At 63.1% G+C, this 56,564-nt stretch carries 59 protein-coding genes, 1 tRNA gene and 1 other RNA gene (2 of these 61 running past the window's edge); 32 read left to right on the top strand and 29 right to left on the bottom strand.

Annotated elements, in window-relative coordinates; translation table 11 throughout:
• Together ASU23_RS31745 and ASU23_RS31750 are read left to right on the top strand one after the other, a co-directional pair.
• Positions 1-689, top strand: the 3' portion of a protein-coding gene (locus ASU23_RS31745; RefSeq protein ID WP_007735479.1) for a serine hydrolase. Its footprint begins 151 nt before the window's first position; only the last 689 of its 840 coding nucleotides appear in the window; the start codon falls outside the window, past its left edge; it ends in the stop codon at positions 687-689.
• 128 nt (positions 690-817) lie between these two features.
• Positions 818-1,327, top strand: coding sequence for a DUF3145 domain-containing protein (locus ASU23_RS31750; RefSeq protein WP_042445731.1), 510 nt, complete (start codon positions 818-820; stop codon positions 1,325-1,327).
• 110 nt (positions 1,328-1,437) lie between these two features.
• Here ASU23_RS31750 and ASU23_RS31755 read toward each other — a convergent pair whose 3' ends face one another.
• From ASU23_RS31755 to aceE, 6 genes are all read right to left on the bottom strand, one after another.
• Positions 1,438-2,871 carry an acyl-CoA carboxylase subunit beta gene (locus ASU23_RS31755; RefSeq protein ID WP_003941597.1) on the bottom strand — a complete coding sequence of 478 codons (1,434 nt, stop codon included), beginning with the start codon at positions 2,869-2,871 and terminating at the stop codon, positions 1,438-1,440.
• 108 nt (positions 2,872-2,979) lie between these two features.
• Entirely contained in the window at positions 2,980-4,230 is a 1,251-nt protein-coding gene (locus tag ASU23_RS31760; protein WP_003941591.1) for a KasA/KasB family beta-ketoacyl-ACP synthase, read from the bottom strand.
• Positions 4,231-4,237: 7 nt separating this feature from the next.
• Positions 4,238-4,513, bottom strand: a complete 276-nt coding sequence (gene acpM, locus ASU23_RS31765) for a meromycolate extension acyl carrier protein AcpM (protein ID WP_003941649.1) — start codon at positions 4,511-4,513, stop codon at positions 4,238-4,240.
• Between the two features lie 84 nt (positions 4,514-4,597).
• Entirely contained in the window at positions 4,598-5,506 is a 909-nt protein-coding gene (locus ASU23_RS31770; RefSeq protein ID WP_082661508.1) for an ACP S-malonyltransferase, read from the bottom strand.
• Between the two features lie 127 nt (positions 5,507-5,633).
• Entirely contained in the window at positions 5,634-6,962 is a 1,329-nt protein-coding gene (locus ASU23_RS31775) for a CdaR family transcriptional regulator (protein ID WP_003941635.1), read from the bottom strand.
• A gap of 99 nt (positions 6,963-7,061) precedes the next feature.
• Positions 7,062-9,917 carry a pyruvate dehydrogenase (acetyl-transferring), homodimeric type gene (gene aceE / locus ASU23_RS31780; RefSeq protein WP_042445740.1) on the bottom strand — a complete coding sequence of 952 codons (2,856 nt, stop codon included), beginning with the start codon at positions 9,915-9,917 and terminating at the stop codon, positions 7,062-7,064.
• A 380-nt stretch (positions 9,918-10,297) separates the two neighbouring features.
• Between aceE and ASU23_RS31785 the strand changes: the two genes are divergently transcribed.
• The 6 genes from ASU23_RS31785 (at position 10,298) to ASU23_RS31810 (ending at position 13,319) form a co-directional block, all read left to right on the top strand.
• Positions 10,298-10,711: a hypothetical protein gene (locus tag ASU23_RS31785; protein WP_223304496.1), complete on the top strand. Its 414-nt coding sequence runs from the start codon at positions 10,298-10,300 to the stop codon at positions 10,709-10,711.
• Positions 10,712-10,888: 177 nt separating this feature from the next.
• Complete coding sequence (locus ASU23_RS31790) at positions 10,889-11,314, top strand: DUF3052 domain-containing protein (protein ID WP_003941575.1); 426 nt, start codon at positions 10,889-10,891, stop codon at positions 11,312-11,314.
• Between the two features lie 35 nt (positions 11,315-11,349).
• Positions 11,350-11,814 (top strand): peroxiredoxin, encoded by a 465-nt coding sequence (locus tag ASU23_RS31795; RefSeq protein ID WP_003941619.1) that lies wholly within the window; start codon positions 11,350-11,352, stop codon positions 11,812-11,814.
• A gap of 32 nt (positions 11,815-11,846) precedes the next feature.
• Positions 11,847-11,918: transfer RNA gene (locus ASU23_RS31800), tRNA-Val, on the top strand.
• Between the two features lie 91 nt (positions 11,919-12,009).
• Positions 12,010-12,234: a hypothetical protein gene (locus tag ASU23_RS31805; protein WP_003941648.1), complete on the top strand. Its 225-nt coding sequence runs from the start codon at positions 12,010-12,012 to the stop codon at positions 12,232-12,234.
• Between the two features lie 65 nt (positions 12,235-12,299).
• On the top strand, positions 12,300-13,319 hold the full coding sequence (locus ASU23_RS31810) for a cobalamin biosynthesis protein (protein ID WP_082661516.1): 1,020 nt from the start codon (positions 12,300-12,302) through the stop codon (positions 13,317-13,319).
• Here ASU23_RS31810 and ASU23_RS31815 read toward each other — a convergent pair.
• Genes ASU23_RS31815 through ASU23_RS31825 form a run of 3 tightly spaced genes read right to left on the bottom strand, consistent with a single transcriptional unit; the run spans position 13,260 to position 15,420 of the window.
• A complete protein-coding gene (locus ASU23_RS31815) occupies positions 13,260-14,198 on the bottom strand; it encodes an SURF1 family protein (RefSeq protein WP_058039432.1) in 939 nt (312 codons plus the stop codon). The genes ASU23_RS31810 and ASU23_RS31815 overlap by 60 nt on opposite strands.
• Before the next feature lie 48 nt (positions 14,199-14,246).
• A complete protein-coding gene (locus ASU23_RS31820; protein ID WP_058039433.1) occupies positions 14,247-14,738 on the bottom strand; it encodes a low molecular weight protein-tyrosine-phosphatase in 492 nt (163 codons plus the stop codon).
• Positions 14,725-15,420, bottom strand: coding sequence for an HAD hydrolase-like protein (locus ASU23_RS31825; RefSeq protein ID WP_058039434.1), 696 nt, complete (start codon positions 15,418-15,420; stop codon positions 14,725-14,727). Before ASU23_RS31825 ends, ASU23_RS31820 begins: the two co-directional genes overlap by 14 nt.
• A gap of 56 nt (positions 15,421-15,476) precedes the next feature.
• On the opposite strand from ASU23_RS31825, the gene cobC reads away from it, so the two are divergent.
• The 4 genes from cobC (at position 15,477) to ASU23_RS31845 (ending at position 19,623) form a co-directional block, all read left to right on the top strand.
• Positions 15,477-16,511 carry an Rv2231c family pyridoxal phosphate-dependent protein CobC gene (gene cobC, locus ASU23_RS31830; RefSeq protein ID WP_042445751.1) on the top strand — a complete coding sequence of 345 codons (1,035 nt, stop codon included), beginning with the start codon at positions 15,477-15,479 and terminating at the stop codon, positions 16,509-16,511.
• On the top strand, positions 16,508-17,641 hold the full coding sequence (locus ASU23_RS31835) for a Nif3-like dinuclear metal center hexameric protein (RefSeq protein WP_058039435.1): 1,134 nt from the start codon (positions 16,508-16,510) through the stop codon (positions 17,639-17,641). Before cobC ends, ASU23_RS31835 begins: the two co-directional genes overlap by 4 nt.
• Positions 17,642-17,749: 108 nt before the next feature.
• Positions 17,750-18,487, top strand: a complete 738-nt coding sequence (locus ASU23_RS31840) for a zinc ribbon domain-containing protein (protein ID WP_003941604.1) — start codon at positions 17,750-17,752, stop codon at positions 18,485-18,487.
• Complete coding sequence (locus tag ASU23_RS31845) at positions 18,484-19,623, top strand: bifunctional RNase H/acid phosphatase (protein ID WP_030537561.1); 1,140 nt, start codon at positions 18,484-18,486, stop codon at positions 19,621-19,623. Before ASU23_RS31840 ends, ASU23_RS31845 begins: the two co-directional genes overlap by 4 nt.
• A gap of 29 nt (positions 19,624-19,652) precedes the next feature.
• Here the strand turns inward: ASU23_RS31845 and ASU23_RS31850 are convergent, their stop codons facing one another.
• Together ASU23_RS31850 and ASU23_RS31855 are read right to left on the bottom strand one after the other, a co-directional pair.
• The gene (locus ASU23_RS31850; protein ID WP_058039436.1) at positions 19,653-20,888 is read right to left on the bottom strand and encodes an SLC13 family permease; all 1,236 of its coding nucleotides are present in this window, start codon (positions 20,886-20,888) and stop codon (positions 19,653-19,655) included.
• Positions 20,889-20,916: 28 nt separating this feature from the next.
• Entirely contained in the window at positions 20,917-21,444 is a 528-nt protein-coding gene (locus tag ASU23_RS31855; protein WP_058039437.1) for a DUF1697 domain-containing protein, read from the bottom strand.
• 54 nt (positions 21,445-21,498) lie between these two features.
• Between ASU23_RS31855 and rnpB the strand changes: the two genes are divergently transcribed.
• The 3 genes from rnpB (at position 21,499) to ASU23_RS31865 (ending at position 23,937) form a co-directional block, all read left to right on the top strand.
• An RNA gene (rnpB, locus tag ASU23_RS32990) (RNase P RNA component class A) lies at positions 21,499-21,913 on the top strand.
• Between the two features lie 320 nt (positions 21,914-22,233).
• Positions 22,234-22,419, top strand: coding sequence for a hypothetical protein (locus tag ASU23_RS31860; RefSeq protein ID WP_007735457.1), 186 nt, complete (start codon positions 22,234-22,236; stop codon positions 22,417-22,419).
• A gap of 108 nt (positions 22,420-22,527) precedes the next feature.
• A complete protein-coding gene (locus ASU23_RS31865) occupies positions 22,528-23,937 on the top strand; it encodes an RNB domain-containing ribonuclease (protein WP_058039438.1) in 1,410 nt (469 codons plus the stop codon).
• A gap of 4 nt (positions 23,938-23,941) precedes the next feature.
• On the opposite strand, the gene pip is transcribed toward ASU23_RS31865, so the two are convergent.
• From pip to panB, 3 genes are read right to left on the bottom strand one after another with little or no spacing between them, the layout of a single operon-like run.
• A complete protein-coding gene (pip, locus tag ASU23_RS31870) occupies positions 23,942-24,934 on the bottom strand; it encodes a prolyl aminopeptidase (RefSeq protein WP_058039439.1) in 993 nt (330 codons plus the stop codon).
• A complete protein-coding gene (locus ASU23_RS31875) occupies positions 24,934-25,371 on the bottom strand; it encodes a hypothetical protein (protein WP_007735455.1) in 438 nt (145 codons plus the stop codon). Before ASU23_RS31875 ends, pip begins: the two co-directional genes overlap by 1 nt.
• A 51-nt stretch (positions 25,372-25,422) precedes the next feature.
• Positions 25,423-26,292, bottom strand: coding sequence for a 3-methyl-2-oxobutanoate hydroxymethyltransferase (gene panB, locus ASU23_RS31880; protein ID WP_007735454.1), 870 nt, complete (start codon positions 26,290-26,292; stop codon positions 25,423-25,425).
• 207 nt (positions 26,293-26,499) lie between these two features.
• Here panB and ASU23_RS31885 point away from each other — a divergent pair, with 207 nt between their 5' ends.
• The 3 genes from ASU23_RS31885 to ASU23_RS31895 all read left to right on the top strand — a co-directional run bounded on the left by ASU23_RS31885 (position 26,500) and on the right by ASU23_RS31895 (position 32,530).
• Positions 26,500-28,071: an alpha/beta hydrolase gene (locus ASU23_RS31885; RefSeq protein ID WP_007735453.1), complete on the top strand. Its 1,572-nt coding sequence runs from the start codon at positions 26,500-26,502 to the stop codon at positions 28,069-28,071.
• Between the two features lie 107 nt (positions 28,072-28,178).
• A complete protein-coding gene (locus ASU23_RS31890) occupies positions 28,179-29,519 on the top strand; it encodes a glutamine synthetase family protein (RefSeq protein WP_003941637.1) in 1,341 nt (446 codons plus the stop codon).
• The gene (locus ASU23_RS31895; RefSeq protein ID WP_030537556.1) at positions 29,516-32,530 is read left to right on the top strand and encodes a bifunctional [glutamine synthetase] adenylyltransferase/[glutamine synthetase]-adenylyl-L-tyrosine phosphorylase; all 3,015 of its coding nucleotides are present in this window, start codon (positions 29,516-29,518) and stop codon (positions 32,528-32,530) included. Before ASU23_RS31890 ends, ASU23_RS31895 begins: the two co-directional genes overlap by 4 nt.
• A 9-nt stretch (positions 32,531-32,539) precedes the next feature.
• On the opposite strand, the gene ASU23_RS31900 is transcribed toward ASU23_RS31895, so the two are convergent.
• Complete coding sequence (locus ASU23_RS31900) at positions 32,540-33,400, bottom strand: spermidine synthase (RefSeq protein ID WP_007735449.1); 861 nt, start codon at positions 33,398-33,400, stop codon at positions 32,540-32,542.
• A gap of 166 nt (positions 33,401-33,566) precedes the next feature.
• Here ASU23_RS31900 and ASU23_RS31905 point away from each other — a divergent pair, with 166 nt between their 5' ends.
• The 4 genes from ASU23_RS31905 (at position 33,567) to ASU23_RS31920 (ending at position 37,335) form a co-directional block, all read left to right on the top strand.
• Entirely contained in the window at positions 33,567-34,694 is a 1,128-nt protein-coding gene (locus ASU23_RS31905; protein ID WP_003941634.1) for an NDMA-dependent alcohol dehydrogenase, read from the top strand.
• A gap of 188 nt (positions 34,695-34,882) precedes the next feature.
• Positions 34,883-35,704, top strand: coding sequence for an alpha/beta fold hydrolase (locus tag ASU23_RS31910; RefSeq protein ID WP_003941629.1), 822 nt, complete (start codon positions 34,883-34,885; stop codon positions 35,702-35,704).
• A 59-nt stretch (positions 35,705-35,763) separates the two neighbouring features.
• On the top strand, positions 35,764-36,795 hold the full coding sequence (locus tag ASU23_RS31915; RefSeq protein WP_058039440.1) for a cupin domain-containing protein: 1,032 nt from the start codon (positions 35,764-35,766) through the stop codon (positions 36,793-36,795).
• 18 nt (positions 36,796-36,813) lie between these two features.
• The gene (locus ASU23_RS31920) at positions 36,814-37,335 is read left to right on the top strand and encodes a hypothetical protein (protein WP_054186672.1); all 522 of its coding nucleotides are present in this window, start codon (positions 36,814-36,816) and stop codon (positions 37,333-37,335) included.
• A 48-nt stretch (positions 37,336-37,383) separates the two neighbouring features.
• Here ASU23_RS31920 and ASU23_RS31925 read toward each other — a convergent pair whose 3' ends face one another.
• Positions 37,384-38,070, bottom strand: coding sequence for a GntR family transcriptional regulator (locus ASU23_RS31925; RefSeq protein ID WP_058039441.1), 687 nt, complete (start codon positions 38,068-38,070; stop codon positions 37,384-37,386).
• A gap of 128 nt (positions 38,071-38,198) precedes the next feature.
• Here ASU23_RS31925 and ASU23_RS31930 point away from each other — a divergent pair, with 128 nt between their 5' ends.
• The 3 genes from ASU23_RS31930 to ASU23_RS31940 are packed head-to-tail and all read left to right on the top strand — an operon-like array spanning position 38,199 to position 41,117.
• Complete coding sequence (locus ASU23_RS31930; protein ID WP_082661509.1) at positions 38,199-39,119, top strand: sulfurtransferase; 921 nt, start codon at positions 38,199-38,201, stop codon at positions 39,117-39,119.
• A gap of 43 nt (positions 39,120-39,162) precedes the next feature.
• Positions 39,163-40,008: a hydroxyethylthiazole kinase gene (gene thiM / locus ASU23_RS31935; RefSeq protein WP_058039442.1), complete on the top strand. Its 846-nt coding sequence runs from the start codon at positions 39,163-39,165 to the stop codon at positions 40,006-40,008.
• A complete protein-coding gene (locus ASU23_RS31940; protein WP_058039443.1) occupies positions 40,008-41,117 on the top strand; it encodes an LLM class flavin-dependent oxidoreductase in 1,110 nt (369 codons plus the stop codon). The genes thiM and ASU23_RS31940 overlap by 1 nt, the downstream gene beginning before the upstream one ends.
• Here ASU23_RS31940 and ASU23_RS31945 read toward each other — a convergent pair.
• Together ASU23_RS31945 and ASU23_RS31950 are read right to left on the bottom strand one after the other, a co-directional pair.
• Positions 41,110-41,460: an inorganic pyrophosphatase gene (locus ASU23_RS31945; RefSeq protein ID WP_047270827.1), complete on the bottom strand. Its 351-nt coding sequence runs from the start codon at positions 41,458-41,460 to the stop codon at positions 41,110-41,112. The genes ASU23_RS31940 and ASU23_RS31945 overlap by 8 nt on opposite strands.
• Positions 41,461-41,462: 2 nt before the next feature.
• Complete coding sequence (locus ASU23_RS31950) at positions 41,463-42,242, bottom strand: AraC family transcriptional regulator (protein WP_207624275.1); 780 nt, start codon at positions 42,240-42,242, stop codon at positions 41,463-41,465.
• Between the two features lie 56 nt (positions 42,243-42,298).
• Between ASU23_RS31950 and ASU23_RS31955 the strand changes: the two genes are divergently transcribed.
• Positions 42,299-42,691: a VOC family protein gene (locus tag ASU23_RS31955; protein ID WP_058039444.1), complete on the top strand. Its 393-nt coding sequence runs from the start codon at positions 42,299-42,301 to the stop codon at positions 42,689-42,691.
• A 72-nt stretch (positions 42,692-42,763) separates the two neighbouring features.
• Here the strand turns inward: ASU23_RS31955 and ASU23_RS31960 are convergent, their stop codons facing one another.
• From ASU23_RS31960 to ASU23_RS31980, 5 genes are all read right to left on the bottom strand, one after another.
• Positions 42,764-43,807: an alpha/beta hydrolase family protein gene (locus ASU23_RS31960; protein ID WP_172827113.1), complete on the bottom strand. Its 1,044-nt coding sequence runs from the start codon at positions 43,805-43,807 to the stop codon at positions 42,764-42,766.
• A 151-nt stretch (positions 43,808-43,958) separates the two neighbouring features.
• Positions 43,959-44,297, bottom strand: coding sequence for a DUF3349 domain-containing protein (locus tag ASU23_RS31965; RefSeq protein ID WP_007735437.1), 339 nt, complete (start codon positions 44,295-44,297; stop codon positions 43,959-43,961).
• An 11-nt stretch (positions 44,298-44,308) separates the two neighbouring features.
• Entirely contained in the window at positions 44,309-44,641 is a 333-nt protein-coding gene (locus ASU23_RS31970) for a DUF3349 domain-containing protein (protein ID WP_037129727.1), read from the bottom strand.
• Positions 44,642-44,669: 28 nt separating this feature from the next.
• Positions 44,670-44,951: a hypothetical protein gene (locus ASU23_RS31975; RefSeq protein WP_003941641.1), complete on the bottom strand. Its 282-nt coding sequence runs from the start codon at positions 44,949-44,951 to the stop codon at positions 44,670-44,672.
• A gap of 14 nt (positions 44,952-44,965) precedes the next feature.
• Entirely contained in the window at positions 44,966-46,153 is a 1,188-nt protein-coding gene (locus ASU23_RS31980) for an inorganic phosphate transporter (RefSeq protein ID WP_047270833.1), read from the bottom strand.
• Positions 46,154-46,340: 187 nt separating this feature from the next.
• Here ASU23_RS31980 and ASU23_RS31985 point away from each other — a divergent pair, with 187 nt between their 5' ends.
• From ASU23_RS31985 to ASU23_RS31995, 3 genes are all read left to right on the top strand, one after another.
• The gene (locus ASU23_RS31985) at positions 46,341-46,736 is read left to right on the top strand and encodes a PPOX class F420-dependent oxidoreductase (protein ID WP_245361458.1); all 396 of its coding nucleotides are present in this window, start codon (positions 46,341-46,343) and stop codon (positions 46,734-46,736) included.
• Positions 46,737-46,832: 96 nt separating this feature from the next.
• Positions 46,833-47,291, top strand: coding sequence for a DUF5994 family protein (locus ASU23_RS31990; protein WP_058039445.1), 459 nt, complete (start codon positions 46,833-46,835; stop codon positions 47,289-47,291).
• A gap of 320 nt (positions 47,292-47,611) precedes the next feature.
• Positions 47,612-47,929, top strand: coding sequence for a hypothetical protein (locus tag ASU23_RS31995; protein ID WP_234551555.1), 318 nt, complete (start codon positions 47,612-47,614; stop codon positions 47,927-47,929).
• Positions 47,930-47,970: 41 nt separating this feature from the next.
• Here the strand turns inward: ASU23_RS31995 and ASU23_RS32000 are convergent, their stop codons facing one another.
• The gene (locus ASU23_RS32000; RefSeq protein ID WP_058039508.1) at positions 47,971-48,912 is read right to left on the bottom strand and encodes an alpha/beta fold hydrolase; all 942 of its coding nucleotides are present in this window, start codon (positions 48,910-48,912) and stop codon (positions 47,971-47,973) included.
• 110 nt (positions 48,913-49,022) lie between these two features.
• Between ASU23_RS32000 and ASU23_RS32005 the strand changes: the two genes are divergently transcribed.
• A complete protein-coding gene (locus ASU23_RS32005; RefSeq protein ID WP_058039446.1) occupies positions 49,023-49,988 on the top strand; it encodes a YafY family protein in 966 nt (321 codons plus the stop codon).
• A 527-nt stretch (positions 49,989-50,515) separates the two neighbouring features.
• The gene (locus tag ASU23_RS35035) at positions 50,516-50,731 is read left to right on the top strand and encodes a YdeI family protein (protein ID WP_301336410.1); all 216 of its coding nucleotides are present in this window, start codon (positions 50,516-50,518) and stop codon (positions 50,729-50,731) included.
• A 143-nt stretch (positions 50,732-50,874) separates the two neighbouring features.
• Here ASU23_RS35035 and glnA read toward each other — a convergent pair whose 3' ends face one another.
• Positions 50,875-52,311 (bottom strand): type I glutamate--ammonia ligase, encoded by a 1,437-nt coding sequence (glnA, locus tag ASU23_RS32015; RefSeq protein WP_003941609.1) that lies wholly within the window; start codon positions 52,309-52,311, stop codon positions 50,875-50,877.
• A 213-nt stretch (positions 52,312-52,524) separates the two neighbouring features.
• Between glnA and ASU23_RS32020 the strand changes: the two genes are divergently transcribed.
• The gene (locus ASU23_RS32020) at positions 52,525-52,998 is read left to right on the top strand and encodes an RDD family protein (RefSeq protein ID WP_003941579.1); all 474 of its coding nucleotides are present in this window, start codon (positions 52,525-52,527) and stop codon (positions 52,996-52,998) included.
• A 73-nt stretch (positions 52,999-53,071) separates the two neighbouring features.
• On the opposite strand, the gene ASU23_RS32025 is transcribed toward ASU23_RS32020, so the two are convergent.
• The 4 genes from ASU23_RS32025 to ASU23_RS32040 form a co-directional block, all read right to left on the bottom strand.
• Positions 53,072-53,827: a DUF4191 domain-containing protein gene (locus tag ASU23_RS32025; protein WP_003941625.1), complete on the bottom strand. Its 756-nt coding sequence runs from the start codon at positions 53,825-53,827 to the stop codon at positions 53,072-53,074.
• 76 nt (positions 53,828-53,903) lie between these two features.
• A complete protein-coding gene (gene lipA, locus ASU23_RS32030; RefSeq protein ID WP_003941610.1) occupies positions 53,904-54,914 on the bottom strand; it encodes a lipoyl synthase in 1,011 nt (336 codons plus the stop codon).
• A 51-nt stretch (positions 54,915-54,965) separates the two neighbouring features.
• Positions 54,966-55,727, bottom strand: coding sequence for a lipoyl(octanoyl) transferase LipB (gene lipB, locus ASU23_RS32035; protein WP_058039447.1), 762 nt, complete (start codon positions 55,725-55,727; stop codon positions 54,966-54,968).
• 29 nt (positions 55,728-55,756) lie between these two features.
• Positions 55,757-56,564: the 3' portion of a TIGR01777 family oxidoreductase gene (locus tag ASU23_RS32040; protein ID WP_003941584.1), read on the bottom strand. Its footprint extends 80 nt past the window's final position; the window shows 808 of its 888 coding nt (coding positions 81-888); its start codon lies off the right edge, out of view; the stop codon is at positions 55,757-55,759.

Consider the following 56,564-nt stretch of genomic DNA (forward strand, 5'->3'; position numbering starts at 1 on the left):
CAAAACTGTTGTGCGCCTACGCGATTCTCGTGGCAGTGGAGGAGGGGGCGGTCGAGTTGGATGGGCCGGCCGGGCCTGAGGGGTCGACCGTTCGTCATCTCCTCGCACATGCTTCGGGATTGGCATTCGCCGAACGTGTTGTTCAGGCGCCGGTGGCGTCGAAGCGGATCTACTCGAGTGCGGGGTTCGAGGTGCTTGCCGAGTTGGTTTCCCGGGAGACCGAGATCGAATTTGCCGACTATCTGGCCGAGGCGGTGTTCGCGCCATTGGCGATGACCAGCGCGGCTCTTGTCGGTCCGGCCGGTCACGGTGCGCAGGCATCGGCAGACGACTTGGCCAAGTTCGCGGCTGAACTGCTCTCGCCGACTCTGGTCTCGGCGCAGACGTTCGCAGAGGCGACAACTGTGCAGTTCCCGGGGCTCAACGGAATTCTTCCGGGCTACGGCTCTCAGCGCCCCAACGACTGGGGACTCGGATTCGAAATTCGGGGCGACAAGCGTCCGCATTGGACGGGTCTCGAGAACTCGGCCGCTACCTTCGGTCATTTCGGCCAGTCCGGGACGTTCCTGTGGGTCGATCCCACGATCGATACTGCGTGCGTCGTGCTTACCGATCGCGATTTCGGTGATTGGGCCAAGCCTTTGTGGACCGAATTGTCGGATGGCGTGGTCGGTGAAGTTTCGCGGTAGAGCACAAATTTCTCTCCTTCCACTGGCGCAACACGGGTAACACAAGGCACACTGTTCAATCGAGCGTGCTGCACGAACTCGACAGAGGTCGTTGGGGAAGACGTCCCTCGTCGAAGCAGGAGGCTCGAGTGCGCGAAATGAATCAATTCGCGGACGTGACGACTGGTGTGGTTTACATCCACTCGTCGCCCGCGGCGCTGTGCCCGCACGTGGATTGGGCTTTGTCCGCCACGTTGGACAGCCCTGCCAAGCTCAGATGGACCTCACAGCCTGCCTATGACGGGCTTCTGCGTGCGACGACGGACTGGACGGGTCCCGTCGGAACCTGTGCCCGCCTGGTCGACTCGCTACGCGCGTGGCCGATGTTGCGGTTCGAGGTCACCGAGGACCCGAGTCACGGCGTCGACGGCGAACGGTACAGCCATGTGCCCGGTCTGGGCCTGTGGCGCGGATCCACCAGTGCGAACGGTGATGTCGTCGTAGGGGAGATGAAACTGCGGTCCATCATGAATTCCGGTGGAGACATCGCCGCGGAAATCGATCGGGCGATAGGTACACCGTGGGACGAGGAACTCGAACCCTTCCGGAGTTCAGGCGAAGGTGCCGAAGTGACATGGCTGCGAAGGCGTGTCAGCTGACCGAGGTCCATCCTGAACCCGGAGTGCTCTCGCGGCTTGAACGACAAAGACTCGAATGACAAAGGTGGGCCCCGCCGTATCGGCGAGGCCCACCTTGCTGTCCAGGGTTGTCAGAGCGGAATGTTCTTGTGCCGCGCGCGGACAGATGGTGCAGACGCGAGGGCAGCGGTCACGATGCTGCGAGTCTTCGCCGGGTCGATTTCCTCGTCGACGACGCCGATTTCGACCGCGCGGTCGACGCCGCCCGCGATTGCCTCGTGCTCGGCAGCGAGTCGGTCGTGCAATGCTTCACGCTCGTCGTCCGGTGCAGCTGCGAGGGCCCGCTTGTGCAGGATGCCGACAGCAGCCTTCGCACCCATCACGGCTACTTCGGAGTTGGGCCAAGCGAATACGGCCGTGGCTCCCAGTGCTCGCGAGTTCATCGCGATGTAGGCGCCGCCGTAGATCTTTCGAGTGACGACGGTGACGCGGGGGACCGTTGCCTCGGCGAAGGCGTGAAGTAACTTCGCTCCGCGTCGGACAACGCCTTCCCACTCCATCGAGACGCCCGGCAAATACCCGGGAACATCGACGACGACCACGAGCGGCACGCCGAATGCGTTGCACAGTCGCACGAATCGAGCGGCCTTCTCTGCACTTTCGGAGTTCAGGCACCCCCCGAGTCGCAGTGGGTTGTTCGCAATGACGCCAACGGTGCGTCCGGCCATCCGGCCGAAACCGGTGACGATGCTCCGAGCGTAATTGCCTTGCAGTTCTTCGAAACTCGACTCGCCTTCGACGTTGTCGAGCATTTCGTGAACGATCGGACGAACGTCGTACGCGCGTTTCGCGGAGGCAGGCATCATGGCGCGCAGATCGCTGTCGCCGAGTTCCGCTGCCCGCTGATCGAATTCGCCCTGCTCGCACATCATCGAGACCAGGCGGCGCGCGCGGTGCAATGCGTCGGCCTCGTCGTGTGCGGCGATGTGCGCGACACCCGACTTCTTGGTGTGTGTGTCCGGACCGCCGAGTGACACCATGTCGACCTGTTCGCCGGTGACACTACGAACTACGTCTGGCCCGGTGACGAACACTCGGCCTTCCGGCGCCATGATCACGACATCGGTGAGGGCTGGACCATACGCTGCTCCGCCAGCGGCAAAGCCGAGCACGACGGAAATTTGAGGTATGAGACCCGACGCGCGGACCATGGCCTCGAAGACCAGTCCGACGGCGTGGAGCGCCTCGACGCCTTCAGCCAGACGCGCGCCACCGGAGTGCCAGAGGCCCACGATGGGGGACTCTTCCTCGATAGCGGTATCGATGGCTTTGACGAGGTGTTTGCAACCGTCGACGCCCATGGCGCCACCCATGACAGTGGCGTCGGAGCAGTATGCGATGGTGCGGACGCCGTCGATGTTTCCGGACGCGGCGAGCACACCGGACTTGTCACGGGCGTGGAGCGGCACTGTTGTGCCGGGGTCGAACAGATTTTCCAGGCGCGCAAGAGGATCGCGCGGGTCTGTCGATGATTCGGACTTTGTCACGGGGGCCAGGATGGTCATCGCGTCCTCCTTCAGTACGAGCCTTGGGTGGAACGAAAGGTCGGTGTTGTCCGCGGGTGACGTTGTGTTGCAACGACACCCGCGGACAGGTGCAAACCGCGGTTCGGGCTAGGCCCGACCGAAGGCGAGCGCGACATTGTGCCCACCGAAACCGAACGAGTTGTTCAGTGCGAAATCGAAAGAGCCGGTTCGGGGTTCACCCTTGACGACATCGAGATCGATTTCTGGATCCTGGCTGTCAACATTGAGCGTGGGCGGGATGATCCCGTCACGCACTGCCAGAACCGTGAGGACTGATTCGAGGGCGCCGACAGCGCCGATCGAGTGTCCCAGCGCGGATTTCGGGCCGTACACCGCAGCGTGATTGCCGACCGCTGCGTTGATTGCCTTTGCCTCTGCGATGTCACCGATCGGCGTCGCAGTGGCGTGGGCGTTGATGTGCTTGATGTCGGACTTCGTCAGTCCGGCCATCTCGATTGCTCGGGTCATGGCTCGCGCCGCGCCCAGGCCTTCCGGATGCGGTGCCACGATGTGGTACCCGTCCGAAGTGATTCCGGAACCAAGCAGGCGGGCGTGAATCGTTGCCCCGCGTGCCTTTGCGTGCTCCTCGGTTTCGAGGATCATCAAGGCGCCGGCTTCGCCGAAGACAAATCCGTCGCGGTCCTTGTCGAAAGGACGTGAAGCTGCGGCCGGATTGTCGTTGTTGGTGCTCATCGCACGCATCATGGCGAAGCTCGCGATCGGAACGGCGTCGATGAAGCTCTCGACTCCACCAGCCACAACCATGTCCGCGTCACCCATGACAAGCATGCGGTGAGCGTGAGCAATTGCCTCGGAACCTGATGAACATGCCGACACCGGAGTGATGACGCCACCGCGGGCCCCGAGTTCGAGTCCGACCGTTGCGGCCGGTCCGTTGGGCATGACCATCTGCACCGAGAACGGGGACACCTTGCGGTATCCGCCGCCACGGAGCTTGTCGACGGCGTCGATGAGCGTGTCGCCGCCGCCGAGTCCGGTGCCGATGACAACGGCCAGGCGGTCCTGATCGACTTCAGGGCTGCCGGCGTTGCTCCAGACCGTGCGACTCAACGTGAGGGCAAGGCGTTCCACCCAGCTCATCCGTCGAATTTCGACGCGGGACAAGCCCTCGTCCGGTGAAACCTTCAGGTGCCCGCCGATGCGAATGGGAAGGTCGAACTCGTCGATGAACGGGTCATCGAGGATTCCGATGCCGCTTTCGCCGGCGAGGAGCGCCTTCCACGTGCCATCCACATCACCAGCCACCGAGGTCGACGTCGCGAGGCTCGTGACGACGATGTCGGGGAATTTCCCTTTGCGGGTAGAAGCGGAAGTCACGGTCGGCTCACTCTGCGTTCTTGGCTTCGGCGCCTTCGGCTTCGAGCTTCTGGATGTACGCGACGATGTCGCCGACGGTGCGCAGACCTGCAAGATCCTCGTCGGGGACCTTCACGCCGTACTTGTCTTCGGTCTGTACGGCGATCTCGACCATGGACAGGGAGTCGATATCGAGGTCGTCCACGAAGGACTTGTCAACGGTGACCTCGGAAGGCTCGATACCGGTGACCTCCTCCACGATCTGGCCGAGTTCCGCGATGATTTCTTCCTGAGTGTGGGCCACTGGTGTGGCTCCCTTCTTGATCGATTGAGGTGGGGTGAAACGTCCGGCCGCCGTTCGGGCTGATCGGCCGGGTGGGCGTCCGAGCTAGGTCAGCTCGGACAGTGCGGAGATATCCTCCGGGTTCTTGAGGGCCACCGTCGGTGTGCCACGCATTTCACGCTTGGCAATTCCGACGAGGGTTCCGGCCGGCGGGAGTTCCACGATCGCGCTGACTTCTGCTGTCCGCAACGACGCGGAGCAGAGGTCCCAACGAACGGGGCGGGTTACCTGCGCGGCAAGCTTGGTGAGGGCGTCGGCGCCCGAGGAGACGGGTGCGCCATCCGAGTTGGAAAGCAGCGTGCGCGTCGGATCGGAAGGGGTGATCTTGGCGGCAGCAGCTGCGACGGCGTCCTGCGCCGGCGCCATGAAGCGGGTGTGGAAAGCTCCGGCGACGGGTAGTGCGCGGACTCGGGCCTTTTCGGGTGCGTTTGCTGCGAGTTCTTCGAGCGCGGTGAGCAGTCCGGCCGCCACGATCTGGCCGGCCGCATTGCGGTTGGCTGCTTCCAGCCCGAGTTCTTCGATTCGTGCGAGCACTTCGGCTTCGTCTCCACCGAGAACGGCTGACATGCCCGTGGGCTCGAGCGCACAAGCCTTGGCCATCTCGGCGCCACGGAGGGCGGCAAGCGCGACCGCGTCGTCAGCGGAGATAACACCGGCGACCGCAGCAGCGGCAAGTTCACCCACCGAATGGCCGGCGGCGATGACGTCGGCGCCGAGGAGCCCACGTGATTCGATTTCCTCGTATGCCAGCAGAGCAGCGGCAACGACGAGGGGCTGGGTTACCGAGGTGTCGGTGATTTCTTCGGCGGTCGCGGTCGTGCCGAGTCGGACGAGGTCCAGGCCGGCTGCCTTCGACCACACTTCGAGGCGGTCTTGTGCTCCGGGCAGTGCCAGCCAGGGGCCGAGCATGCCGGGTGTCTGAGAGCCCTGTCCCGGGGCGAGCAACGAAATCACTTATTAAGAGAACACCGCCGCGAGCGACCTGCGAGATGTCGGTCGCGATGAACTCTGGCGAAGTGTTTTGTAGGGTTCCCACAAAATCCCACGTCGCGCTCGGCCATCGAAATTGGACGCTCAGGGGTTACAGGTTTGTTTGTCCGGATGTTAAAGATGTGACTGAAGTAACCGAATTGTTCGATTTGAGATCGATTTGTGTCAATCGGCCCACGGTAGCGGCGATCCGTAGTACATACGCGTCGCGTGGATTCGTTGGATCCCGGCCGGTAACTTCCGCGATTCGCTTCAAGCGGTACCGAACGGTATTTGGATGAACAAACAGAAGACGTGCACAAGTCTCAACCGCACCTCCACAGTCGAGATAACTGTCTAAAGTATCGGTCAAGACTGTGCCGGATTCAGCTAAAGGTGCGACAAGGAAATCGCGAAGAGCCTTCACGGCAGCGGCGTCTCCCAGTAGTGCCCGTTCCGGGAGCAGTTCAGTCGCGAAAACGGGACGAGGTGCGCCGCGCCACCCGGCAACAGCCTTGATTCCCGCCAGAGCTTCGGACGCACTGAAGTGCGCTGCGCTCAACGAGGGTGTCGTCGGGCCGATCACCACCGGCTCGTCGGCGAAACTCATGAGCAGGTCTTGAAGGAATTGGCTGCCTTCCGTCTTGCTACTCAGTTCCCCGCTGACGATCATCACCAGTCGCGGACCCTGCACCACGGCGAGAACAGCGCGCCCGTGCGCGGCGGCAGTCGCGTGGACGGTGCCGGCAACCGAGACCCGCTCGTCCGGCGGGGGAGACCCGACGATGACGGTGGCCGGAGCCGTGGCATCCCAGTTCAAGGTGGCGGCGCGAGAGAGCATGTCCGAGCCGGTGTCTCCCTGCACGACGGCGTCGACGACGAGCGCTTCCAGTCGCGTGTCCAGGGCACCCCGCGACTCGGCAGCGCTTGCGTACACCGTCGCTGCTGCGAAACCGAGTTCACGCCCGTAGCGCAGGACGGCTTCTGTCAGCGCGATCAGCTGCTGATCGTTGCGGGCGAGAGCCGGCAGCCATTTCTCGAAGAACTCCATCGCCACCCGGACCATGTCGACGGTCTGGCGCAGCGTGAGCTGTCGAGCAAGATCCTGAGGGATGACCGGAAACGACTCGTATCCGAAGCTGATCTCCGAGTCGAGTTGCCGCAGCCATTCCAGGAAATTCACCACCGACGTCTGCACCAACAGTTGAACGTCGGCGCGTTGCGAAGCGTCGAGACTGTCGAAGAACGGAAGCTGCTCCTCCATCACGGTCACGGCCTCGGTGGAGAGCCGGCCGGAGAACTGTTTGACGCGGCGGAGCAAGGCTTCTGGAAGTGGATCGCGAACCTGACGACGGCGGGCGAGTACAGCCTGCAACCCGGACGACTGTGGTCGAGTGCGGCGTACGCCCTCTTCGGGTTTCTCGGGATCAGGTTCGGGCATGAGAAAAACCTACGCCCATCGCCGCAGCGGATGTCGAGATGACACCCGCGGCGATGGGCGTAGGTCTGTTTTCGATCGCTGGGACTGTTGCCCTACGACTTAGGCGCTACCGGTGTCCCCGGTCTGCTCGGGAGCAGCATTCACGTCGTCGATGCGGTATCGGCTCGCTGCTTCGACGGCCTTCGACCGCTCGATCGATCCTTCCTTCGCCAAACCGATCAGCACGGCAACGACGATGGATTCGGCATCGACGTTGAAGTAGCGACGCGCAGCGGTGCGGGTGTCGGAGAACCCGAACCCGTCCGTGCCGAGCGTGGTGTAGTCGCCGGGAACCCACTGACGGATCTGGTCCGAGACCGCCCGCATCCAGTCCGAAGCCGCGACGACGGGGCCTTGGGCCGACGACAACGCCGTGGTGACGAAGGGAACCGGAGCATCCTCGGACGGATTGAGCAGCGCCTGACGTTCGCATTCGACGCCTTCGCGGCGCAGCTCACCCCAGGAGGTGACCGACCAGACGTCGGCCGAGACGCCCCATTCGTCGGCGAGCAGCTTCTGCGCGCGCAGCCCCTCGGGCATCGCGACACCGGAGACGAGGATCTGTGCCTTCGGGCCCGATGCTTCGGACGTCTTGTAGAGGTAGATGCCCTTGAGCAAGCCCTCGACGTCGAGACCTTCGGGCTCGGCCGGCTGAACGTACGGCTCGTTGTAGATGGTCAGGTAGTAGAAGATGTTCTCGCCACCGAAACCGTCGACGCCCTCGGTGCCGCCGTACATGCGGCGCAAGCCGTCCTTGACGATGTGCGCCAACTCGTACGAGAACGCGGCGTCGTACGTGACAGCTGCGGGGTTGGTGGATGCCAGGAGCAGGGAGTGTCCGTCGGCGTGCTGGAGACCTTCACCGGTCAGAGTGGTACGACCGGCGGTTGCGCCGAGAACGAATCCCCGAGCCATCTGGTCGGCAGCCGCCCACAGGCCGTCGCCGGTGCGCTGGAAACCGAACATCGAGTAGAAGATGTACAGCGGAATCATCGGTTCACCGTGGGTGGCGTACGACGTGCCGACTGCGGTGAACGAAGCCGTCGAACCGGCCTCGTTGATGCCCTCGTGCAGGATCTGGCCGATCGGGCTCTCCTTGTAGGCGAGCATGAGTTCGGCGTCGACGGACGTGTAGAGCTGCCCGTTGCGGTTGTAGATCTTCAGCGACGGGAACCACGAGTCCATACCGAACGTGCGAGCCTCGTCCGGGATGATCGGCACGATGCGCTTGCCGATTTCCTTGTCGCGCAACAGTTCCTTGAGGATGCGCACGATCGCCATGGTGGTGGCGACTTCCTGCTTGCCCGAACCCTTGCGGATGACGTCGTACGTCTTGTCCTCGGGGAGCTTGAGCGGAGCAGCGTCGGTGTTGCGGGAAGGCAGGAACCCGCCCAGTGCTTTACGACGGTCGAGCATGTACTTGATCTCGGGTGCGTCGGCGCCCGGGTGGTAGTACGGAGGCAGGTACGGATCCTTCTCGAGCTCGGCGTCCGAGATCGGGATGTGCTGCATGTCGCGGAACGCCTTGAGATCGTCCAGCGTCAGCTTCTTCATCTGGTGCGTGGCGTTGCGGCCCTCGAAGTGCTTACCGAGGGTGTAGCCCTTGATGGTGTGCGCCAGGATGACCGTCGGCTGGCCCTTGTGTGCCATGGCCGCTGCGTAGGCGGCGTGGACCTTGCGGTAGTCGTGGCCACCGCGCTTGAGGTTCCAGATTTCCTGGTCTGTGAGGTCCTTGACCAGTTCCTTGGTGCGGGGGTCACGTCCGAAGAAGTGATCGCGTACGAACGCGCCGTCGTTGGCCTTGTACGTCTGGTAGTCACCGTCCGGCGTCACGTTCATCAGGTTGACCAGTGCGCCGTCGCGATCGGCGTGCAGCAGCGCATCCCACTCGCGACCCCAGACGACCTTGATGACGTTCCAGCCGGCACCGCGGAAGAACGATTCCAGTTCCTGGATGATCTTTCCGTTGCCGCGGACCGGGCCGTCGAGGCGTTGGAGGTTGCAGTTCACCACGAACGTGAGGTTGTCGAGGCCTTCGGTTGCCGCGACGTGAGCGAGGCCGCGTGACTCGGGCTCGTCCATTTCGCCGTCGCCGAGGAACGCCCACACGTGCTGATCGGTGGTGTCCTTGATGCCGCGGTCGTTGAGGTAGTGGTTGAACCGGGCCTGGTAGATGGCGTTCATCGGGCCGAGGCCCATCGAGACCGTCGGGAACTCCCAGAAGTCGGGAAGCAGCCGCGGGTGCGGGTAGGACGGCAGTGCGCCGCCGAAGTCGGCGTGGGACTTCTCCTGGCGGAATCCGTCGAGCTGTTCCGCGGGGATCCGGCCCTCGAGGAAGGCGCGCGCGTAGATGCCGGGGGAGGCGTGCCCCTGGATGAAGATGTGGTCGCCGCCGCCGGGATGGTCCTTGCCGCGGAAGAAGTGGTTGAAGCCGACCTCGTACAACGCTGCCGAGGATGCGTAGGTGGAGATGTGACCGCCGACGCCGACGCCCGGTCGCTGAGCGCGGTGGACCATGATCGCGGCGTTCCAACGGATCCAGGCGCGATAGCGGCGCTCGACCTCTTCGTCACCGGGGAACCACGGCTCGTTTTCGGTCGGAATCGTGTTGACGTAGTCGGTCGAAGTGAGCGCGGGGAGTGCGACGTGCTTCTCGCCGGCGCGTTCGAGCATGCGGAGCATGAGGTAGCGGGCACGCGTGGGTCCGGATCGATCCAGAAGTCCGTCGAATGATTCGAGCCATTCGGTGGTCTCGTCCGGATCGATGTCCGGCAGGTACGACGCAACACCTTCGCGAATGACGCGAACGCGACCGTCGGTTCCCCCCGGCGTATTCGACGCGGGCGAACCCGACTCGCCGGCGGCGCCGGAATCGGCGTTCTGCCCGGACGCGGGACCCTGGATCAGGTCAGACAACGTGTGCTCCTCATTGGTTTGGGGACGCGTGGTGGGGCGTCCTTACATAGGTGATCGAGGCCTTGTTAGGTCCGACGCACTTCCATCGTGAATATGGCGCGTACCTCATCTTTCACCATCCCGGTCGGTCCGGCACACCTCGCCTCTGGTTACTCTCGGGTAGCGTTTTTCGGCGTGACGCAGGGGTGTGATGGTTCCCCGTAGTCACAGGCTTGGGGGATCGATCGGAACGTATGAAGGGGTGGGAAAAAATAAACAAAGAAATCAATTACGGCAGGGTCGGGGCGTGGGTCTCGGTCGGATCGATCGCAGTGGGACTGTCGGTGATCGTGGGATGTTCGGCGGCGGTGACCGGATCGGCAGTACCCAATGAAGCGCACGTGGCTGCATACCAATCCGAGGTGAGTATTTCGATGGCCGCCGCGTCCTCGTCGAAAGCGGCGGCAGATGCGGCAGAGGCAGCTTTCGCGATCTGTGAGGAAGCGGTCTCTCGATCGAAAAACGACGTGGTTGCGTTCAATGCCTACGTCGACGCCGGAAATCATGGTGAGACCGACCTGAGAGCCGAAGCAAGCGCTGCTGCTTCCTCGGCAAGGGAGACGGCCTCGTGGTTCGACTCGGTCTCGAGTGAACTTCCGACGCAACTTTCCGGACTGTTCGCCGAATTGGCCGCGAACCTACGTTCATCTGCTGTCGTGATCGAGAGTGATCATTCGGCCGATGAAATCAATTCGATCAGCGATACGAGCAATTCGATTCGCAAGTCGATCTTCGATGAATGTGGATCCCTGTGACCTGCGGTAATCCGCAGGCGTAAGGTTCGCCGTGTGTCAGAAGACGATCTTTGGTGAAAGTTTTCGGCGTGGTCGGCTTGCGCTAACGCCTCAGACCATGTTCGCTTTCCCTAATTGATCGTCAAACGGTAGGTGTGCGGGGTCGCCACACACCATCAACAAAAGGAGGACCCCACCGTGGTCGCCGCGGCGGATGCCCAGAACTACGCTCAGAAACTCGGGATTACCACTGACATGGTGGTGCAGGAACTGGGCTGGGATGAGGATACCGACGACGGCATTCGTGCCGCGGTTGAGGAAACCATCGGCGGGGAAATGCTCGACGAGGATTCCGACGAGGTCATCGACGTCGTGCTGCTGTGGTGGCGCGACGAGGACGGTGACCTGGTAGATGCCTTGATGGATGCCATCGGGCCCCTCGCCGACGAAGGCTTCGTGTGGGTTCTCACTCCCAAGACCGGTCTCGACGGACACGTCGAGCCCAGCGAGATCGCCGAATCGGCGCCGACTGCCGGCCTGACGCAGACATCGGCAGCCAACCTCGGTGACTGGTCGGGAAGTCGACTGGTTCAGCCGAAGGCTCGTCCGGCCAACAAGCGCTGACCCGGTCCTTTCCGCACTTTCCCAAGGAATCGCACATGCCTCTCGAAGTTGGTGCCCAGGCACCGGATTTCACCTTGAAGGACCAGAACAACCAGGAAGTCTCGCTAGCAGATTTCCGCGGTAAGAAGAACGTTCTGCTGGTCTTCTATCCGTTGGCCTTCACCGGGACTTGTCAGGGGGAACTCTGCAAGGTCCGTGACGAGCTTCCGAAGTTCGAGAACGACGACACCGCCATTCTCGCGATTTCTGTCGGTGCTTCGCCGACTCACAAGATCTGGTCAGCTGAGCAGGGATACACATTTCCCTTGCTGTCGGACTTCTGGCCGCACGGTGAGGTCGCTCAGAAGTACGAGGTGTTCAACGACAAGTTGGGCTTCGCGAATCGTGGCACCTTTGTCATCGACAAAGACGGAATCATTCGTTTTGCCGAGATGAACGGCCCCGGAGAAGCCCGTGACCACGGACTTTGGGCAAACGCGCTTGCCGCGCTAGAGTCTTAGAGCACTCCCGGTGAGGGTCTCACCGGGAGTTCGGGCGTGTAGCTCAGTGGTAGAGCTCTGGTTTTACACACCAGCGGTCGGGGGTTCGAAACCCTCCGCGCCCACCGAAGAATTCAAGCCCCGATCTGCGTCGACGCAGATCGGGGTTTTTTCATTTTCGGCAACGAATTGTCCGCAATACGCCATTCTGGACGCATGTCCAGTTCTGTGATCGAAGTAGCCGTCGACCCGACGCGCGTGCATCCCACCCGTCCGCACATACACATCGCCGAGATGCCCAGTCTCAGTGTTGCGTTGTTCCCGGGGCAGACGATCCGGGTTCGTTCCCAAAGCGACGCACTGGCGACCGGGATTGCCCGTGTCTGGGAAATCAACCGAATGCACCGCTTGATCTACCTGACGATCGACTGGGACGGGTAGAGATCGGCTCGTGCAGACACGTGACGGTTGGCCAGAGAACGAGCGTCGCTGCTACAACTACGCTCGTGCAGATTTCGGTTCGTTCGTCCCAGTCTCGATTCAATGCGCGAGCTGCCGGGCTTCTCCTCGGCTTCGTCGCGGATCGGGTCTTCGCCGATCCGGGGCGGTTCCATCCGGTTGCCGGCTTCGGAACCGCGGCTATCGCGCTGCAGAAGATGTCCTACCGGGACTCGCGCGCGGCCGGAACACTTCATGTTGCCGTGCTCTTGGCCGGCACCGCAGGACTTGGGCTCGCAGCCGAAAAAGTGTCGCGCCGGGCCGGTTGGGTGGCCGTCACGGGTACGACAGCGATGGCTACCTGGGCTGTGCTCGGCGGGACGTCGCTTGCACGCACCGGCATCGACATGGCCGCTCGATTGGAGGCGTCACAGGTCGATCGCGACCTGACGAAAGCGCGCGAGCTTCTCCCTTCACTGTGTGGACGCGATCCATCGGTACTGAGCGAGGAGGGCCTCACGCGTGCAGCGCTGGAGTCGGTCGCCGAAAACACCTCGGATGCAAGCGTCGGTGCAATGTTCTGGGGTGCAATTGCGGGCGTGCCGGGTCTGTTCGTCTACCGCGCCGCCAACACCCTCGACGCGATGATCGGCTACCGCTCCGAGAAATACCGCAGATTCGGGTGGGCTGCGGCGAGGTTCGACGACCTGGTCAACATCGTCCCCGCTCGGCTGACCGGTGCGCTGACGGCTGCGTGTGCACCGGTGGTGGGCGGCTCGGTTCAGGAATCACTGGCAGCGTGGAAACGCGACGCAGCGGCTCATCCAAGCCCCAATGCGGGCGTCGCGGAAGCGTCGGCGGCAGGGGCGTTGGGCATTTCGTTGGGTGGTCGGACCGAGTACGCGCACGGGGTGGAGATGCGTCCCGTCCTCGGCCGCGGGCCTGTGCCGACGCCGAACGATCTGCGCCGCGCGGCGAGGCTTTCGTCGGCGGTGCAGATCAGTGCAGTTGTGGTGTCAGCGGGTATTTCAGCGGGTATTGCCGTATCGATCGGCAAGTTTGGCTTCCTGCGCCGTCAGCGGCACTGATTCCGGCTCCGGCTTCTTGCGACGGCTGAAGGTACGAGCCGGTTCGGCGGGGTGTGAGGCAGGCGCGGACACCGGCGCTTCCGGGGTCGTCTCGGTAGCGGCGTCGTCCGCTGCGAAGCCGTCGACAGCTGCTTGAGCTGCCTTCTCCTTGCGACGTTCGCGCCACTCCGCGCGAATGAAGTAGGCCAGTCCGAGCGGCGCCATGATGCCGAACGCCAGCCATTGGAACCCGTACGAGAGATAGGGGCCTGCATCGAGTTGGGGGAGAGGGATCGTCCCCAGGCCGCCGGGCTGGTCGGGTTCGAGTTGGATGTACGCGTCGATCAGGTCCGTTCCGATGAACTCGCCGATAGGTTGTGCGTCGATCGAGTAGACCTGTTTCGCGCCGTCCTCGAACATCGGAACTCGGCCGGGCGCGGTGCCTTCCGACAGACGCACGCGACCGTTGAGAGTGACCGGATCGGTCGGCGGCGCGGCGATGGGCGGTGCCTCGGCGCCGTTGATCGGCCGAACGTATCCGCGATTGACGAGGATCGTGCGGCCGTCGTCGAGAAGGAAAGGCGTCAGGATCTCGTACGACGGTGCGCCCTCGATGGACTGCAGTCGAACGAGGATGTCGGTGTCGGGCAGATAGGTGCCTGCCGCGGTGATGTTTCGCCATTCGTCGTCCGGTGCGATCGTCGAATCGGCGATGACGTCACCGATAGGCACGGTCTCCGCGTTGATCGAGTTCGAGATCAGATCATTGCGGTGCTCGGTCTTCGTGTTCTTGCCGAGCTGCCATGGGGCGAGCACGGTGAAGCACAGGTAGGCGAAGAGCCCGACCACAGCTGCCAGTACCAACCAACCGGGCCGCAACAGGAATTTCAGTCTTCGCACACGTCCACGGTATCCGTTGCCCGAACGGGAGTGAATTTTGCTCCGGGTTCAGGCCCGCTCGCGGATCCAGTCGAGTATGTCGGGAATGGCTGCTTCGATCTGGTCTCGCACCAGTTCGAAGTCCTCCTGATCCCCGTAGTACGGGTCCGGAACCGATTCTCCGTCAGCCTCGGGGTCGAACGATCGCAGTAGGCGCCGACGCTCGGTGGGCACGCCGAGATGAGCAAGCTCACGTTCATGGCCGGTGTCGAGGGCGACGACCAGATCGGCCGCGAGATGATCTGCATTGACCTGCGCGGCACTGTGGCCCGTCGGATATCCGGCCGCTCGGAGCACGACGTTGGTCCGCTCGTCGGCCTCGCTACCGGTGTGAAACCCCTCGGTACCTGCACTGCTGACACGGACTCGGTCGGCGAGGCCTTCACGGTCCAGATGCGCGAGCAAGATCTTTTCGGCCATCGGTGACCGGCAGATATTGCCGGTGCACACAAACGCCACATGGAGTGGTTCAGTCACGTGGAGTGGTTCAGTGGCGGCCATCGAGAAGTCCTCCCAGTTCGGATGCCGACGATACGGAGCGAAACGCTTGCCGCGCTTCCTCGGCGGAACCGTAGCCCCATTCGACGACGACGGTGGGGATGCCGTACTTCGCGGCGCCGAGCACGTCGTGATCACGGTCGCCGATCATGAGAACGTCGGGGGTTCCGCCGTCGGATGCGAGGACGGGAGTGATCCCGAGCGAGGTCAGCGAATGCGCGATCACATCGGGTTTAGCCCGACGAGTTCCGTCGTCACTCGCGCCGCCGATGAACTCGAAGTGCTCGGCCAGGCCGAAATGCTCGAGGATGCGAATGGCGAATCGCTCCGACTTGGAGGTGGCGACGGCCAGTCGGGTGCCGCTCGCGCGAGCCTTACCCAGGACGACGTCCATGCCTTCGTACACCGAGTTCTCCTGCCACCCGGTCGCGTCGTAACGCTCGATGTACGCGGCGATCGCCCGATCCACGTCCGCCGGGGCCATACCGAGTGACCTGAAGGTGTCGACCATCGGCGGGCCGATCACCGATGCCAACATCGATTCCGTCGGCTCCGAATGGCCGACAGTTGCCAACGCGTGTCGGAAGCCGCCGTGAATGCCGGGAGCGGAATCGGTGATGGTGCCGTCCAGATCGAACAGAACTACGGGAAAGCGGTCGAGCGGTGGTGTCGTCACGGCACTCATTGTCCCGGATGGCAGGGGTGATGTCCGCGCACGGTGCTCGACCGTAGGCTGACCGGGTGAGTACCGGAACGGTTGACCTGGAGAGCTTGCGACATCACGGCGATGTCGAAGCGGAGCCCGGGTTACTCGATTTTGCCGTCAACGTTCAAGGCTCCGGCCCGCCGAAGTGGTTGCGGGATCGGCTGGCCGCAGGGCTGGCGACGCTCGGTTCGTACCCGTCGGCCGCAGCGGAACTGAAGGCACGCGAAACGGTCGCGCAGCGGCACGGGCGCCGGCCCGAAGAGGTGTTGTTGCTCTCGGGCGGTGCCGAGGGATTCGCGATGCTGCCGCGTCTGGGCACTCGTTCGGCAGCGCTGATCCATCCGTCGTTCACCGAGCCGGAACTGGCACTGCGAGAGGCCGGTGTGCCGGTGACTCAAGTGATTCTGGAGCCGCCTTTCGAGCTTCGGACCGCGCAGGTACCCGAATCCGCGGACCTTGTCGTTCTGGGCAATCCGACCAACCCGACGTCCGTGCTTCACCCCAAGGCCGATGTGTTGGCATTGCGTCAGCCGGGCCGGATCCTGGTGGTGGACGAGGCCTTCGGCGACGCGGTCCCCGGCGAAACGGAGAGCATCGCCGGTGTCGAGTCGGCGGATGTACTGGTCCTTCGGAGCCTGACCAAGACGTGGGCGCTCGCCGGATTGCGGTGTGGATACGCGATCGGCTCTCCCGATCTTCTGGCTCGACTCAGTCACGGCCGAGCCCACTGGCCATTGGGCAGTCTGCAGATCGAGGCCATCACGGCGTGCTGCGAACCGTTTGCCGTCGAGCAGTCGAGGATCAAAGCCGACGCGATTGCCGTGGACCGCCGAGACATGTCGCGGCGACTGACCGAGATCGGGATTGCCGTGCACGAACCCGCTGCGGGGCCGTTCGTGCTCATCGATGTCCGTGACGGCGCCACGATGCGAGAGCACCTGCGTGCCCGCGGAATCGCCGTCCGCAGGTGCGACACCTTTCCCGGACTCGGCCCGGATCGGCTGCGCGTGGCCGTCCGTCCAGCCGAGCAGGTTGCGGTACTGATCGAAGCGATGAAGGAGATCTTGTGAGTGGCCCAACCCTTGCGGACGTCATAGCCGTGCTGGAATCCGCGTATCCGCCGGCCCTGGCGGAATCGTGGGACTCGGTCGGCCTGGTCTGCGGCGATCCGGCCGACGCTGTGACGAGAGTGGTTTTCGCGGTGGATCCGACCGAGGCAGTGGTCGACGACGCCATCGCCTCCGGTGCCGACCTTCTGGTCGTTCACCATCCACTTCTGCTGCGTGGGGTGGACACCGTCGGTGCTCACACACCCAAAGGTGCGTTGGTTCACAAGCTCATCAAGGCGGGGTGCGCGCTGTTCTCGGCGCACACCAATGCGGACTCGGCCGACCCCGGAGTGTCCGACGCGTTGGCGCAGGCTCTGGGCCTGACCGTGCTGCGTCCGATCGAACCCAAGCCGACGCAGCCGCTCGACAAGTGGGTCGTCATGGTTCCGGTGGAGAATGCATCGGCCGTGCAGGATGCACTTTTCGAGGCCGGGGCTGGGCGGATCGGTGACTACAGCCAGTGCAGTTGGACCGTCACGGGTACGGGTCAGTTCCTGCCCGCCGACGGAGCGAATCCGACGATCGGGACCGTCGGCGCTGTGGAGCAGGTTCGCGAGAATCGTGTGGAAGTGATTGCCCCTCGCGGAAAGCGAAGTGCGGTGCTGGGCGCATTGCGTGCCGCCCACCCGTACGAGGAACCAGCCTTCGATGTCTTCGAACTCGCAGCGTTCCCCAGTTCGCTCGGTCTGGGGCGGGTGGGTGAGCTCGACCACCCCGAAAACTTGCGGGAATTCACCGCGCGAGTGGCGCGCTCACTGCCCTCGACCGAGTGGGGTGTTCGCGCTGCCGGAGATCCGGACGCGACCGTTCGTACCGTGGCGGTGTGCGGCGGTTCCGGCGACTCGTATCTCGACGTGGTGGCGGCACTGGGCGCCGACGTCTACGTCACTGCGGACCTGCGGCATCATCCCGCGGACGAGCATCTACGCGCCGGTGGCCCGGCTCTGGTCGACGTCGCGCACTGGGCGAGTGAATACCCGTGGTGCGCACAGGCGAAATCGGTGCTCGACGCCGCGTTTGCCCACAATCCGGAGTGGGAAAGCCGGGTTTCGACAATTCGCACCGATCCGTGGTGTTTGAGTGCGCATTAGTGCAGCGCTCTGCAAGGTACGGTTGCACGAACAATTCAAGAGCAGTTCTTCGAGAGCCGTCCTTCGCGAGCACTGCCGACATCGGACTTACAGCAGGAGTTATACAGCGTGAACGTCGAACCACAGGTGCAATCCAAGCTTCTCGACCTCGCCGGGGTGGATGCTGAGCTCACTCGGATCACCCACCGACGCGGAGCGCTTCCCGAGCAGCAGGAAGTCGAACGTCTCGAGGCCGAGCGAATCAGCCGTAAAGACGCGTCCGTAGCCGTCGAAATCCAGATCGACGACATCGATCGCGACATTCGCAAGCTCGAAGGCGAGGTCGACGCGGTTCGTCAGCGCGAGGATCGTGACCGCACACTCTTGCAGAGCGGGTCGGTCGGGGCGAAGCAGCTCACCGAACTCGAACACGAACTCGGCAGCCTGGTCCGGCGTCAGGGGCTCCTCGAAGACGAGTTGCTCGAAGTGATGGAGCAGCGTGAGGCGTTGCAGGCCGATCACGATCACGCCGGTGCCCAGCTGTCCCAGGCCGAAGAAGAGCTGATCGACGCCAAGCGTCGCCGCGACGATGCCGTCGCTGATCTGGACAAGGCGCAGGAGCGTTGCGCCGCCGATCGTGAACGACTCGTCGGTGAATTTCCCGCCGATTTCCTTGCTGTCTACGAGAAGCAGCGCAGCCTGGGCGGACCGGGCGCGGCGCTTCTGCAGGCACGCCGATGCGGCGCTTGCCGGATCGAGATCGACCGCGGCGAGATCTCCCGAATCGCCGCGACACCGGCCGACGTCGTAGTTCGTTGCCCAGAGTGCAATGCAATCATGGTGCGTACCAAGGAGTCCGGTCTGTGACTCTCTCGCAAGTCATCGTCGAGGCCGACGGTGGATCGCGGGGCAACCCCGGTCCGGCCGGCTACGGAGCGGTGGTGTTCGACGCCTCGCGCTCGGTGTTGGCCGAACGCAAGGAAAGCATCGGTATCGCGACCAACAACGTCGCCGAGTACCGCGGACTGATCGCCGGGTTGACCGCTGCCGGTGAACTCGGCGCGTCGACGGTCGACGTCCGCATGGATTCCAAGTTGGTCGTCGAGCAGATGTCCGGGCGCTGGAAGGTCAAGCACCCGGACATGATTCCGCTGCAGCGGCGCGCTGCCGAGCTGGCGACGCAGTTCTCGCGAGTGACCTACACGTGGATTCCGCGCGGCGAGAACTCTCACGCCGATCGTCTTGCCAACGAGGCGATGGACGCGGCTGCCGGCATCGAAACCGGCCCAGTCGCACCTTCGGCCCCCGCACCTGCTGCACCTGCCGCGCCGTCCGAAGAGACGTCGGAGCCGCAGATCGCCGGCTCTCCGGGATGGATCGCCACCACCGGCAAGCCGACACGAATGTTGTTGCTACGTCACGGACAGACAGCGATGTCGGTCGATCGCCGGTACTCCGGACGCGGGAATCCGGAGCTCACGGAACTGGGCCGCGCGCAGGCTGCCGGCGCAGCCGGACGCTTCGGGAACCGAGGCGGTATCGACGCCATCGTCTGCTCACCCCTCGGCAGAACCCGTGAGACGGCAGAGGCATCGGCCCGCGTGCTCGGTTTACCCGTCGTCGAGCACAAGGGTTTGATCGAAACCGATTTCGGCGACTGGGACGGACTCACGTTCCGCGAGGCAGCCGAGCGTGACCCGGACCTGCATCGCGAATGGCTCTCGGACACTTCGGTGCGTCCACCGGGCGGCGAGAGTTTCGACGAGGTACGCGAACGAGTCGTCGCCGCGCGTGACGACCTGATCTCGACCTACGGCGGCGCGACGCTGTTGGTCGTCTCTCACGTCACCCCGATCAAGACTTTGGTGCAGCTGGCCCTCGATGCCGGGCCGTCGTTGCTGTACCGGTTGCATCTGGATCTGGCGTCGCTGAGTATCACCGAGTTCTATCCCGACGGGGGAGCCTCGGTCCGGTTGGTCAACGACACGTCACACCTTCGCTGAAAGAGCCCCGACGGCTGATCAGCCTCTGATCAGATCACCAACCACAGGGCGCTCACGGCGGCGAGCAGCGTCAGTGGCGTCGTGATGACCCCGAGCAGAGTGAATGTCGCCAGCGTGGGCGGTGCGCCCGCGCTGGTGGCGACTCGTCGCCAGAGCATCGTTGCCAGTGAGCCCACGTAGGTGAGGTTGGGGCCGAGGTTGACGCCGATCAACATCGCAAGCACCAGAGCTGGAGGTGCCGACGTTCCGAGCGCTGCGATCATCAGCAAGGTTGCCGGCAGGTTGTTGACGAGATTGGACGCAACCGCCGCTACCGCGGCGACAAAGAGCAGTGAGCCGTAGCTGGTGTCGCCTGGCAGGATCTGCGCAATCCATTCGCCCACCGGCCCGTTCGCGACTCCGGCGACGATGATTCCGAGAACCAGGACGAACGCGCAGAACCAGAGGTCGGCAGCGTAGAGCATCTTGGCGGCGGTCGTACGGTGCCGAGCCAGAGCGATCGCTCCCAGGACACTCGCACCCACCACCGCGATCCAGGCGGGCTCGATCCCGAAGAAACCCGAAACCGCGAAACCGAGCAGCGTCATTCCGATCACCGTCAGCGGCAGAATCGGCGCAGGCGCAGATCTGGCTGCCACCGGCGGTTCGGCGCTGTCGCCCCGCGCGAGTTCCGAACGGAAGAACAGTCGAAAAATCAGGTACTCGACAGCGATCGTCACAACCCACGGCAACGCCATCAACGCGGTGAAGTGCAAGAACGTCAAACCTGTTGCAGCAAACGCGATGAGGTTGGTCAGATTCGACACCGGCAGGAGCGTCGACGCCGAGTTCGACAGGTGCGCACTGGCATAGGAATGGGGCCGCGTACTTGCTCCGATGGATCGTGCGGCCGCGATCACTGCGGGTGTCAGAAGTACGACGGTGGCGTCGAGGCTCAGGACCGCCGTGGTCAGGGCAGCGGCGCCGAATACGTAAATCAGCAACCGGTGTGGATCGGCGAGGGATTTTTGCTGCAGGATCTGGCTGACCCAGCGAAAGACGCCGAGAGCATCGGCGGCATGAGCGAGAACCAGCACGGCAACCAGGAAGACGACGGTGGGTGCCATGCTCGCCAGTTCGTCGCGGGCTTCGTCGAGAGTTACGACGCCGGTCAGGAGAACGACGACAGTTGCCGGCCCGGCGATGACGATCTCGGGAAGCCCGCGTGGACGCACTATCGCGAAGACGAGGACGAGGGCGACGAGCAGGATCGGTAGAAGAGTCACGCGATGGTGCTCCGTGTCGGGGCGAGCGTCATTTGAGCAGTTTGTAGAGCGTGTTCAGGTTTCGGGTTGTGGTGAACGCCTTGAACTTCGGTTTTCCGGTGTTCCTGCCGAACGCGCTCTTGACGGTCTGCCCCTTCTCGACCTCCCAGTACAGGACTCCGTCGCCTGCCGCCACACGCTCGACCGAGGCATCGAGTTGCGCTGCCGCAGTGCTCAATTCCTCCAGGATTTCCGGCTCGGAGGCAACCATCGCATAAGCATGCCAACCCTCGCGTTCGCGCTCGAACGGGTAGTTGTCCACGATCGCCTGCAGTGTCGGAAGGTCGAGGACGAACACCCAAGCCTCGTAGCCGAACTCGCGGACAAGGGCGGATTCGATCTGTTTCTTCAGCGTCGGGATGTCGGTGTTCGGACTGTCGAACAGAACGTTGCCTGAGGCCAACACGGTTTTCACCCCTTGGAATCCGAGGTCACCGAAGACTCTCGCCAGGTCCGCCATCTTGATGTTGATGCCGCCCACGTTGATACCGCGTAGCAGGGCCACGTACCGAGTCATACGGTGACCATAGTGCCGGCCACCGACAGGCGCCCGGTAGCATACGGGGGCGGACGAGTTGGCCGGGCGGCCGCGGCTTCTGGAACCAGCGCGTATCGCGCACAGGCCTGGGGCCGAGGAAAGTCCGGACTCCACAGAGCAGGGCGGTTGTTAACGGCAACCCGAGGCAACTCGCGGGACAGTGCCACAGAAAACAGACCGCCTGCCTTTCGAGGCAGGTAAGGGTGAAACGGTGCGGTAAGAGCGCACCAGCACCTCGGGTGACCGGGGTGGCTAGGTAAACCCCGCCCGGAGCAAGGTTGAAGGTCGCATCGCTCGCGGTGCGGCTGCGCAGGTGTTCGAGGGCTGCTCGCCCGAGCCTGCGGGTGAACCGCTCGAGGCACCCGGCGACGGTGTGCCCAGATGGATGGTCGCCACTCGGCACTTCGGTGCCGCAGGACAGGATCCGGCTTACACGCCGACTCGTCCGCCCGCGATCTGCAAGAGAGCACAAAGAAGACCCCCACCGGATCGGTGGGGGTCTTCTTTATGGTCGAAAGCTGTCAGACAGGCTTGATGACCAGCAGCGTAGCCCAGTACGTTGCCGCGTCATGGCCCATGAGCGGGAGGAGGTAATCGTAAAGAATTGCGGACATGCGCACTCCATTTTCTGTTCGTAGCTTGTGTTGGGCATTCAAGCAGAACTCACCGTTCGAATGTCCGGTTCTCACCTGCCAGGCCAAGTAGAAAGAATATCAGTCTCACAGCGATCTACAAGCTTCTATCTCACTCTGATGTCACACTGTGGATATGACTGATGAAGATCGACTCTGGTACTTCGACGTGTCCGACGGTTCCGTCACGCAGGGAAAGGGTGCGTCCTCGCTGACGAGGATGGGGCCGTACCCTGATCGGGACTCTGCCGAGCATGCATTGAAGATCGCTGCCGAACGCAACAAAGCCGCCGATCGGGCAGACGAAGACTGGAACAACTGAGACTTGGAATAACTGAGACTTGGAACAGCCGGGACTCGAACAACTGGGACCGGTACTGCTGCTACACCGGCCCGAACCGATCATGGAGGATGCGTGCCCGCAAGTCGAATGATGGTGCAGGGAATCGACTTCGGAGTGGTTCGGGCGGAGTTCGACTTGCCAGGAGCATTCTCGGCTGCGGCGCAGGCCGAGGCCGAGAATGCCGTGGATCGTTTCGGTGCCGGGCGTGTCGACGAAACGGGTATCGCCTTCGTGACCATCGACCCTCCCGGATCGATGGACCTCGACCAGGCAGTGCACATCGAGAAGATCTCGACCGGGTACGTCGTGCACTACGCGATCGCCGACGTCGCGGCGGTGGTGACGCCGGGTGGCGCTCTCGACATCGAAACCCGCAAGCGGGGCCAAACCTTCTATCTCCCGGACGGTTCCGTCCCGCTGCATCCCCGAGCGTTGTCGGAGGGATCGGCGAGTCTGCTGCCGGACGTGGTTCGTCCCGCCGCGCTGTGGCGGATCGAACTCGACGCGCAGGCCGAGCCGACGTCGTGGCAGGTGAGACGCGCTCTGGTGAAATCGGTGGCACGTCTGGACTATTCGACCGTGCAGCGCGATGCCGACGCGGGAACCTTGCATCCGTCCATCGCCGCACTACCGGAGTTCGGACGATTGCGCAGTGTCTCGGCGGTTGCCAGGGGTGCCATCGAGCTGAAACTGCCCGAGCAGTCAGTGGTTCGGGATCAGCCGGAGGACGAGTCCTCGGCTCGCTGGCGGATCGAACTGGAGCCACGCACCGAAGCGGACGACTGGAACGCGGAAGTGTCGCTGCTGACCGGAATGTGTGCCGGCCGCATGATGATCGACGCAGGTATCGGGTTGCTTCGCACGCTGCCGCCGGCCGAGGAGTCCGCGGTTCGGACCTTGCGGAGAACTGCAGTGGCGCTGGGTATCACGTGGCCGGAGGGGCAAAGCGTCGGGCAGATTCTTGCCGGACTCGATTCCAACGAGCCGTCGACGATGGCGCTGATGTCGGTTGCACCGTCGTTGCTGCGCGGCGCAGACTACGCGGCCTTCGACGGCCGACTACCGGAGTTGACGGTGCATGCGGGGATCGGAGCGCCCTACGCTCACGTGACTGCTCCGCTGCGCCGACTGTCCGATCGTTTCAGCACCGAGGTGTGTCTGGCGATCACAGCTGGTACGCCGGTACCGGAATGGGCGCGCACTGCACTTCCCGAGCTGCCCGACATCATGAGTGGGTCCGACTCGCTGGCGAACAAGGTCGACCGTGCGTGCATCGATCTGACCGAGTCCACGCTGCTCGACGGCCGGGTCGGCGAGGTCTTCGACGCAGTGGTGATGCGCGCCAAGGACGGAAAGCGCTCGGCGGAAGTGTTTGTCCCGTCGGTCGCGGTGATTGCGAAATGCGTCGGAACGCCCGACGACGGTGAGCGCGCAAAGGTGCGACTCACCGCCGTCGACACCGTCGAACGGACGGTGGAATTCACGTTCCCGGCGTAGGGAGCTACCGGTAAGAATCGGTGGCTTCCACCAAGTGATGTGCGATGCCGGGCTCCATGGCGGAGTGTCCGGCGTCGTCGACGATCACGAGCTTGGATTCGGGCCACGCCTTGTGCAGCGCCCACGCGCTGGTGGCGGGGCAGACGACGTCGTAGCGGCCCTGGACGATCGTCCCCGGAATGCCGTGCAGTGCGGAGCTTTTGCGTAGGAGTTGGTTCTCGTCGAAGAACCCGCCGTTGACGAAGTAGTGGTTCTCGATACGGGCGAAAGCCAAGGCGAACCGGGTCTCGGAGTTCTGTTCGATCTTGTCCGCCTGTGGGTACAGGTAGCTCGTCGATCCTTCCCAAGCCGACCAGGCGATGGCTGCGCGGGCCGCGACGTCGGGGTCTTCGGAATGGAGCAGTTGGTGATAGACCGCGACGAGGTCTTCGCCGCGCTGCGCCTCGGGTACCGGTTCGAGGAATTTGTCCCAGCGCTCCGGGAAGATGTTTCCCGCGCCGCCGTTGTAGTACCAGTCGATCTCGCTACGACGCAGGAGGAAGATCCCGCGCAGGACCAGCTCAGTGACGCGCGTAGGAAACGTTTCGGCGTAGGCGATGGACAGCGTGGAACCCCAGGACCCGCCGAAAACCATCCACTTGTCGATCGAAAGATGTTCGCGCAGGGCTTCGATGTCGGCCAGCAGCTTGTCCGTCGTGTTCACCGACAGGTCGGCGCCGTCGGCAACGTGAGGGGTGGACCGCCCGCAGCCGCGCTGGTCGAGTAGAACGATGCGGTATGCGGCCGGATCGAAGAACTGGCGTACCGCCGGTTGCGCACCACCGCCGGGGCCACCGTGCAGGAACACCACCGGCTTGCCGTCCGGATTTCCGCTGACTTCCCAGTACATGCTCTGGCCGTCACCGACATCGAGGAAGCCGGTGACGAAAGGCTCGATCGGGGGATACAGACTCCGGAGAGTCGACGGCTGCCCTGAAGTGGCTGACGTGTCGGTCATCAGAAGCCCACCAGGCCGGAGGCGAGATCGGGGATCTCGAGTGCGGAAATCGCGCCGCTCCGGACGTCGGGGCACGCGGCTGAGGTTGCCGCGTCGATGCTTTCGCGGTTCTGAGCGAGATCGAGCAGGTTGATGCCGTTCTGCGTCGCCCACGTGATGACGATCGTGTTCAGTCCGCCCTTGCCGAGCGTCGGGGTGACGGTCCGCCAGTTCTGCAGCTGCCCTTCCATATCCGAGCACAACTGCTGGACCTGAGCGTCGGTGAACGTCGAACCGGACGCGGTTGTTGCCGGCGCCGTCGTGGTGGAACTCGCGGGCGTAGTGCTGCTGGGCGCGGGAGAGTTGGTGGACCCTCCCGCGCATCCGCTCAGCACCGTGACGAGAGCTGCCGCACCGACTACAGCTGCGGCAGTAGAACTTCGACGGTTACCGATCATTGAACGCACCCCTGGCTGGTTGAGAGACAGGCGGCGTTCGCCGGTCTCGGATCAGAAACTGTGTTCTGCGGCCGGGAAAGCGCCAGTGCGAACTTCTGATGCATAGGCTGCGGCTGCGGAACGCAGTTCGTCACCGACGTTACCGAAACGCTTGACGAACTTGGCTGTCTTACCGCTCGTGTAACCCGCCATGTCCTGCCAGACGAGTACCTGAGCGTCGCATTCGGAACCGGCCCCGATGCCGACGGTGGGGATGGTGAGTTTGCGGCTGACCTGGCCCGCAATCTCGGCCGGAACCATTTCCATGACGACGGAGAACGCCCCGGCTTCCTGGACTGCAATGGCGTCCGCCACAAGTTGCTCGGCCGCGTCGCCACGACCCTGGACGCGGAATCCGCCGAGCGAGTTCACGCTCTGCGGGGTGAATCCGACGTGAGCCATGACGGGGATGCCGGCCGAGGTGATAGCCGCGATCTGCTTACTCATCCGCTCACCGCCCTCGAGTTTGACGGCGTGCGCGAGGCCTTCCTTCATGAACCGTGTCGCAGTCGCAAGGGCCTGCTCGGCGGAACCCTCGTAGGTGCCGAAGGGGAGGTCGGCGACGACGAGTGCGTGCGGCGCGCCGCGAACCACGCCACGCACGAGCGGGAGCAGTTCGTCGACGGTGATCGGCACGGTGGTGTCGTAGCCGTAGACGACGTTGGCGGCAGAGTCGCCGACGAGCAGCACCGGGATGCCTGCGTCTTCGAAGATGCGTGCCGTGGAGTAGTCGTAAGCGGTGAGCATCGACCAGCGTTCGCCGTTCTGCTTCATCTCGGCGAGGTGGTGAATGCGCGTCTTACGCTTCGGTGCATCGGTAGAGCTTGCAGTGGGTACAGAAACTGCACTGGGTACAGAACCGTAGAGAGGTGTTTCGGACATCGTTGTCCCTTTCTGGCCTCGAGGCCCTGAGCGTTGATCGCCTTCGGGTCCCCGGGTGTGGGTGATGACGTGTTCAGTCTGCCACCGGACATCGCCGACACGAATAGTTGACGGGGTGCAATGGGTCACATCACCGCGCGCGTATCAGGTAGGTGCCGAGACGAGGCGAACCGCTGGCTATCGCGGTTTCCTGGCACCATCGATGGCATGTCGAAGTTCGTTCGCCTCTCCGGTGCCCTCGCCGGAAGCGCAGCAGTGCTCGTGTTGGTTGTCGGTTGCACCAGTTCGGAAGGCACGCCCGAATCAGTGGAACCTGCTGGTTCTGCCGCGTCCGCGGTGCCGTCCGGCCTCGAGAAATTCTACGAGCAGACGCTCGACTGGGGTTCGTGCGACCAATTTGTCGAAGAAGGAACTGCGCCGCTGGGGCGTGGGATCGACTGCGCCGAGGTGAGCGTTCCCGTCGACTACGCGAATCCGAACGGCGACACCGCGAAGGTGGTGATCTCGCGTTCGAAGGCAACCGGCGACCGCATCGGCTCACTGTTGCTGAACCCCGGCGGGCCGGGTGGGTCCGGGCTGTCGATGGCGACCTCGGGTTCGGGCACCGAATTGCAGGAACGTTTCGACATGATCGGCTTCGATCCGCGGGGGATCGGGGCGTCGACCCCGCAGGTTCGGTGTTTGACGCCGGAGGAGACCGACGCGGAGCGTGCGGAGGTCAACGTCGACATGACGCCGGAGGGCATCGCTCTCGCCGAGGCGGACAGCAAGGACTACGCCGCCAAGTGCGCTGAGCGGACCGGTACGGAGTTCCTCGCTCATGTCGGTACCTACGAGGTGGTGCGAGATATGGACGTCATTCGGGGCGTTCTCGGCGATCCGAAGATGAACTACCTCGGGTTCTCGTACGGGACCCGGCTCGGATCCACGTACGCGGAAACCTTTCCGCAGAACGTCCGAGCGATGGTCCTCGACGGCGCGCTCGACCCCGAGCAGGATCCGGTCGACGAAGTGGTCTTGCAGGGGCAGGGCTTCCAAGGCGCGTTCGACGCCTTTGTCGCCGACTGTGTCTCGCGAACGGATTGCCCGCTGGGTGATGATCCGGCGCAGGCGCAGGCACGCTTTCAGGCACTCGTCGATCCGTTGATCGAGAAGCCGGCACAGACCACCGATCCGCGCGGGCTGAGTTATTCCGACGCGATCACGGGCGTGCAGCAAGCTCTGTACTCGCCACAGTTGTGGACGCCGCTGCGTGGGGGTCTGTCGAGTCTGGCCGACGGACGCGGCGACTCGCTGCTCAATCTCGCCGACATGTACGAAGGCCGTGAGGATGACGGCAGCTACTCCAACATCAACGACGCGTTCAACGCCATTCGCTGCGTGGACGATCCGGCAACCACCGACCGCGCCGAGGCCGGCGAATCCGACACTCGGTACCGCGAGGCGGCGCCGTTCCTCGACGACGGCCGCGGGACGGGTCAAGCGCCGCTGGACCTGTGCGCGTTCTGGCCCGTTCCGGCTACCGGCAGCCCTCACGCGCTCGACCCCCAGGCACTCGCTGACGCCGGTCTGCCGCAGCTGGTCGTCGTGTCCACGACGCAGGATCCGGCGACCCCGTATCAGGCCGGAGTGGATCTCGCGAAGCAGTTGGGCGCTGCTCTGATCACGTTCGACGGAACCCAACACACGGTGGTTCTGGACGGAAACTCCTGCGTCGACGATGCCGTCGTCGACTACTTCGTTTACTTGAAGGCTCCGGAAGAGGGTCTGACATGTTAGCCGGCGCGACGCCGTACGCTGCGCCTATTCGATGGTGACCAATCACTCTGTTAACCGGGACCACTGATGTAACACAGATTTAACGTGGCTTGCTTAGTCTCGCGTGCATGGATCGCCAAAAAGAATTCGTGCTTCGTACCCTGGAAGAGCGCGACATTCGGTTTGTCCGCTTGTGGTTCACCGATGTTCTCGGGTACCTCAAATCGGTGGCGATCGCCCCCGCCGAACTCGAAGGCGCCTTCGAGGAGGGAATCGGATTCGACGGTTCCGCCATCGAGGGATTCTCTCGAGTCTCCGAAGCCGACACCGTCGCTCGGCCCGACGCCTCGACATTCCAGATCCTGCCGTGGGCCCACAAGGACGGTGCGCAGCATTCCGCTCGCATGTTCTGTGACATCACGATGCCCGACGGTTCGCCGTCGTGGGCCGATCCGCGCCACGTACTGCGTCGCCAGTTGAGCAAGGCCAGCGACTTGGGCTTCAGCTGCTACGTCCACCCGGAAATCGAGTTCTTCCTTCTGGAGAACGGCCCGATCGACGGCACTCCACCGATCCCGGCGGACTCGGGCGGATACTTCGACCAGGCTGTGCACGATTCGGCTCCGAATTTCCGCCGCCACGCCATCGACGCACTCGAGTCGATGGGCATCTCGGTCGAGTTCAGCCACCACGAGGCCGCGCCGGGTCAGCAGGAGATCGATCTGCGCTACGCCGACGCACTCTCGATGGCCGACAACGTGATGACGTTCCGGTACGTCGTCAAGGAGGTCGCGATCGGTGAAGGCGTCCGGGCGAGCTTCATGCCCAAGCCGTTCAGCGATCAGGCCGGCTCCGCGATGCACACCCACATGAGCCTGTTCGAGGGCGACACCAACGCCTTCCACAATCCGGACGATCCGATGCAGCTCTCCGAGACCGGCAAGGCGTTCATCGCCGGCATCCTCGAGCACGCCAACGAGATCAGTGCGGTCACGAACCAGTGGGTCAATTCGTACAAGCGACTCGTCCACGGGGGAGAGGCACCCACTGCTGCGTCGTGGGGCCCGTCCAACCGATCGGCTCTCATTCGCGTCCCGATGTACACGCCCAACAAGGCGTCCTCGCGCCGCGTCGAGATCCGTAGCCCAGACTCGGCTTGCAACCCGTACCTGACTTTCGCGGTCCTGCTTGCTGCCGGTCTTCGCGGCATCGAGAAGGGCTACACCTTGCCGCCCGAGGCAGAAGACGACGTGTGGTCGTTGACCTCCGCCGAGCGCCGCGCCATGGGTTACAAGGAACTGCCGAGCAACTTGGACAGCGCTCTGCGCGAGATGGAGAAGTCGGAGCTCGTGGCCGAAGCACTCGGCGAGCACGTCTTCGATTTCTTCCTGCGCAACAAGCGTCGTGAGTGGGAGGAATACCGCAGCCACGTGACGCCGTTCGAGCTCAAGACCTACCTCGGTCTGTGACGGTGAAACCGCCCGCTGCGAGATCAGCAGTTCCAGGACCGGGTCGACTCGGGCTGGTCGAGCCCACCGCTGCCGACGAGTTGCGTCAGCTCGGTTGGGTCGACGCCGAGAGCATCGAACTCTTGTGGTCGCTGTCGCGTGCCGCGAACGCCGACCTCGCTCTGCGCACCCTTGTGCGGATCAAGGACGGGCTCGGCGACGGGTGGCGCGAACTCGATCAGGTCCTGCGCAAGGACAAGAGCCTGCGCGGCCGTTTGTTCGCACTGGTGGGTGCGTCGTCGGCCTTCGGCGACCACCTGGCCGCGGATCCGATCGGCTGGAAACTGCTCGACGGCACCGCTCTGCCGACCAAGGACGAGGCGACTGCAGCCTTGCTGGAGGTCGTGGGTGCAACTGTCGACGAGGGTGCCACCGAAGGTTCCCTGACCTACCGCGCCACGGTGACCGGGCCGGAAGCTGTTGTTGCTCTGCGTAAGAGCTACAAGGACCAGCTGATGCTGCTGGCTGCGGCTGATCTTGCGGCGACCGTCGAGAACGAACCCGTAGTTCCGTATCAGACTGTGGGGCACCAGCTTTCCGATCTGGCCGACGCCGCGCTGACCGCTGCACTTGCGGTGGCCATCGCAACGGTGTGTCCCGAGGGCAGCTGTCCGATCCGGCTCGCCGTGATCGCCATGGGCAAATGTGGTGCGCGCGAGCTGAACTATGTCTCCGACGTCGACGTGGTGTTCGTCGCCGAACCGGCCGATGCGACGGCCAGTCGCGTTGCCGGTGAGATGATGCGTATCGGTACCTCCGCATTCTTCGAGGTCGATGCTGCGCTGCGGCCCGAAGGCAAGCGCGGAGAACTGGTTCGCTCCCTCGAATCCCACATCACGTACTACAAGCGCTGGGCCAAGACCTGGGAGTTCCAGGCACTGCTCAAGGCTCGTCCGATGACCGGCGACATGGAGCTCGGTCGCCAGTACTCCGAGGCGATGAGCCCGATGGTGTGGATCGCCTCCGAGCGCGAGGACTTCGTCCCCGAAGTCCAGGCCATGCGTCGACGCGTCGAGGAAATGGTTCCCCCCGAACTGCGTGAGCGTGAACTCAAACTCGGCCGCGGAAGTTTGCGCGACGTCGAATTCGCCGTCCAACTCCTGCAATTGGTGCACGGGCGCGCCGACAGTTCGTTGCATGTCCAGAGCACCGTCGATGCACTGACTGCATTGGCGGCGGGTGGATACGTCGGCCGCGACGACGCCGCCAACCTGACTGCGTCGTACGAATTCCTGCGTCTGCTCGAGCACCGTCTGCAGTTACAGAAGCTCAAGCGCACACACACCCTGCCGCCGCCGGACGACGAGGAAGCGCTGCGTTGGCTGGCCCGCGCCGCGCACATGCGACCCGACGGTCGTCTGGATTCCCTGGGAGTCCTGCGCGCCGAGATCAAGCGGAATTCGCATCGGATTCGCCGCCTGCACGCCAAGTTGTTCTACCGCCCGCTTCTCGAATCGGTGGCGCGGATGGACAAGGAAGCACTGGTCCTGGGGCCAGAAGCCGCGGTTCGCCAGTTGGCCGCTCTCGGTTACACGGCACCCGAGCATGCTCTCGGGCATCTGACTGCACTGACGAGTGGCGCTTCACGCAAGGGTCGCATTCAAGCGCTCCTGTTGCCGACTCTGCTCGAATCACTCGCGGACACACCGGATCCCGATGCCGGGCTGCTCGCTTACCGCAGGCTCTCGGACGCGCTCGTCGACCAGACGTGGTTCCTGCGCCTGCTCCGTGACGAGGCTGCGGTGGCCGAGCGTCTGATGACCGTGCTGGGCTCGTCGGCGTACCTACCCGACCTGCTCATCAAGGCTCCCGACGTGATCCGTTTGTTCGCGGATTCACCGAGCGGGCCGCGCCTGGTCGAGCCGAAGCCCGAGGATGTGGCTCGCGGAATCCTCACCGCCTCCGGCCGACACAGTGATCCCAATCGTGCTGTTGCTGCGGCCCGCTCGCTGCGGCGACACGAGCTTGCGCGCATCGCTTCGGCCGACATCCTCGGCATGCTCGATGTTCCTGCAGTCTGCAAGGCGCTGTCCTCGGTGTGGGCCGCGGTGCTCAATGCATCGCTCTCCGCGGTGATCAAGGCCAGCGTCACCGAACTCGGGACCGAGGCTCCCGCCAGTTTCTCCGTCATCGGCATGGGCCGATTGGGCGGCGGGGAACTCGGCTACGGATCCGATGCGGACGTTCTGTTCGTGTGCGAACCCCGCGAGGGCGTCGACGAGACCGTTGCGGTCAAGTGGGCCAACAGCATTGCCGACAAGGTCCGCAAGCTCCTCGGGGCACCGAGTACCGATCCGCCGCTCGAAGTCGACACCGGATTGCGTCCGGAAGGCCGTAACGGTCCGATGGTGCGCACTCTCGAGTCCTACGACGCGTACTACGCGAAGTGGGCTCAGGCGTGGGAGATTCAAGCGCTGCTTCGTGCGCACCCGGTTGCCGGTGATCCTGAACTGGGACTGCGGTTCCTGCACATGATCGACAAGACCCGCTACCCCGAGGGCGGCGTCAGTGATGCGGCGGTGCGCGAGATCCGGCGCATCAAGGCGCGAGTCGATTCCGAAAGGCTCCCGCGCGGAGCCGATCCGGCGACGCACACGAAACTGGGTCGCGGCGGTCTGGCCGACATCGAGTGGACTGTGCAACTGCTGCAGCTGCGCCATGCCGACAAGATCGAGTCGCTGCACAACACGTCGACCCTCGAGACTCTCGACGCCATCGGCGCCGCGGAACTGCTCAGCGAAGGTGACGTCGAACTGCTGCGTGACGCCTGGATCACCGCGACGAAGGCACGCAACTGCCTCGTTCTGGTGCGGGGGAAGCCGACCGATCAGCTTCCCGGCCCGGGCCGTGTTCTCGCGGCGGTGGCGCAGGTCGCTGGATACGGCGACGACGCAGGGGAGTTCCTCGACAATTACCTGCGCATCACGCGTCGGGCAAAAGCAGTGGTGGAGAGGGTCTTCGGCGGGGAGTAGCGTTTTTGCTCAGTCTTGGCGAACCGGCGCATTCGCGGCGAACTTGCGGACTTCGGCGTCCTGCCACACGTGGGCGGGAACTCCTCCGCCGAGTAGCTCGCGCGCGAGCGCGGGTTGCCCGCCGATCGGTACGTCGCTGCCCGCGATGATCATGTTGCCGTAGCGACGGCCCTTGAGCATCGCGGGATCGGCGATGATCGCCATGTGTTCGAACTGCGCACCGATGGTTGCGGCCTCGCTGCGCGCGCCCTGAAGATCCGGGGTGTCGCCGCAGTTGACGATGTAGATGCCGCCCGGTGCGAGCACGCGTCGTACGTGGGTGGTGAATTGCGCCGTCGTCAGTGGTGTCGGAGTTGTGCTGCCGGCGAAGACATCTCGAATCACGATGTCCCGGGTGGACTCGGTGAGAGTTTCGGTGACGGCGCGGGCTTCTCCGACGCGGATGCGCAGAAGAGGCGCGCGCGGGAGGTCGAACCAATCGCGTACGAGTTCCGCCAGAGCACCGTCGATTTCGACCACCACTTGACGCGCGTCAGGGTAGGTGGCGGCGAAGTATCTGGCCATGGAGCAGGCGCCACCGCCGAGATGAAGCACCCGCAGGCGCTCGGCCTTGTCACGTTCGGAATCGACCAGATGCGCGATCCACCGCATGTACTCGAAATCGAGCACCGTGGGATCCGCGACGTTCACGTGGGAACTGGGCACTCCGTTGATCTGGATGATCCAGCTGTCGTCGGAGTACTGATCGCGGACTAGTTCGCACGTCCCGGTATCGATCGGAAAAGTGCCGGCGACGGGACCGGACTCGCCTCGCTCGGGAGTACTGCTGCGAGTTCTGGTCTTGCGAGTTCCCTTGGCCACTGTGTCCATGTTAGCCGTGCGCCTTTCTGGTAGAGGCGGCTACCAAAAAGGCACACGGACCGACGGTATTCTCGGGCTACTTCAGGCACACTCGTACATGGAGTGTGATCGGCGACACAAATGCCGGCGCGTTCTTTCGTCGTCCGTGCATCACGAAGAATTTCGAGGAGTGCAGGTGAAGGTCAAGGCAGCGGTAGTCAAGGCGCCAGGTCAGGCGTGGGAGATCGAAGAGGTCGAGCTGGGGGACCCGGTCTCGGGTGAGGTGCAGGTCCGACTCGCCGCATCGGGGCTGTGCCATTCGGACGAACATTTGCGTACGGGCGCCAGCCCGCTGCCCTTCTACCCGGCCCTGGGCGGGCACGAAGGCGCCGGAGTGGTGACGAAGGTCGGACCGGGTGTCGCGAGCGTCGAAGAAGGCGACCACGTGGTTCTCGCCTTCATCCCGGCGTGCGGACGTTGTCCGTCCTGTGCGAAGGGTCTGCAGAACATCTGCGACGAAGGAGCCGGCCTGTTGACCGGGCAGGCGATCTCCGACAAGACGTACCGCGTCACCCTCGACGACGAGCCGGTCATCCAGATGTGCCTGCTCGGAACATTTTCGCCGTACGTGACCGTCAACGAGGCGTCGGTGATCAAGATCGAGAAGGACATCCCGCTCGACAAGGCGGCCTTGCTCGGCTGCGGTGTTGCCACCGGTTGGGGATCGGCCACCGCAATCGGTGGAGCCAAGGTCGGCGACACGGTGGTGGTCGTCGGCGTCGGCGGCGTCGGAATCAACTCGGTGCAGGGTGCGGCGTCCGCCGGAGCACGATTTGTGATCGCGATCGATCCCGTCGAGTTCAAGCGCGACAAGGCAAAGGAATTCGGCGCCACACACACTTTTGCCTCCCTCGAGGAAGCGCTACCGGTGATCGGCGAGATCACCTGGGGCAAGATGGCCGACGTCACCGTGATCACCGTGGGCGAGATTCACGGCGACATCATTCAGCCCGCGCTCAGCGCGACGGGCAAGGGTGGCCAGGTCGTGGTCGTCGGAATGGGGCATTACGCAGATTCGCAGGTGACGCTCAGCCTCTTCGAGCTGACCCTTCTGCAGAAGCGTTTGCAGGGAGCCATCTTCGGCGGGGTAGGGCCACGGTCCCAGATTCCCAAGTTGCTCGATCACTACCGAAGCGGCGCACTCAAACTCGACGAGTTGGTGACCAAGACTTACAAGCTCGAGGAGATCAACGAGGGGTACGCCGACATGCTCGAAGGAAAGAATCTGCGCGGGATGATCGTCTACACGGAGGACGATTACTGATCGTTTCCCTTTGACTGAAGGCTCCGGCCCGGCACCACGCTTCGTGGTGTCGGGCCGGAGTCTTCTGCCCCCACGCACATTTCTGTCGATCGATGAGTCGACTGCCCCCGTAGTGGGCACTCGCAGAGTGAGGAAACCGGGCACCGTGTCCGGATCTCAGTCCACGACTCGACAGAGAAGAGCAGAGCATGCCCTACATCACCACCTCCGACGGAACCGAGATATACTACACCGAGCACGGCGTCGGCCGGCCGATCGTCCTCAGCCACGGGTGGCCGCTGAGTTCTGACGCGTGGCAGGTCGAGATGAAGTTGTTCGCCGACGCCGGATACCGGACCATCGCGCACGATCGTCGAGGACACGGTCGCTCGTCGAAGACGTACACCGGCAACGACATGGATACATATGCCAAGGACCTGGCTGAGCTGATCGACACACTCGACCTGAAAGACCTGGTCCTGGTTGGCCATTCGACCGGCGGCGGGGAAGTGGTCCGGTACGCGGCGCAGCACGGCAAAGGGCGCGTGGCCAAGGTGATCACCGCCGGCGCCGTACCGCCGATCATGGTCAAGTCGGACGGCAACCCCGAAGGCACACCGATCGAGGTCTTCGACGGCATCCGTGAGGGAGTTCTGCGAGACCGATCGCAGTTCTACAAGGATCTCAGCGAGAGCTTTTACGGCGCGAACCGCGAAGGTGCCGACGTCTCGCAAGGGGCGAAGGACGACTTCTGGCGGCAAGGTATGTTGGTCAATCTCGCCGCGGCCTACGACTGCGTCAAGGCATTCTCGGAGACGGACCAGACCTCCGATCTCGAAGCCATCGACGTTCCGTTCCTCATCGCTCAGGGCGACGACGATCAGATCGTGCCGATCGGCGCAGCGGCCGAGAAGGCGATCAAGCTGGTGAAGAAGGGCACGCTGAAGGTGTATCCGGGCGCACCTCACGGCATCTACGGCTCATATCAGAAGACACTGGACCAGGACATTCTCGCGTTCATCGAGGACTGACGTCAGCGAGGCGGAAGGACCGGAGTCGAAAGGACCAGAGTGGGAAGGATAAAATTGCCATGTCTACACACGTTGCCTCACTATGCAATGGCCCCAGTGTCTTCGAGAACGAACTTGGGTCGATCTCGCAACTCGACACGAGTTCGTTGCCGATCCTGTCCGGTCTGTCGATCAAACGAATTGTTCTCGGTCCCGGCGCGATCCGTGAACCACAATGGAACGTCAACGCGAACCAGATCGCCTACGTCACCAGCGGAACCGTGCTCGTCTCGATGCTGGGCAATGCTGACGAGTTCGCCAGCTTCGTGGTGCGAGCGGGGCAGATGTATCACGTCGAATCCGGCGCGATTTATCACATCGAGAATGTCGGAGAGGAGGAGGTGGAGATCATCGCTGCCCTGCGTACTTCACTCCCGCAGCACTTTTCGTTGCAGAGTAGCGTCAGCGCAATGTCGAACGCGGTGCTCGGCAACACGTACGATCTCGCCGCATCGGCCTTCGACGTCTTCGGTAGAGCCGATGCGTCCCAGATAGTTCGGCGGGACGGCGCCGCCGTCGTTCCCGATACCGCCGGCCTTCCCAACGCGCATCTCTTCGATCTCGAAGGCCAGATCGCGCCTCTCGCATATCCGTACGGACAGGCGAAAGTGGCGCGCAAGCAGTATTGGGCGGCGCTGGAGGATCTTTCGATGTACTCGTTGACTATTCGCGAGAGTGGGATGCGTGAGCCACACTGGCATCCCGTCACTGCCGAAATGGGATACGTGCATCGTGGTCACGGGCGGATGACGGTCCTCGATCCGGACGGTTCGCTCGACACCTACCTACTGGAGCCTGGTCAGGTGTATTTCGTTCCGCGTGCCTATCCCCATCACATCGAGGTTCTAGGTGACGAGGACATCAACTTCCTCATCTTCTTCGACCAGCCGACGCCGCGCGACATAGGCTACCGTGCAACGGCTTCCGCGTTCTCACGCGGCGTTCTCTCGGCCTCGTTCGGTGTTCCGGAACGGGATCTGCCGCACTTTCCTTTCACCCCGATCGATCCGCTCATCGTCTCGCGGATCAATCCGATCGACCGCCAGCACTGATCGGCAAGGACGCCCATCATGACCACCACGCTCACCGTGACCGATCACGGGACGACGCTCGACTTCACGTACGAGGACGCCCTCCGCTATCACGGTCCGCAGGCCCCGGGCGGCGTGGCGCATGCCTACAAGGTTCTCGAGCGCGCTCTCGGTGTGCTCGGCGGGGAAGGCTCCGTCGAGCGTCGCGAGCTGGTCGTCACCACCGCACACGGCGGACCAGGAGTGCGCGATTCGTTCGAGTTGGTCACGCGCGCGGTGACCGAAGGGCGGTACACCGTTGACAGTTCCTTGGCCAGGCGTGAACGTGGAAACACGCTCGCGCTGTACGTATTTCGGATCACCTATCGCGGCGCGAGCGTCACGCTGACTGTTCGGGAGGGGTTCGTCGTCGACGAGTTCATCACTCTGTCCCGTAAGTCCGACCGGACGGCCGAAGACGAGTCACGGCTGACAGAGCTCAAGCAGGAGATGGCGGATCGAGTGATGTCGAGCCCGGCCGAGAGCGTGTACGACGTCGAGACCGGCACGCTCCCCGTCTGAGCGACGGCGGCGCAGGCGTCGGCGTGCAGAAATCTGGGCTGTCTGAAGTCAGCGGCTGGCGAACATCCTTATTCGTTGGTCGCGGCTGCGCTCGAGATGGTTGCGCATGTGACCACGTGCGGACGATTCGTCCCGGGCGCGGATGGCGTTCAGGATCTCTTGATGCTCCGAATTGAGCAGGTCAGGTTCGCCGTAGTTCGACGGCGGGCCGCTGTCGTAGATTCGCAGTTGGGTGGTGAGGCGGATCAGCAATGAGGTGATCGTGGAATTGTGGGCGGCCTGCCAGAGGGCCTCGTGAAACTTGAAGTTTCCGGCACGAACCTCGGTGCCTTCTGTTGCAGTGCAGCAGAACTCGTGCAATCCGTCCAGGCGGGCAAGGTCGAGATCGCTGTGGCGGAGTGCGGCGGCGCCGGCGGCTTCCGATTCGAGGGCAACCCGCGCTGCGTAGATTTCGATGACGTCTTCGGGAGTGCCGGAGCGGACACGAAAACCGCGGGCGGCTCGTTCGAGTAGACCGTCGTGCGCGAGCCAGTTGAGTGCCTCGCGGATCGGGGTACGCGATGCGCCGTACGATTCGCACAATTGAGTCTCGTGCAGCGGAGCGCCCTGGGGGAACTTGCCGGCCAGGATGTCGGCTCGCAGGCGCAGGTACTGCCGCGAGGTCTGATCGGACCGGCCGAGCGCAGCCTCCGGCACCAGCAGATCGGTGGTGCTCGTATCGGCGTCGAGATCCATGTGTCCTCATTCCTGTGCATGCAAGTAGAGCGCGTTCGATTATGCCATCGGCGACGAGTGAGTACTTGCGTATACGCTAGTACTCATTTAGGTTCGTGCTTGTTCGTTTCCGAGGGAGAGGGTCTGAAGTGGCTGGAGAGACCGCGTCGCCGCTGGTGAGTGCTGCTGAACTCGACGCGATGCTGCGCGAGGGAGGCGTCGCTGTGCTCGACGCGACGGTTCATTTTCCTCCCGCGCGATTCGACGGCGACTATCGCCCGGAGTCCGGGTACGACGGCTGGGTTTCCTCGCACATCCCGGGTTCCCGACACGTCGACCTCATGGACGTCTTTTCCGAAAGGGAAGCGGCGCTGCATTTCACACGCCCGTCAACGGAGCAGTTGATGTCCGATCTCCAATCCAGTGGTATCGAACCGGGTGCGACAATCGTGATCTACGACCAGGGTTCGACCACCTGGGCATCACGGCTCTGGTGGGTGTTTCGCAACGCCGGCATCGAAGCAAGGGTCCTCGACGGTGGCCTCGCCGAATGGACTCGATGCGGCTTCGCCCTCGCGAGCGGCGACGACGTCACCCACACGTCGGCGTCGAAGCGTTGGAGTGTGACGGACCTTGGCCTGTGGGTCGATCTACCTCGCGTTGCCTCACTGTCCTCAGGAGAAGAAGCCGGAACGCTGGTGTGCGCTCTCGCGCCTGAGCAGTACGAGGGAACGGAGAAGACGAGATACTCGCGACGCGGACACATTCCGTCAAGCGTGAATCTGTCCGCGAAGAGTCTCCTCGACACCGACTCCAGGATGCTTCCAGTCGAGGAAGTGTTGTCGAAATCTGCTGACGTTCTACCAACCGCCGCCGACCCTGTCGTGATCTATTGCGGCGGTGGAGTTTCGGCGTGCCTGACAGCACTTGCGCTGATCCGCGGCGGTTATGAGGACGTCAAGGTCTACGACGGCTCGTTGGAGGAATGGACTGCAGATCCGGTTTTGCCGATGGTTGTCGGCGGTGAGCCCGGCGGCGCGCTTGCGGATGTTCGATGTCCGCGGTCCTGAATCGCCGCAGTCCTCAATTACCTCCCGTCCTGAAGGAATTCTCATGTCTGACACTGTCTCTGTCGAAACCGTCGCGTCGGCGATCGACGCACTCCGCGATCAGGTACCGCTCGTCCAGTCGCTGACCAACATCGTTTCTGCGAACTTCTTGACCAATGTTCTGCTCGCTGCCGGCGCAAGCAACGCTCACATCGACAACGTTCACGAAGCCGGTGGGTTCGCTGCCGTCGCCGGGGGAGTGCTCGTCAACCTCGGGACGCCGGACGACGGGACTGCCGAAGCCTTCCTGATAGCAGCAGAAGCGGCGCGAACTGCGGGTACGCCATGGGTTTTGGATCCCGTCGGTGTCGGTGGACTGCCCTGGCGGAGCGGTATCGCTGTGGACTTGTTGCGCTTTCACCCCAACGCCATCCGAGGGAACGCGTCGGAGATCATCGCGCTTGCGGGACTCGGCGGTGACACCCGCGGCGTCGACAGTGCCTCCGCGTCCGCCGACGCAGTGCCCGCCGCTCTGTCACTCTTGAAGCATGCCGATGCCGTGTCGGCATCCGGACCGGTCGACTACATCGTCGGCCGCGATGCGGGCGGTGACACCCGGGGCGTCCGAGTCTCCGGCGGCAGCGCTCAGTTGCCGCGCGTGACCAGTACCGGTTGCTCTCTGGGAGGCCTGGTCGCTGCCTACCTCGCCGTGACGCCGACCGCGCTGGACGGATTGGTTGCCGCGCATACGCATGTTGCCGTGGCATCGGAGATCGCCGAGGAAAATGCCTCAGGTCCTGGTTCTTTCGCGGTCGCGTACCTCGACGCGCTCTACAACGTGAATGCGGACACCATCCGCTCACGTGCCCGAATCGAATCGTTCGACCTGCCGGCTGGAGTGCAGAACTGATGGGCATCAAGACATTCTGGTATCTCACCCAGGCCGACGGGGACTACCCGTGGAGCCCCGGTGGGCTGTTCCCCGTGGACGGGGCCAGGCAGATCGAGCTCGCGAAGACCATCGACGACGGCGGATTCGAAGGTGCGCTTGTTGCCACCTGGCCGAACGATCCGTTCATCTCGGCGACGTGGGCGGCAGCGCACACCACGCGCATGAAGTTCCTCGTCGCTGTCTACGCGAACATGACGCCGGCGCGACTGCTGGCGGAGAAGGCATTGACTTTCGACGCCTTCAGCGGCGGCCGACTGTTGATCAACTCGGTCAACGGACGCGAGAACATCCTGACCAAGTACGACATGAACGTGCCCCACGACGAGCGTTACGAGTTGGGGGAGCAGTACTGGGCGAACTTCCGCCGCATCTACGCCGAAGGCACGGAGTCGAACTTTCCCAACACACCACTGCGTATCGATGCGCCCGCTGGGCATCAGGTTCAGCTGTGGGGTACCGGTGATTCGCCTGCAGGCCTGGCGAATTCAGGCAAGGTGCTCGACACCTACTTGGCGATGCTGCGCGAGACTTCGTTCATCGAAGACAAATTCTCTGCCGCACGGGCGGCGGCGGAGGCAGCCGGGCGCGAGTTCACCGACTTCGGTGCGCTCACCGGTGTGATCGTTCGCCCCACCAAGGCGCAGGCGCACGACCGGTTCCGTTCGTTGTTCGAGAAGACGGGCGTCGAGCAGATCGCTCATGTCTTGGACAACGCAGTGCGTCGTCGTACTCAGGGGAAGCAAGACCTCAAGACCTTCACCGCCCGCGACGCTCAGCGACAGGGTTGGGCGGACAAGATTGCCTCCGGCCGACTTCCGGAACCGGAGGAGTTGTACGTCGGTGACGGGCTGTACGCGGGTATCACGGCGTGGTCACCCCTCGACATCTTCGGCACCGGGTCATCGGCCGTGTACTACGTCGGCGATCCGGATTCGATCACGGACTCGGTACGCACGCTTCGCAGCCGAACCGGTTTGACTGCACTGATCCTGGCAGGTTGGCCTCTGATCGAGGAAGCGAAGTGGGTTGCGGAGCATCTTGTTCCGCGATTCGACGAACTCAGCTGACGGCGCGCCGCAAGACAGTGGCACCGAGACCTAGAACGTCGCGGAGAAATGCTGTGGCAGTGTCGATTTCAGACGCAGTACATTCGAGAAGGATCTTGACTTCCACGTCCTTCTTGACGATGTCGGCAACAACGGCCACGGCGACAACACCGTTGCCGACGGCCGAGCCTCGGAACAGATCGATCCCGTCGCCGTCCGCGCTGACCGTGCCGTCGAGATAGCCGTAGTCGAGCGGATAGATCGCATCGGGGTACCGCGGGTGTGCCGACCCTCGGGGGCGATCGATCACGACAGCTGACGTGGCAGCCAGGTGATCGAGGGCGGCGAACAGTTCTTCACTCATCGTTACCGGTGCTCGCGCAGTAGCTGAGTCGGTGTCAGGCCTGCCAGTGCACGCGTATCGCGTGCGAGGTGGGCTTGGTCGGCGTAGCCGGCGCGACCGGCCAGCGACGACAGCGTGAGATTTGCGCCGCGGCTGAGAGTCAACACGTCCTGCATTCGTTGCACCTTCTGAATCAGTTTGGGGGACAGCCCGACCGCCGATGTGATCGATCGTCTGAAATGACGTTCGGAAACACCGAGGTCTGCAGCAATCTCTCGTATCGGCGTGGAAGGGGAGGAGATGAGCGCGGAGTAACCACGCTCGATTCCGTGGTCGGGTTCCAGTCCGCGCCACAACTGGCCCAGTAGGTGAGCGTCGACTGCCTCGTGGCTCAGGGCGTCGGCAAGTACCCGCGCTTGTCTGGAAGTGAGGATGTCGTCGAAGGCGATCTTCGAATCCTGCACCGCGTCGGCAGCTGTGCCGAGCAGGCTCCGCAGAGCCGGTGGATTGATCCGGATGCCCCACATGGTTGTACCGGCGGCGACCGAAACCAGATCGGCACCGGTGGCAGGTCCGACGAGCCACGACTTTCCGGTGCTGTCGACGATGAAGTCGGCGCAGAGATCGGGAAGAATCCGCTTTGCTTCCGTGGGCGTATGGGCTTCGCTGGTGCTTTTCCACGTGCAACTGAAGAGGCCGGCCGAACCGGTGATCCGAGTCTCGACATAGGTGTGGCCGTTTTGTTCAAGACTCGACGCTACCGTCCGACTACCGTCGAGAGCGAGGGTGTCAGTGCCGGTCATCAGATCATCGTCACACACTCGCCGATCACTTCTCGACCCGAAACAGGAGAAATACCGTGTCCGTCTCTCCGAGACTCGATCTCGTCGGAATCGTCACCAACGATCTCGCGCGTTCCCTCGCGTTCTACCGAACCCTCGGGCTCGACATTCCGGAAACACCCGCTGACGCTCCGCATGTGGAGTTCACTTTCGACGGTGGGCTTCGGCTGGCCTGGGACGCGCTGTCCACCATCGCGAGCTTCGATCCGGACTTCGCTGTCGGGGAAGGTCGACACCCCGTCGCTTTGGCCTTCGATTTCGGGACTCCCGCCGCAGTAGACGAGGCGTATCAGCGCATGACAGCCGACTTCCCCGGGCACAAGGCGCCCTTCGCCGCCGTATGGGGGCAGCGTTACGCCGTTCTTCTCGATCCCGACGGCAATACCGTGGATCTCTTTGCCGCGCTCTGAATTCGAACGACGCAGGCCCCGAACGAATATCGGTCGGGGCCTGCGGTTGTCGGTGATCGAGTCGTTGTCAGTTCACCAAGCGTTCAGGGTGTCGAGGATCTGGCCTCGGGCCTTCCACAGTTCTGCACCCCAGTACGGCCACGAATGAGTGCCGTTGGCCGGGAAGCTGTACGTTGCCGGAATTCCCAGGGAGTTCATGCGCAGTTGGAATGCCCGTGAGTTCATCAAGGCAAGGGCCTCGAGCCCGATGGCACTACCGGTATTCACGAAGTCGACGGGCCGACGCGGTTGATCGAACTGCCCGGGCAGGCCGCTCGCAGCGGATATGTACAGCGAGAGCCCAGCCAGTTCGGGTGCAAACACGAAGGGATCGTTGCGGAGCCAAGCGGGGTTCCACGGCGGTCCCCACATTGCATCGACATTGAAGGACCCGGCGCTGACCATGGCCACCCGGATCGCCTCACGCATGCCTGGAGCTGAGATGTTGAGGTATCCCGAGAGCGAACCGGCGAACTTGAACTGATCGCGGTGGTAGGCGGCTAGCGTCAGTGCCGCGCTGCCACCCATGGACAGTCCGAGCACGCCGTTGTTGGTTCGGGAGACGCCGCGCGATTCCAGATAGGCGGGAAGTTCCTGGGTGAGGAAGGTTTCCCATTTGTACGTGACCGGCTGGCGATTCAAATTGCTGTTCGCATACCAGTCGGAGTAAAAGCTGGACTGCCCGCCGACCGGCATGACCAGGGTGACGTTGTCGCCGCGATACTGCTCGAGAGCGTTGGTCTCGAAACTCCATGCGTTTCGGTCGTCGCGTGCTCGTAGGCCATCGAGAAGATAGAGCGCCGCGTTGCCGCCGCGCGAAGCCCACTGGATCTGAACCTTGATCGGTCCCATCGACGAGTCGACGAACACTTCCTCGTAGCCACCGGCCGGGGCGGTACGCGCGGGCGCTGCGGTCGCTACCGATCCGCTGATCAGGCCTGCGGTCAGGGGGAGTGCGAGTGCTGTCGCTGCGAGGCCCAGGATCCGACGCTTGATTCGTTTCGAAATACGGTTTCTCGAAAGATCCGGGTTCGAAATATCTGGGTTCTTCGCCAAATCTGTGTGAGCCTCGTGCATGTATCACTCCCGCCCCAAAGGTGCTTGCACACCGAAATCCGACCGAGCCCCCCGAGGCGCGGAATTCCTTATGACACTAAGTGGTCTGTATTGACCTCGACGGCACCGTTACCGGTTCGTTATCAAACTGGTCCGATTTACCGTAATGCCGTCAGGCGTCGTCGACCGGAGGTTGTGCCACGATTTGCCAACCTCCACGAATCAGGTGTTCACGTACCCGAGCGACGTCCGATTCGTGCGGAATATCGTCGGTGACCTTGGTGATGAGGACGCCGATGTCGATCGGATCGACCGAACCGGGAAAGTCGATCGGATCGACCGGAAGCGGAAAGCCGGCGACGAGATCGTCAGCAAGAACGGCGATCTCGTCGTCGGACAGTTGTCGCCGGAGCAGGGCCATCAAAGGGACGTAGTCCTGCTCCGGCACACCGTTCGGATACCCGGCACGCAGCCAGCCGAGTATCGAAGCCAGAAGTGGTGGAAGACTCAACGAATCGAGCTTCAGTGGTTGTCGAGATCGGCGAGGGGCCACCCGGCGGCAGCAAGGACGGAGGCAACGCGCGCGATGTCCTCGTCCGAGGGAGTCTGGCTCGTCAGATCGGCGATCTGAGCGCTGATCTCGTCGCTCGAGATCACCTGGTCGCTGTTGACGTCGCTCAGTTCTGCGAGTGCAGCGCCGATGGCAATGTCTCGAATTTGCGCGTCCGAGAGTTTGCGTCGTAGCAATGCGACCAGCGGAATGCGGTCCTTGGGCGGTATGCCTTCGGGGTAGCCGGCGCGAAGCCAGTCAAGAATGGATTGAGGAAGGGATGGAGTCGGTGCAGTCACGGTGATGTCTTTCCGCTCGTGAGGGCGCACGGGATCAGAAGATCTCGATGCCGAATGTGTGGCTGAGGAAGCCCTGCATGATGAAGAGGATTCCGGTGACGATCGCGATGAGCACGACCGCGAAGCACACCACTGCGCCTGCCACGGCCAACGGACTGCGAGCCGCGACGGCAGTGCTCCCGCCGCCACTGCCACGTTGTCCGGCGTCGAGCGACTTCAGGCCGATTGCGAAGATCGCCGGTAGTCCGGCGCCCAGCAGGAGGCCGACCAGTACGACCTGCCAGAGCGAGTCGACGGTGTTTTTCAAGATATCCATGTCGATTCCCTCTTTCAGGCTTTGACGTCGGTGGTGACGCGGGCGTCCGGACCGGGGACCTCTGCAGGCACCAGGCCGCCGTCCCACTCGGCGTTGACGTTGCTCGGATCGATGGGCTCCTTGCGGGAGCGCAGGTACATCCAGCCGGCCAACGCGATGAGCACGGCGAAGACGACCAGGACACCGGGCAGGCCGCCGACGATGTCGGCCAGTCCCCAGCACAGAGCGCCGACGATTGCAGCGGACGGAAGAGTGATCAACCAGGCGACCGCCATACGTCCGGCTACGCCCCAACGAACTTCGGCGCCCTTGCGTCCCAGACCGGTTCCCATGATGGAACCCGTCGCCACATGGGTGGTGGAGAGCGGAAGGCCGAGGTGGCTGGAGGTGAGAATGATTGCAGCAGAGGATGCTTCGGCTGCCATGCCTTGTGGTGCGGCAATCTCGACAAGTCCCTTGCCGAGAGTGCGGATGACTCGCCAACCGCCGAGGTAGGTTCCGGCAGCGATCGCGAGCGCACAGGTGAGCTTGACCCAGAACGGCATGTCCGCGTCGGCGGAGATGGTTCCGTGGGCGACCAGGGCGAGGAAGATGACGCCCATGGTCTTCTGAGCGTCGTTGGTGCCGTGTGCGAGGGAAACGAGTGAAGCCGAACCGATCTGGCCGAGTCGGAAACCTTTGTCCTTGGTTTCTTCTCCGACGTTGGAGGTGATGCGGTAGATGAGCCAGGTGCCGGCCGCGGCAACCAAGCCGGCCACGACGGGAGCGAGAACTGCGGGGATGACAACCTTGCTGAGGACGCCGCTCCAGGCGACACCGCTCATGCCGAGGGACGCGATGGCGGCGCCGATCAGGCCGCCGAACAGTGCGTGTGAGGAACTCGAGGGGATGCCGAGCAACCACGTTGCCAGGTTCCAGATGATGCCGCCGACAAGGCCGGCGAAGACGATGGTGAGCAGCGCTTGGCCACCCACATTTCCGAGGTTCACCACGCCCTTGGCCACGGTGGCAGCAACCTCTACCGAGAGGAAAGCTCCGACCAGGTTCAAGGAAGCAGACAGAGCGACTGCCACCTTGGGCTTGAGGGCGCCGGTTGCAATCGACGTGGCCATAGCGTTGCCAGTGTCATGAAAACCGTTGGTGAAGTCGAACCCCAGAGCGGTTACGACGACGACGAGGAGAACGATGAGTTCCGCATTCACGAGAAGTCATGTTCCAACACCTCCGGGCCTCAAATCGACCTCAGACGTGGTCGTTCCGCGACATTTCCACCACTCGGCACCTGTTGTTCACCTTCGTCCGGATAATTGTCCGTTTTGAAACTCCTGGGGTAGAGAAAATTCATTCGCGTGCATGGTCGTGGACGTTGTGGAGGCATACGCTCGTTTCATGTCCCTGGGCGAAGAGAAGACGATCTCGGTCACCACATTCCGTAAGAGCGGTGACGGCGTAGCCACGCCGACGTGGGTCGTGCCTCTGCCTGACGGACGTATCGGCTTCTGGACTTCCTCGAAGTCGGGTAAGGCCAAGCGTCTGCGGAACAACCCACGCGTCACCGTGGTGCCGTGCAACAACCGCGGAAAGGTTGCCGACGGTGCGTCGCCGGTCACCGGGACCGCTCAGTTGGTGAGCGGTGGAGCTGAATTCGACGAGATCCGCAGCAAAGTCAAAGCGAAATACGTTGTGATGGTGCCTATTTCGAAATTCTTCAACACCCTCGGTCACATCGGTAATGGTCCGTTCCCGTACGGCGACACTGGCGTGATCATTTCCGTCGATGCGTAGTCGGGATTGCGTAGCGGAGTAGTCTGAAGGTATGGAACCCACGACCGGGCACCTCTGCCTGACGGTTCCACGAATCCTCCGTCAAGGAGCCTCGTCATGGCGCACATCAGCACTCTCGACTATGCAATGGGAGCGCCGCAGCGCCATGTCGGGCAACCTTTCCCGTCGCCGACGCGGACTCCGCGATTCCTGCTTCGTGGGCAAGGTGCCGTCAAGGCATCGGTTGACGGCGCGTGGTTCCCGTGGACCACGAACGTCACGGCGGAGCTTCACGATCTGATATCCGCACTTTCACTGAGGTTGGGGCCGATCGCGCGGGTTGCGTTCGACTGGAACACGATCAGCAGCGCGCAGCGTCGTATCGACGAGGTCGACGGACTGGAAGTGCGGGGTCCGTACCCTGGCCAGCCCCACGATTTGATGTATCTCGACGATATCTATGGTCGTCAACTCGTTTTGATGATGATTCCGCCGTACACGGATCCGGACCGCGCGTGCGAGGTCATGCGGCGGTTGGTGGATCCTGTCCGCAGCGAAACCTATCGGGTGCAGTGAGATCTTTCTGACGTGCGGGGGTCGAATCTCGCGATTCCTGAACATGCGTCCAGTTTGTCTGCTTTAATGGTTCTCGTAACCACGATCTCAGGCGCATTCCCTCAGGTCAGCGCTTGGGCGCGGCAGCTTGACTCCCTGCCGTGTCGTCGGTCGGGCATGTCCACCACCCTCCCACTGTGCGTGAGCGCCGGACCAGAGGAAGCCCCGCCCTCCCCACGGGGGTGGGGCTTCTACTCTGTTCGGGCTGAGCGGCGTTCGCATCGCCGAATCCGCCCGCTTGTTCGGCAGTTCGGGACGCCCTGGCCCGTAGCATCGCCACCGTGAACATTTCCCTACTCGGTGCGGCTGGGCTTCAGGACTGCGCCGACAGTGGAATGGACTGCATGGACGGATTCGAAGCATTCTTTCTTCTGTACGGCGGCGGATTCATTCTCGCCTTGATTTGGCTTTCCCTGTGTCTTGTCGGAACGGCCGATGTGGTTTCTGTGTCCGGGCGAGTCGGTGTGTGGCGCGCTGTCGCCTTCTCTGTCGGGATTTGGCTTGTGCCCATCGTCGGGTTGAGTGCATGGTTTGTTTACCGACGCTCTCGCCAAATCTCGAAGAAGGTCGGTCCGGATCAAGCCCCCTACTGGACTTGAATGAGACTGACATTTCACTGAGACCGCACCTAGCCTTGAAACTATGTGGCATCCTGCCGTTCCAGCCAGTTCAAGATCGCTTGGTTGGTCTCTTCGGGTCTTTCTTGTTGGATCCAGTGACCGCAATCGAGATTGACTACTTCCACATTGGGCACGAACTCTGTCAGGTTCTCAGCTCTCGCGATCGCGTCACGGTCGCCGTAGATCATGAGTGTGGGCTGTTGGATGATCGGGTCCACCTCCGCCAGCAGATGCCAGTTGCGGTCAAGGTTCCTGTACCAGTTCACACTGCCCGTGAATCCTGTCAATTCGAAGGCGGAGACGAAAACGGCCAATTCTCTATCGCTCATCAGGGGCTCACCGAGTGGTGTCTCTGCTTTGGCGAGATCGATCAGCGCCATACCCGGCTGAGGTTCCCTGAGGGGTTCGTTCTTCCGGTACAGGTTGCGGAGGAACCGGAAGGTGTTGTCTTCGAACACCGCGTCCGCGACGCCCGGCTGTCGATTGAAATGGACGAAGTAGAAATCACCGCCAAGCACGGCTTCCATGAACTCAATCCACGGCTGCTCTCCGCGATCCTGGTAGGGCAGGCTCAGGTTGATCACTTTGTTTACCCGGTCCGGGTGCAACAGGGTAAGGCCCCACACGACAAAGGCACCCCAATCGTGACCGACAAAGGTGGCATCGTCGTAGCCGTAGTGATCGAGAAGTGCGATGAGATCACCCGCCAAATGTTCGATGTCATAGTCCGTCACTTCGGTCGGACGTGACGAACTGCCGTAGCCGCGTTGGTTCGGGACGATGACGTGGTAGCCCGCCTCGACAAGGGCGGGCACCTGGTATCGCCAGGAATAGGCGTGCTCTGGCCATCCGTGACACAACACGATGGGTTTCCCGGCATTGTGTCGCCCTGCTTCGAAGACTTCGAGTTCCACGCCGTTCACTGGGATGAGGACGGGCCTGGGGAAGTCGGATGGATTCACGGATGCTCCTTTGAGTCGAGTACCGATCTCGTGTCTGGATCGACCGGTTGCTCCGACGATAGGGAGCATCGTGGACACATAAAGTCCTAGATCGCTGGCAATCTGAAGAAATGCGGAACGATCCCACAGGCCGAGCACTGCAACTGCTCTCGCTCCTTCAGACTCATCGCTTCTGGCACTGTGCCGAACTTGCCGCACGACTCGATGTCACGCAGCGGACGGTGCGCCGCGACATCGATCGCCTACGCGACCTCGGCTATCCGGTCGATTCCACGTCCGGAAAATACGGGGGCTACCGACTTGCAACGGGGGCGCACGTGCCGCCCCTGATCCTCGACGATGACGAGTCCGTGGCGGTAGCCGTCGGACTGCGCTACGCCGCCGAGGCCGCCATCGGAGGCATCGAAGAAACGGCGCTGCGCGCGCTGACGAAGATCGAAACACTCCTGCCCCATCGACTACGCCGACGTGTGTCGGCACTGCATTCGAGCGTCAGTTCCATGCGGCGGGCAAATGACGACATCGTCGATCCCGAAGCACTCAGTGTGCTCGCTGCGGCATGTCGTGACCACGAGCACGTTCGTTTCGACTATCGGCGAGGTGATGGCGAGAGCAGCAGACGGCTCGTCGAGCCGCACCGCCTTGTCACGGCGGGGCGTCGTTGGTATCTCGTAGCATGGGACCACCATCGTTCGGATTGGCGAACATTTCGACTGGACCGGCTCTCGGAGCCCTGGCTGGCAGGCAGTCATTTCACGCCACGCGAGATCCCGGGCGGTGACGCGGCAGGCTTCGTCGCGAGATCAGTCGGCTCGCCACCCCGTCACCACGATGCAAAACTCGCCATCGAAGCTACGTTCGCCGACCTCGAGGGCGTACTCAGATGGATTGACCACACACCGATCGAGGTGGCAGCGGACCGCTGCCTTGTCGAGATCCGCAGCGAAGATCTCGGCAGGCTCGCCATGACGGTTGCGCGCATTGCGCTCACCGCCCCAGTGGTCGTCATCGAACCAACCGAGCTTGCCGACACCGTCAGTCGGCTCGCCCTTCACCTCAGGGTCTCGCCACCATGACAGTCAGAAGAGGATTGCGCGACAAGACCATTCACGTCCAAGTTGCCGCGGGGACGTGTTCCCTGCGCAGGCCCCTCGTCTATCGAGACACGTATCCGATTCCCTCTAGGCTTGGAGAGTAAGTGACCGATTCGAAATCATCGCCGCCGGCTTCCGTCCACCCCCCGACGTGGAAGTTCGACTACCCGATCATCCACGCCGAGACTCGCGAACAGTGGCGAACCTGGTTGACGGACAATCACACGTCAGGCCGTGGAGTGTGGTTGTGCTCCTGGCGCACCACCACCAGCCGACCACGCTGCCCCTACCCTCAGGCCGTTGAGGAAGCGATCTGCTTTGGGTGGATCGATTCCACTAACACCATCTTCGACGAAGAGCGCAATTTGCAACTGTTCACACCGCGGAGACGCAAGAGTTCCTGGACCCGACTCAACCGCGAACGCGCAGCTGATATGGAGGCGCGTGGCCTCATGACCGCTGCTGGTCGTGGTGCCATTGCTGCCGCGAAATCCACTGGTTGATGGACGATTCTCGACCAAGTCGAAGACCTCGAGGAACCATCTGACTTGCAGGCGGCGCTGGACCTGGACACGCAAGCGCGAAGCAACTGGGACAGTTTTCCGCCCAGCGCCCGCAAACAGATGCTGTGGTGGATCGTCAGTGCCGCTCGAGACGCAACACGGGCAGGTCGAATCGCCCATATCGTCAACAATGCGGCCATCGGTCAACGTGCCCGCGGCTGATCCGCGATTCGACCGCGTCCGGTATGAAGGCCGGTCATCATCTGTCCGAGGGGTTTCCCTCGGACGAAACAAGTCCACCCGCCCCGCAGAAGCGGGACGGGTGGACTCGGTACTCGCAGGTCTGACTTACGTCAGGATGCGGATCACACGTCGTAGTAGAGCTCGAACTCGTACGGGTGCGGACGCAGGTTGACCGGAGCGATTTCCTGCTCACGCTTGAGCGAGATCCAGGTCTCGATCAGGTCGGTGGTGAAGACGCCACCCTCGGTCAGGTACTCGTGATCGGCTTCGAGGCGGTTGATGACCGTCTCGAGGCTGGTCGGAGCCTGCGGGATGTTGCGAGCCTCCTCCGGGGGAAGCTCGTAGAGGTCCTTGTCGACCGGAGCCATCGGCTCGATCTTGTTCTTGATGCCGTCCAGGCCGGCCATCATCTGTGCAGCGAAGTTGAGGTACGGGTTACCCGAGGAGTCGGGTGCGCGGAACTCGAGACGCTTTGCCTTCGGGTTGTTGCCCGTGATCGGGATACGGACAGCTGCCGAGCGGTTGCGCTGGCTGTACACGAGGTTGATGGGGGCTTCGTAGCCCGGCACCAGACGGTGGTACGAGTTGATCGTCGGGTTGGTGAAGGCCAACAGCGACGGAGCGTGGTGCAGGATGCCGCCGATGTAGTGGCGAGCCATGTCCGAGAGGCCTGCGTAGCCGGACTCGTCGTGGAAGAGGGGCTTGCCGTCCTTCCACAGGGACTGGTGGACGTGCATGCCCGAGCCGTTGTCACCGAAGAGCGGCTTCGGCATGAAGGTCGCGGACTTGCCGTGCTGCCAGCAGGTGTTCTTGACGATGTACTTGAACAACTGCAGGTCGTCAGCAGCTGCGAGCAGCGTGTTGAACTTGTAGTTGATCTCCTGCTGTCCGCCGGTGCCGACCTCGTGGTGGCCGCGCTCGAGCTCGAAGCCCGCGTTGGTCAGGTTGGTGGAGATTTCGTCGCGCAGGTCCACGTAGTGGTCGTACGGAGCGACGGGGAAGTAGCCACCCTTGGCGCGAACCTTGTAGCCGAGGTTCGGGGAGCCGTCGGCGTTGGTCTCTGCGCCGGTGTTCCAGGAACCGGAGATGGAATCCAATTCGTAGAAAGCGGAGTTCATGCCGGAGTCGTAGCGAACCGAGTCGAAGATGTAGAACTCGGCCTCGGCGCCGAAGAATGCGGTGTCCGCGATGCCGGTGCTGACCAAGTACTCCTCGGCCTTGCGGGCAACGTTGCGCGGGTCGCGGCTGTAGGACTCACGGGTGAACGGGTCGTGCACGAAGAAGTTGATGTTGAGGGTCTTCGCCTTGCGGAAGGGGTCGATCTGCGCCGTGGTGACGTCGGGAAGCAACATCATGTCGGACTCGTGGATCGACTGGAATCCGCGGACCGAAGATCCGTCGAATGCGAGGCCGTCCTCGAACACGTCCTGGTTGAAAGCAGACGCCGGGATCGAGAAGTGCTGCTGGACGCCGGGCAGGTCGCTGAACCGAATGTCGACGTACTCGATGTTCTCGTCCGCGATGTACTTGATGACCTCTTCGGCCGTGGTGAACGCCACGCTTGTGCTCCTTAAGTCGCTTCAGCCAGGTGATGTCGGTTGAATCCGTCGAGGCAGACGGTAGGGAGCTGGTGTTGCCCGCTCGTCAACCCTTTGTTTCGGCAGTGTTACGCGTCGCAGCATCCTGGGGATTTCCGAAGTCCATGTGACCGGCCACACAGTTAAAACCCGGCAAATCTGGACTACGGTGCTGCGACGCCTATCCTGGACAGCATGGCACGTATCACCGGAACTTGGCTCTCTGGGCCGCAAGCAGCTTTGCCGAAGAGCGCGGACGGCCGTGAGCAGTCGTACCGTGGCGAGCTCCTCGGTTTCCCTCAGGAGGGTCCGGGTTCGCTGGTCGGTTCGGGCCGTCGTATCGCGGCACTGTTGGTGGATTGGGTGATGGCTGTGGGAGTGGCCTCGCTCATCACCGGTGACTTCTTCGACGGTATGACCTCGACTGTCACTCTGATGGTGTGGTTCGCCGTCGGTGTCGTCACGGTGGCTCTGTTCAACTTCACCCCTGGGCAGTTCGTCCTCGGACTTCAGGTTGCGCGAATCGAAGGCCCGATCCGAGTGGGCTTCGTGCGCGCGCTCGGGCGTCAGGCGCTGCTTGTGTTCGTCATTCCCGCGACCATCACCGACATCGACGGTCGCGGTATGCAGGACCGCGCGACCGGCACTTTGCTCGTGAAATCGCGCTGACACAAATTTCTCGAAGTAAAGAAAGACCCGGGTCCGTGTGGGCCCGGGTCTTTCGTTTTGCTGTGGGGGAGTGTCAGCGACGACGAATGGTTCGCTGCATTCCCTTCATCTTCGCGCCTCCGGGCATCGGGCCCTTGGGAAGCGCTGCTCCGCCGCCGCGTGCGCTCAGTGCAGCGAGGCGACCTTCGATGTTGTCCATGCGCTTGGTGTCGATGTTGCGGGGCAACTTGTTCAAGTAGCGCTGGAGCTGCGAGAGCGGAACCTGGCCCTCGTCGTTTCCGATGATGATGTCGTAGATCGGGGTGTCGCCGATGAGGCGGGCAGTCTTCTTCTTCTCCTGCGCGAGGAGGCCCTTGACGCGTTGCGGCGAACCCTCGGCGACGAGGATGACACCCGGCCGTCCGACGACGCGGTGAACGGCATCGAGCTGGGTGGTGCCGGCGACGGCATTCGTGACGCGCCACGCGCCCTGCATGTTGTCGAGCGCCCACGCAGCGGCACCGGCCTGGCCTTCAGCCTTCTTGTACACCGATTTCTGGACGCGGCGACCGAAGATGATGAAGGCGCCGAGGAGACCGAGAACGATGCCGATCGGCAGCAGGAACCACTGAAGTCCCCAGATGAGACCGACCAGGAAGAAGACCAGAGCAGCACCGACGAGGGTGCCGATCATCAGCGGCAGGAGGAGCTTGTCGTCCTTGCGCTGCATCTGGAATGCCTGCCAGAGCTGAGTTCTACGTTCCTTGGAAGCCTGCTTGCGGGCAGCCTTCGCTGCAGCCTTTGCCTCTTTGGTGGGTTTGCCCTTACCGGATTTGCTGCCGTTCGCCATGTACCCAGGATACGTCCATTGCTGTGCGCCTTTACTAACCGCCCGCGGTTAATAAAGGCGCACAGCAAAAAGTGGATCAGCGATTCAGGCGCGCCATGAGTGAGCTGGCTTCCTGGGAAGCGTCGCCGCCCTCGGTCAGATGACGCTGCGCCTCGGGAAGTTCGCGGCCGTGATGTGCCATGGCCTGCGCATACAGGCGGCCGGCGCGGTACGACGAGCGAACCAACGGACCGGCCATGACGCCGGCGAAGCCCATCTCTTCTGCAGCCTTCGAGTGTGCGACGAACTCCTCGGGCTTGACCCACCGCTCGACGGGGTGGTGCCGGGGCGAGGGGCGCAGGTACTGGGTGATGGTGAGGATGTCGCAACCGGCGGCGTGGAGATCTGCCATCGCCTCGGTGACCTCTTCAGGGGTTTCGCCCATGCCGAGGATCAGGTTGGACTTGGTGACCAGTCCGTAGTCGCGTGCTGCGGTGATGACGTCGAGGCTGCGCTGGTACCGGAATGCCGGACGGATCCGCTTGAAGATGCGGGGGACGGTCTCGAGGTTGTGTGCGAGTACCTCGGGGCGTGAGGCGAAGACCTCGTCGAGCAGTTCGGGCTTGCCGTTGAAGTCCGGAACCAGGTTCTCGACGCCGGTGCCCGGGTTGAGTTCGTGGATCTTGCGGACGGTCTCGGCGTAGAGCCAGGCGCCGCCGTCGGGGAGGTCGTCGCGGGCGACGCCGGTGATCGTGGAGTACCGAAGGCCCATGGCCTGAACGCTTTCCGCGACGCGACGGGGCTCGTCGCGGTCGAGGGCTTCGGGCTTGCCGGTGTCGATCTGGCAGAAGTCGCAGCGGCGTGTGCACTGCTCACCGCCGATCAGGAACGTGGCTTCGCGGTCTTCCCAGCACTCGTAGATGTTGGGGCAGCCCGCTTCCTCGCAGACGGTGTGCAAACCTTCACGCTTGACCAGGCCCTTGAGCTCCGTGTACTCGGGGCCCATCTTTGCTCGGGTCTTGATCCAGTTGGGTTTGCGTTCGATGGGCGTCTCCGCGTTTCGGATCTCGAGACGGAGCAGCTTACGTCCTTCTGGGGCGATAGTCACGACAGTGATCCTACGCCCGGTGATTACTGCAACGGGGTTCGGGCGAGCCCGTCAGCTGTACTGAACGGTAGTAAAAGTCGGAGTAGGCGAGGCGCTTTCGAAGGTGACGCGCTCGACGTTCCGTTCGGTGACGGGCATGGTTCCGTCGAGAGCAGCGATCACTGCCTCGGTCACAGCGGGAGTGACTTCGTCCACGGTGACGTCGCGACCGAGTTCATGCGACAGCGTCGTGACCCCGGCGTCACGGATGCCGCAGGGAATGATGTTGTCGAATCCGGTCAGGACCGAATTGCAGTTCAGGGAGAAGCCGTGCAGTGCCACGCCCCGTTGGACGCGCACGCCGATGGCAGAAACCTTGCGCTCGGGCTTCCATTGCTCGTTTGCGAGTTCGGCAGGCAGCCAGACGCCGGAGCGGCCTTCGATGCGCCCGCAGTTCAGGCCGAGGTCCGTGCACACCGTGATCAGTGCTTCCTCGATGCGTCGGACATACCGCACCACGTCGATGGGCTCGGCCAGTTTCACGATCGGATATCCCACCAGCTGGCCGGGGCCGTGCCAGGTGATCTTCCCGCCGCGGTCGACGTCGATGACAGGCGTGCCGTCGACGGGACGATCTTCGGGTTCCGTGCGTCGTCCTGCCGTGTACACCGGCGGGTGTTCGAGGAGCAGTAGCGTGTCCGGTCCGATGTCGTCCGCCCGCGCAGCCGCGAGCTCACGCTGGCGGTCCCACGCGGCGTTGTAGTCGATCGAACCGAGTTGCTCGACGGCGATCGGCAGTTTCGAGAACCGGGCGGAAACGGCAGCGCTGCTCATGGACGTAGAGATTACGCCCGACTTCGGAATCAACCGAGTGCGGCCGCCAGCGCTTCGCCGATCGTGTTGTGGCGGAAAGAGAATCCCGCCTTTTCCAAAGCTGCGGGAATGGCGCGCTGGCCACCGAGGATGCCGCTCTTGGCGAATTCTCCGATCAACGCTTCGAGTGCGAACCCGGGAACGATCCAGGGAGCCGGGCGGTGGACCGCACGGGACATGGCGTCATTGAACTGGGCATTGGTGACAGGGGCCGGACCGGTCAGGTTGACGGGACCGGAGAGTTCGGAATTCGTGAGCGCGAACTTGATCGCGTCGCACTCGTCCTCGAGTGAGATCCACGGAAAGTACTGGCGACCGTTGCCCAGTCGCCCGCCGAGGCCGAACGAATAAAGGCGCCGAAGCCGACCGAGCATGCCCCCATGAGGTGAAATCACGACGCCGGACCGCAGATTGACGACGCGGGCGCCCGCCGCACGCGCCGGTTCGGTGGCAAGTTCCCAATCGCGACACGTCGTGGCGAGAAAGTCTGTGCCTGCCGGCGAATCCTCGTCGACGATCTTGTCGCCGGTGTCGCCGTAATAGCCGACGGCGCTCGCGTTGGCGAGGACGGGAACCTTCTGACTCGCGACCGCTTCGGCCAAGACGTCGGTCGCGACGATGCGGCTGTCACGGATCGCTTGCTTGTAGGAACCCGACCACCGTTTGTCGCCGATGCCGACGCCGCAGAGGTTCACGACGGCGTCGGCGCCCTGCAGGACGGAGAGGTCCAGACGGTCGTGGTCCGGGTCCCAACGCGATTCGTCGGGGCCGGCGGTCGAGCGTCGCACCAGACGCACC

The organism is Rhodococcus sp. KB6 (genome assembly GCF_001445685.1).
Classification (GTDB): domain Bacteria; phylum Actinomycetota; class Actinomycetes; order Mycobacteriales; family Mycobacteriaceae; genus Rhodococcus_F; species Rhodococcus_F qingshengii.

Excerpts from the sequence above, each read along its gene's own strand:
- ASU23_RS31755 (WP_003941597.1), bottom strand. The coding sequence starts at position 2,871 with ATGACCATCCTGGCCCCCGTGACAAAGTCCGAATCATCGACAGACCCG.
- ASU23_RS31775 (WP_003941635.1), bottom strand. The coding sequence starts at position 6,962 with ATGCCCGAACCTGATCCCGAGAAACCCGAAGAGGGCGTACGCCGCACT.
- ASU23_RS31795 (WP_003941619.1), top strand. The coding sequence starts at position 11,350 with ATGCCTCTCGAAGTTGGTGCCCAGGCACCGGATTTCACCTTGAAGGAC.
- ASU23_RS31805 (WP_003941648.1), top strand. The coding sequence starts at position 12,010 with ATGTCCAGTTCTGTGATCGAAGTAGCCGTCGACCCGACGCGCGTGCAT.
- ASU23_RS31820 (WP_058039433.1), bottom strand. The coding sequence starts at position 14,738 with ATGGCCGCCACTGAACCACTCCACGTGACTGAACCACTCCATGTGGCG.
- ASU23_RS31825 (WP_058039434.1), bottom strand. The coding sequence starts at position 15,420 with ATGAGTGCCGTGACGACACCACCGCTCGACCGCTTTCCCGTAGTTCTG.
- ASU23_RS31855 (WP_058039437.1), bottom strand. The coding sequence starts at position 21,444 with ATGACTCGGTACGTGGCCCTGCTACGCGGTATCAACGTGGGCGGCATC.
- ASU23_RS31860 (WP_007735457.1), top strand. The coding sequence starts at position 22,234 with ATGACTGATGAAGATCGACTCTGGTACTTCGACGTGTCCGACGGTTCC.
- ASU23_RS31865 (WP_058039438.1), top strand. The coding sequence starts at position 22,528 with ATGATGGTGCAGGGAATCGACTTCGGAGTGGTTCGGGCGGAGTTCGAC.
- pip (WP_058039439.1), bottom strand. The coding sequence starts at position 24,934 with ATGACCGACACGTCAGCCACTTCAGGGCAGCCGTCGACTCTCCGGAGT.
- ASU23_RS31875 (WP_007735455.1), bottom strand. The coding sequence starts at position 25,371 with ATGATCGGTAACCGTCGAAGTTCTACTGCCGCAGCTGTAGTCGGTGCG.
- panB (WP_007735454.1), bottom strand. The coding sequence starts at position 26,292 with ATGTCCGAAACACCTCTCTACGGTTCTGTACCCAGTGCAGTTTCTGTA.
- ASU23_RS31885 (WP_007735453.1), top strand. The coding sequence starts at position 26,500 with ATGTCGAAGTTCGTTCGCCTCTCCGGTGCCCTCGCCGGAAGCGCAGCA.
- ASU23_RS31890 (WP_003941637.1), top strand. The coding sequence starts at position 28,179 with ATGGATCGCCAAAAAGAATTCGTGCTTCGTACCCTGGAAGAGCGCGAC.
- ASU23_RS31900 (WP_007735449.1), bottom strand. The coding sequence starts at position 33,400 with ATGGACACAGTGGCCAAGGGAACTCGCAAGACCAGAACTCGCAGCAGT.
- ASU23_RS31910 (WP_003941629.1), top strand. The coding sequence starts at position 34,883 with ATGCCCTACATCACCACCTCCGACGGAACCGAGATATACTACACCGAG.
- ASU23_RS31915 (WP_058039440.1), top strand. The coding sequence starts at position 35,764 with ATGTCTACACACGTTGCCTCACTATGCAATGGCCCCAGTGTCTTCGAG.
- ASU23_RS31920 (WP_054186672.1), top strand. The coding sequence starts at position 36,814 with ATGACCACCACGCTCACCGTGACCGATCACGGGACGACGCTCGACTTC.
- ASU23_RS31925 (WP_058039441.1), bottom strand. The coding sequence starts at position 38,070 with ATGGATCTCGACGCCGATACGAGCACCACCGATCTGCTGGTGCCGGAG.
- thiM (WP_058039442.1), top strand. The coding sequence starts at position 39,163 with ATGTCTGACACTGTCTCTGTCGAAACCGTCGCGTCGGCGATCGACGCA.
- ASU23_RS31940 (WP_058039443.1), top strand. The coding sequence starts at position 40,008 with ATGGGCATCAAGACATTCTGGTATCTCACCCAGGCCGACGGGGACTAC.
- ASU23_RS31945 (WP_047270827.1), bottom strand. The coding sequence starts at position 41,460 with ATGAGTGAAGAACTGTTCGCCGCCCTCGATCACCTGGCTGCCACGTCA.
- ASU23_RS31950 (WP_207624275.1), bottom strand. The coding sequence starts at position 42,242 with ATGACCGGCACTGACACCCTCGCTCTCGACGGTAGTCGGACGGTAGCG.
- ASU23_RS31960 (WP_172827113.1), bottom strand. The coding sequence starts at position 43,807 with ATGCACGAGGCTCACACAGATTTGGCGAAGAACCCAGATATTTCGAAC.
- ASU23_RS31975 (WP_003941641.1), bottom strand. The coding sequence starts at position 44,951 with ATGGATATCTTGAAAAACACCGTCGACTCGCTCTGGCAGGTCGTACTG.
- ASU23_RS31985 (WP_245361458.1), top strand. The coding sequence starts at position 46,341 with ATGTCCCTGGGCGAAGAGAAGACGATCTCGGTCACCACATTCCGTAAG.
- ASU23_RS31990 (WP_058039445.1), top strand. The coding sequence starts at position 46,833 with ATGGCGCACATCAGCACTCTCGACTATGCAATGGGAGCGCCGCAGCGC.
- ASU23_RS32005 (WP_058039446.1), top strand. The coding sequence starts at position 49,023 with ATGCGGAACGATCCCACAGGCCGAGCACTGCAACTGCTCTCGCTCCTT.
- ASU23_RS32020 (WP_003941579.1), top strand. The coding sequence starts at position 52,525 with ATGGCACGTATCACCGGAACTTGGCTCTCTGGGCCGCAAGCAGCTTTG.
- ASU23_RS32025 (WP_003941625.1), bottom strand. The coding sequence starts at position 53,827 with ATGGCGAACGGCAGCAAATCCGGTAAGGGCAAACCCACCAAAGAGGCA.
- lipB (WP_058039447.1), bottom strand. The coding sequence starts at position 55,727 with ATGAGCAGCGCTGCCGTTTCCGCCCGGTTCTCGAAACTGCCGATCGCC.